Consider the following 57,671-nt stretch of genomic DNA (forward strand, 5'->3'; position numbering starts at 1 on the left):
ATCTGAAACAACGGTCTAACCTTTGAATCCGCGGCAATATGCTCAGGAAAAATAAATCCCTTGGCATCACGCAAAAACTTTATGCCCATTTGTTTAAAACATTCATCCACGAATTCCGAACAAATATAGGCATTATCATCTTTGTGCTTGCCGATTCCTAAACCAACACGGGCAACAATCCGGGCAATTTCATCTTTATCATAGTTTCGATTGAGCATATCGACCGCATTGCCTAGCATTCTGTTAATTTTTCCACTATCAAAATAAGGGTTACCAACCTCATCATGCCGAGCCAAATACATCTCACCGTTATACTTTTTCATACTATTTTCATAGTTATAAAGGTAATGAGACAGCGGGACCGCCCTGACGCCGTCATCCTCCACGCTCTCCAAAACCACGACCCGGTCATTCCAATAGCACAACAAGGCCACATGGCTAAACATAGAATCCGACACCTTCTTAATCAGCTCACTTACAATATGGCGGCCGCTGCAAAATAAAAGATCACCAGTCTTAATCTCATTCCTTGCAAATTGATATGAAAGCTGATTTACTCCAATAAATTTACTGGTACCCATACAACTCACCCCTCAATAGTTCTTGCCCAATGCATACCCAAGCATTTTTATATATTCAGAAATAGTAATCATGATACTTTTGTTATTTTTCCACCACTTCGCTCTGTTAAAATAACGATCCTTTGCACCGGAATAATAAAGCTTTATCTCCGAATTTTTAAAATCACGGTCAAAAATCATTTTGACTCTTTTCATATGATAATTCGACGAAACCACGATGGCGGAATGAATTGGATAGCTCTTCAAAATTTGGCGGGTAAAATGGGCGTTTTCATAGGTGCTATCAGCACGTTCCTCGAGGATAATCGCACTTTCTGGAACGCCAAGCTTTAGGGCATGTTCCTTCATCAACCTAGCGGCTGTCACATCGTTATAAATCGTCCCGCCAGAAATAACAAAATACTTTCCATAGCCCTGATGAAACAACTCAGCAGCCTTTTCCACTCTTTCTCCGCGGTCACCACTTAAGACAACAATCGCGTCTGCCTTTTGGATCCCTTCCTCAACCGTCAGGAACTTTCCTGCATTCATCAAAAAAACGACAAAAACAACGGACAAAACGATAAAAACCCCAAACATTATTTTACGCTTCATCATAAAAAACACCCTAAGAATAATTTATAAATCTATTATACCTTAAACCGAAATCGCTCCAACAAACGAATAAATTTTATTAAAAAAGAAAAAAATATCTTAAAAATGGTAAGGGGAATTTACTTTGGTTAAAACAATTAAACCAAGAAAGATTGGTTCCAAAAGGGCTGCACCCATCAAAAAGGTTCCACTGGCAGAAAAAATCACACTAACTGAAGAAGTTTTACTGGCAGAAAAAGTTCCACTAGCAGAAGAAGTTTCACTAGCAGAAAAAGTTTCAGTAACAGAGAAACTTACTTCCGCTGAAATAGGAAAACTCTGGGCGACCTATATGGGAAACAGCATGTCTAAATATATTCTAAGCTACTATCTGCAGCACGTAGAGGATAAAGAAATTGAAAAATTATTGAATCACGCTCTAACATTAGTACATGATTTTATGTCTACCGTTGAAGGAATATTTAAAAAAGAAAACTATCCGATACCAATTGGTTTTTCGGATAAAGATGTGAATCTTGGGGCTCCCAGATTATTTGAAGATCAGTTTTATGTTCATTATTTAAAATACGCAGCCAAAGCCGGGCTCAGCATTTATAGTGTCGCCATCCCTCTTGTGTATAGAGAGGATGTAAAGGAATTTTTCATTCACTGCATGAATTCCACCATTGAATTAATGCAGCATATCAAAGAAATTTTAATGAAAAAAGGCTTTATCATAAAACCTCCTTACATTCCAATACCGGAAAAGGCAACCTTCGTACATAAAGATTTTCTAAATGGATATTTTGGGGAAATACGGCCATTACACGCCCTAGAAATCACCCATCTTTATGACAATATTGAAAATAATGTGACAAGCAAAGCGCTTATCCTGGGTTTTAGCCAAGTTGTCAAATCGGAACGGATTCGAGAATTATTTTTAAAAGGCAAGGATATTACCTATAATAATTTAGAACGGTATATGCATAAACTACATGTTGAAAACTTGCCTTCGCCGTCCTTTCTCGACCATTTAGTCACGACCTCCACGGTTTCACCTTTTTCAGATAAAATCATGTTGTTCCATAAAGTGGATATGTTCTCAATGAAGATCAGGGCATTTGGAAATTCAACTGCTGTAAATGGAAGGCATGATATTGGCTTCATGTATGCAAGGTCGTTAATGAATATCTCATTATTTGTAGAAGAAGGCGCAAAAATCATGATTGAAAACGGCTGGATGGAACAGCCGCCAGAAGCGGTCAATCGTGAGAAATTAAGATCCAAATGAAATCTCTGCACACAAAAGGACGAGAGCAGTTTCCCCCCTCGTCCCCTTTTTAATTCATACTCCGCAAATCAAATAATTGATGAAGGACCCGCGTCAATCCCATTCTGGCGGGCCCGTTAAGAAGGACAAACCTATTAAACTTCTAAAAGATACTGGTTAAAAACAGCTTTCAAGCGCATCGTTTTTCCTGAAACGTTCTTAATCGTGTTGTTGTTTAACGCATATGCCTCAAGAGTATGGAAGTTTGCGCGGCCCTCGACGATATCAAGGCCAATTCCCTTTGTGAAGCTGCTGTAGCGATCCACAATCACATCTTCAAACACACAGTCTTCGATTAATTTATGGGCAACCTTCAAGCCTCTTGCAAAAGCATCCATTCCAGCCACATGAGCATACACTAAATCTTCTGCTTCAAAAGACGTTCTTCTTACCTTGGCATCAAAGTTTAACCCACCGTGGCCTAAACCGCAATTGGTCTTTCATCGTTTTTCCGTCGATGACTTATTCATAAGCTACTTTTTTTCACGCTTCCAAAATACGTCATAGTTTGAACCATTTCTATTCCCTCCTAGTATTAGCAAACTACCTTTTCTTTAGTTTATTGCTTGGATAAACTAACTTGATTTCATCTTACAAAATTAAACGCTTTAATAAACTATTATTTTTGAACTTTTTATGTATGACTTAGGCGATAATTGATTTATAATGGTTATATATTTAAAAAACTTAATTTAACGCTCGAACAAAAGAGGTGTAAATCCAAGTGGTCATTGCCGATCAACTACTAGTCAAAAAAATCAATCAGAAAGTACTGTTAAATGAGATTGTTGCCAATTCCCCTATCTCGAGGGCAAGACTTTCTGAAATCACGGGATTAAATAAATCCACCGTTTCTTCACAGGTCAATACATTAATTGAAAAGAACCTTATTTTCGAAATTGGCCAAGGAAAATCGAGCGGCGGAAGAAAACCAGTTATGCTTGTTTTTAATAAAAATGCTGGATACTCCATCGGAATCGATATTGGCGTAGATTTTATCAATGGGATTTTAACGGATTTAAAAGGGAATATTGTGCTCGACGCTTATCACCCCTTAGAAAATCCTAGCGCTGAAAAGATTAAAGAGCTTTTATTTTCAATGATTGAACACTTTAAAAATCAGATGCCGGAATCACCTTACGGGTTAATTGGCATTGGATTATGCGTACCAGGCCTTGTCAATACAGAGCAAAAAATCATCTTCACCCCAAACCTAGACTGGAATTATGGCCTTGATTTAAAAAAGCTGATCGAGAAGGAATTCCAGGTACCTGTTTTTATCGAAAATGAAGCAAATGCTGGCGCCTACGGTGAAAAAGTTTTTGGCACAGCAAAAAATTACGAAAACCTGATCTACGTAAGCGTTGGTACGGGAATCGGGATTGGCATCATCATTAATAATGATCTCTATCGAGGGGTGGGCGGTATTGCCGGCGAGATGGGCCATGTTACCATCGATTTAAATGGCCACAAATGCAGCTGTGGAAATCGGGGGTGCTGGGAATTATATGCATCAGAAAAAGCCTTGATGAAATCACTGCCAAATCAGCATCAGAAGGCTTCCCATCAGGAATTGATTCATCTTGCCAACCAAAATGATGCAGAAATCTTAATGGCCTTACAAAACTTAGGATACTATTTAGGGATTGGGCTGACTAGCATTCTCAATACGTTTAATCCACAGGCCATCATTATTCGCAACGACTTAGTGGAGGCCTTGCCAATGGTAGTAAACTCGATTCGAAACTCAATCTCATCGCGAATCTATAACCAATTAGAAAACAATTACGAGCTCTTGCTGTCTTCCTTAGGGAAAAATGCCCCGGCATTAGGTGCATCGTCGATTATGATTGAAAGTTTCTTAGAGATGTTTAGTTCGTAAAAGTTGGCGACTCGATTTGCTTTTCTCAGCAACGATCGGTCGCCAACAAAAATTATCCTATTATTACTACTCTACACGCATATCATCATTTTTTAATAATTTAGCCACTCCCATTCCTACTACTAACCCAGGCAAACCGCCTACCGCTCCGGCTAAGGCCACTCCAATTTTCACCCCTGTAGGAGTTTCCGACCGAATGATGATTTCTTCTGCACGGCCTTTACCCTTATTTACTTGATCTAATCCTTTACAATTACTGATATGAACCGGCTTTGTCTCAATTTGCCGATCAAACACACCGAAATAATAATGATATTGCCGAACAATGACATTCGTTGAACGTTTGGTCGTACAATTTTTAAAATCACAGTCTTCTACAAAGACTTTAGCCCCTGAAATTTTTTCATAAGTTGAACCTTGAATAAGAAATCCATCATTGATTTCCACACCATCAAATAAGCATTTCGAAATCTTATTGGAGTCCGTGTGCTTCCCACAACTAAATTCAAAACTGGCATCAGCTACAAGGCCAGATAAATCATGAACCAGATTATAAAATTCACAAAATTCAACTGTGATGCCCTGGCCTTTCACGATCCCGTTTTTACAGTTAACAAACTGACAATTTTTTATCGAAAAATCATCACCTCTAGTAATGTCCTGACAATCTTTGAAAAGGCAATTTGTAATCTTCGTCTTAGAATCGTAAGTACCTTCAATAACCTCTTTACAAGCTTCAAAACTGCATTCACTAATACTGGCCGCATCACTAATACACTTATCTACATTTGTAAAATTGCAATTCGCATATGTACCTGAAGCAATATTAAACAAAACAAGCTTGGTTTCTTCTCGACCAACCGTTTCAATTCCACGCACAACACAATTATTGATCTTTACAGAACCTTGAATATAAATGATGTTGCCAAAATATATATCGTCACCTGGTTTATTTTGGTCATTAAAATAAATTTGGGTATTTGAAATTTCCCCTCTGAGCTTATTACCCTGACGCCAGCCATTGTCATGAATAAAATTTTCCCCTGGTGAGTTAATTAAACAATTCTGTATCGTAAGGTTAAACTCATTTTTCATTTTGATAAAATGACTGCAATCATTAAACACACTATTTAGTAGAATAAATTCATTATCGCCTTCACCTTGAATAAAAGAGTTTTTATCGATGCTGTGACAATGCACCTGACAATTAGAAAATGTAATACTAGCACCTTCTGAGAGCGTTATTTCGTCTGAGTCATTCGTTTCATTGTAATGAACAATACAATTATCAAATTGTAAATGCCCCTCACAATTAATATAGGCACTTATATGGACGATTCTGTTCTTAATGACCTTAAGTTCATCACGAGGAATATATAAAATACTCTTAATATTCATTTCTTCTAATTCGATCGTCTCTTCTTCAAAGGTCACTTCTGGCATTTCAATGTAAAACTCTTCTTCTACCACATCAAAATTTCCGTATTTATCAATAAAACCAGCGACACCACGAAGATTGTACATAGCTGCTATTTTATTTTTTACTTCTCGAATCGTTTTGTTACCAAAATCGAACTCTTCCAGGAGTTCTTCAATTTCTTCAGGTAAATGGAAACTACAATTATGTAAAAAGCAGTATTCTAAACAGCAGGTTAATAATTTTTTCTTTGTCTCAATCTGGTCAATCGACTCCAAGGAGGCTTTGATATCCATTTCTTGTGCGCCAGCACCAATATAAGTGAGAATCTGATTGGCATATACACGCTGATTCTCTGAGACTTGATCAAAATGATGCATGAGATAAAACAAGAGTCCGCCAAGGATTTCACCTTGAATCTCAGTTAAATCGCCAATATCTGTTTCTTTAGTAATCCCTAAAATACAGCGATTTTCTAACTGGTTAAATCTTTTTGCTAGTAAAACATCGTTCGCGGTTAATCTCTCAATATTATCAAACGCTTCAACCACCATGTCTGAAATTCTCGCATCCCGCTCGGAAAGACGGACCAGAATCTCCATGATCATTTGTTGCGCTTGAGCTAAACTTCCAATTTGATTAGCCATTCTTTTTTCGTTTTTCTTAGAGAAAGTCACCATATCAAAAACTCGATGAAACCACTTTTCTTTCTTTATTTGTTCAAACTGGTCTTGGGTTGCTGAAGCTAATTGATGTGATGCTAGCTTCAAATCGTCAAAACTGCACTGATTGCTAGCGTAATAGTCATAGTCTAAAATCAATTCTTGTTGCGCCATCGTCTATCTCTTTCCCTTCATCAAATGTTCGAATTCATCAAAGTTTTGTTCTATTTTTTTCACTTTTGCTCTTACTCTATTTGAATTGAAGTGGACCCTACTCTCATCTTTTTCAATTCTCCTAATACTTTCTTCAAGATTCATAGACATGCCATAAACATACCCTGAGGCATGTAATATTTCTGCAAAGGCCCCTTTTCCAAAAACCTCATCTAAAATATTGGTTAACGTCTTATTCAGATAAATGCCAATCGCCATACCTGCGATAAACCCTAATGGTCCTGCGGGAAGAAAAAGCGTAACGGAAGCCATCGTCCCCCCCATCAATGCCCCTTTTAACGTATCTTGGCCAACGCCTGCAAGGGCCTCTTTCTCAGAAATATCCCCATTTTTGTATTTTAAATAGTGGCTAATCCCTGATACAGTCAAACCAATAGCTGCTCCAATAACAGCACCTTGAAAGGCTTTCTTAGAAACCTCCTGCAACGTGACCGTGGTATGCGCTTGTCCGGCAGCAATCTTATCTTTAAGCCGTTCGGTAGATTGCTTCACACTACCCGTATTATTTAGTTCCTGAACATTTAATTGTTTTTGGGCTTGTTTTAATGTATTTGCATAGTCTACATCTCCATTTTGTACCGCTTTTTCGATATTGCGAGCGAGTGCCTTTTTTAGAGCTCCTTCTGTACCATCAATCCCTACTAAAGTATCGTCTGGCTTCAATGTTCCATTTTTTAACGCTTTCAGAACATCGCTAACATTGGTCCCTAATCCTTTACTGCTTTGGGCTGCTTTTATTGTTGTTTTCGTAATTTCTTCTTTCGTAAACCGATTGATCGTAACACCATCGACTCCAGGAGCGTTTGTCATTTTTTCACCAAGGAGCTGATATTTCTCGAAAAAACTACCCAACTGTCCTTGTTTCCAACGGAGCCAATCCACCTCTTGCCCGGTTCCATTAAGTTTTTTTATAAGAAGATCTAATTGCCCCTTGGTTGCCTGATCCAAATAGTCCTTAGCACTTTGAGCATTTGCAAAAACACCTGATTTGGAATAGGCGTCGACATTTAGTTGCTTAAAAACTTGGATATCCCTGGCCAATTGATGTGATCCTTCAAACCTTAAATTCGTACCAGCGAGATTGTTAATTCTCTGCGCTACCCCATCTAACATTTGTGAAGTAGTTAAATGATATTGGCCAGCAACTGTAGCAAAATTGGCTGCTTCGGCTAAGATGCTCGGGTCTTTTTTCAGTTGTTTCAAATGATACGGACAAATTTCATTCTCTAAGTGAATTACTTTGCAACGTTTACAGTAATCAAACATTTATAAATGACACCTTTCAAATATTTAGTAAAATTGGTTCTTTTTAACTAAATGATTCTACTACCATAGTTCTATTTCCTCTATAAATGAAGAAATCGTGAAATTTATGTGCAATCATACTTCCCATAATGTCAAAAAATGCTGTCGATATTTTTTTGAATATTGTGAACCCTTTTTGGTTGATTACTAGATTTAGAAAATGATACGATTATACACGGATTTGAAAACGCTATCATTTCCAAAAAATATCATAGTTGTGCATTCTCGTTGGGTGTACATAAGACAAAGGGAGGAAGAACATTTGAGTCAAGTAACAGTCGGTCTAAAAGAAAAAGTAGAGAAATTCCTATTGGGGAAAAAGAAACTGTACATTGATGGTCAATTTGTTGAAAGTCTCTCACAAAAAACATTTGATACTTATAATCCGGCTACTGGTGAAGTACTTGCAGCGGTTTATGAGGCAGGACCAGAGGATATTGATCGCGCCGTAAAAGCCGCTCGTCAAGCTTTTGATAAGGGGCCATGGTCCAGAATAGGCACTGCCGAGCGCAGCCGCTTAATGTACAAATTAGCCGATTTAATGGAGCAGCACAGAGAAGAGCTTGCCCAATTAGAAACACTCGATAATGGAAAACCAATCCGTGAAACCTCCAACGCTGATATTCCTCTTGCTGTTGAACATATGCGCTACTATGCCGGTTGGGCAACAAAAATCGTTGGCCAAACGATCCCAGTCAATGGACCGTTCTTGAACTATACACGCCATGAAGCCGTAGGCGTGGTTGGACAAATTATTCCGTGGAACTTCCCTTTATTAATGGCCATGTGGAAGCTTGGCGCTGCTCTGGCAACAGGTTGTACCGTCGTTCTAAAGCCTGCTGAACAAACGCCGCTATCTGCTCTATACCTAGCCGAACTCATTCAAGAAGCCGGATTCCCGCCAGGTGTTGTCAATATTGTTCCTGGCTTTGGCGAGACAGCCGGTCAACCGCTTGTCGACCACCCACTTGTAGATAAAATTGCCTTCACCGGCTCCACAGAAGTCGGAAAATCCATTATGGAAAAAGCCGCAAAAACACTAAAGCGGGTAACACTAGAGCTTGGCGGTAAGTCGCCGAATATTATCCTTCCAGACGCTGACCTTACACAAGCGATTCCAGGTGCGTTAAATGGGGTTATGTTCAACCAAGGCCAAGTTTGCTGTGCGGGTTCAAGGGTCTTTATCCAGAAAAAGCAATTTGATAATGTCGTCGCAGACATGGTCAGCCATGCGCAGAAAATCAAGCAGGGCGCCGGCCTCCATGCTGACACTGAAATTGGTCCACTGGTATCAGTCGAGCAGCAAAAACGCGTTCTCGGCTATATCGAAAAAGGCGTGCAAGAAGGAGCAGAATTGCTAGTCGGCGGTAATCAGCCATTTGAACAAGGCTATTTTGTTTCGCCAACGATCTTTGCCGATGTCCGCGATGAAATGACGATTGCGAAGGAAGAAATCTTTGGTCCAGTTATTTCCGCCCTGCCATATGAGGATCTGGATGAACTGATTGACCGTGCGAACAATAGCGAGTATGGCCTAGCTGCAGGCGTCTGGACAAGAGATGTGGCGAAAGCTCATTACATTTCCAGCAAACTTCGCGCAGGTACGGTTTGGGTAAACTGCTATAATGCATTTGACGCCGCATCACCATTCGGAGGCTACAAACAATCCGGAATCGGCCGCGAAATGGGATCTTATGCCTTAAACAACTACTCCGAAGTCAAAAGTGTTTGGATCTCCATGAAGTAGAAATGGTGACAGGCACCATTCGTGGACAAATGTCCTCCTAGGGTGGATTTTTATTCTGTGGTTTGCATCTATTTTTATAATGATAATTAAAATGGCTCAGTGCACTTACTGAGCCATTTTTTATATGTGAGGTATTTTAGTTCTATACTTGGACCTAACAACGGTCCCCGCGATAGAGTCATAAACCGTTTGGTTATTTTTGCTTTTCAAGGGACTTATCAAGTAAATGAATACCAGTCCGTAGACAGCTATTAATAATGAATAAATCAAATAATCGGAGTATTCAGGAGGGGCGACCATGTGCCAAATGGTAAAATGGGCAAGTTCCCAAGGGGCAAATTTAAGGGCAGAACGGAAAAGCGAGCGCCCAAGTCCGATCGGTTGACCACGTACGCCTACTACCACAATCCCCATTTTTCGTTTCCCCCATGTCGCATGCCATTTCAACCCTTCACTTATGGAAAAATAAAGATAGACAGGCAGAGTAATCAATAGAAATCCAGTAATTTCTGCCGACAGAGAGCTTGCCGTGAACAATGGAATCAGCCACGGCCGCGCAAAAAAAGATACTGCAAACAGCAGGATGAGATACCCCGAAATGATAACATAGTCCCACAAAAAGGCGATTATACGTGTAATGAGCGAAACGTTTGTTAAATTTTCATGTCGGTCGTCCACTGTTTTCAACCCCTATCTTCATCCTGCCTACACAGTAGTTTTAAATAGCACTATTTGGAATTAGAATAAATCCAGTCGTTGGATGGTCTGGTATAAGTAATTCCCACATACTACCTGTTATTTTATTTACATTACTTCCCAAAATATTATATGGAGGTGATTTTTTTGCCAGACCAAGATTATAAACCACCAAGAATATCTGATAATTATGTGGATGGAAATCCTTATTTAGATACAAATGAGGACCCTTCAACAAGGGCTAAAGGAAGTTCACTACAACGAGGAATGGAAATAGTCGGTAATTCAGTGGCAAACCATGAAGGACTGAGCAATAGAATTTAAAAAATGATAATCTACAGTAATTCCACTAAATCATCAACTATATAGTATGAGTTATATAGGGAAAATCATGCTGAGAATACTAAGTAAAAGAGCTGAAAAAATACAGCTCTTTTATTCTTCTTTTTACAGATAGGCAGGGGTTTGTCTTTGTTTATTGTTCTATATTACAATTTCCTCAATCATTGAACTCCCCTCAGCTTCTTCCGTATCAAGCCATTTCCATTTCTCATTAAGTCTAATTCGCCCATCTGCTAAGATTTCAGGAGTCGAAACACATTCTCCTCCTCTAATTTCATTTTTTGTATTAACGTGGTTATATCTAAACTCTAGGCAACCATCTCCATTAACGATACCAATTAGGAACCCTTTGACAATTTCTCCTCCACTATAGGTTGCTGAGATGATATTTCCCTCTTGTTTATAACGAAAAGAAGTTTTTGAAGAAACTTCTCCGTTAGCAGTATTTTCAATTGAAACAAATGTGCGACCATTATAATTAATCATAATTCATTCTCTCCCCCTTTTTCCTGGAGTATTTTCTATGAATTGTTCCCGGTCTTTGTTCTGCTACAACTTCCAGCCTCCATATGAATTTCGTGATAGATGGAACAAAACAGCCGAAAACCCAAATCTTTTTTTAGAAATCAGCTCCCCTGAATTTCTTTAATACTTTTTCAACCCAAAAAAGCATGCGCGTTGGTCAGCTTTGCCACGATATCGAAGCCATATCTGGAATAAACTTTTTCGTCTCTTTCATTAATCGAAAATATCCAGAAATTCACCGCTCCTCGATACGCTTCAATCGTCACGAATAAGAAGGCTGCATTGCCTTTTTCACTAATTTATTCATGCTGCCTGTGCGATATCCGGATAAATCCAATGCTACATATAAAAAACCAAGCGATTTCAGCTTGCTTTCGATTGACTCACAATGGTGAAGAACCATTTCCATTTCTTCTGGATCTACTTCAATTCTCGCCATTTTATCGTGATGGCGGACCCGTACTTGATACAGACCAATTTCTTTTAGGAGAAAGTTTTCGGCAGCATCCAGCTGATTGATTTTTTCTGCGGTGATTCTCGTCCCGTAAGGAATCCTTGAAGACAAACAAGCAAAGGACGGCTTGTTCCATGTTTTTAAATTCATTTCTTTAGAAAGGATACGGATTTCCTCTTTCGTAAGACCAACTTCCTTCAGAGGACTCCGTACCCCTTTTTCTTTAAGTGCTTTCATCCCTGGGCGATAATCGCCTACATCGCTGGCATTGGTACCATCAATAATATAGCTGTATCCTTTTTCCTGTGCTAACTTTGTTAATCGTTCATACAAACCAACTCGACAAAAATAGCAGCGATTCACTGGGTTTGAAACAAAATTCTCATTTTCAAATTCTTTTATGGTGATGGTCAAATGTGGGACATCAAGTTCTTTCGCAAGCTGCACAGCCGCATCGAACTCTCGCTGCGGAAATGTCTCTGACGCGGCAATAACTCCCAATACATGATCACCTAATTCTTCTTTCGCCCGAGCCAGGAGAAAGGCGCTATCTACCCCTCCAGAAAACGCCACCAAAACCCTTCCCATTTCTCTCAACAGATTTCCCAGCGCCTTATTTTTTTGCACCAATTGTTGTTCCATTTTCCTCAACCCCATTTTGGATTATCTATAATCGATACATGCAACTTACTCTAAAAAAAATGGACAGTCATCGAGCAATTCTTTTATGTGTTTAATGAACAACCTGAATGTTTAACTTTTGCAGGTTGATGGCAAATGGCTCTGCAATGACTCCCTTTTCGGTGATAATTCCCGAAAGGTAAGCGTTTGGTGTAATATCAAAAGACGGATATAACGCTTCTACTCCCTTCGGCGCTAGGCGCTTTCCATTCAGAGTCGTAACTTCTTGAGCGTCGCGATATTCCACTTCAATCCCAGCTCCGCTCTGAAGGCAAAAGTCGATGGTATGACTAGAGGTGGCTGTATAAAAAGGAATTTCATGTTTTTTAGCTGCAAGGGCGTGCATATACGTTCCAATTTTATTGGCCAAATCTCCATTTGCGGCAACCCGGTCAGAACCAACGACGACCTTTTGCACCATCCCTTGGCTCATGAAATATCCCGACATGTTATCGGTAATTAAAGTGACTGGGATTCCGAATTTTTGCAACTCATAAGCGGTAATCCTCGCTCCTTGAAGATAGGGTCTTGTTTCACAGGCAATCACTCGAATGTTTTTTCCAAGCTCATGAGCCTTGCGAATCACCGACAGTGCTCTTCCTCCATAACCGGACCCCGCCAATGCCCCGGAATGACAATGTGTGAGCACTGTATCACCATCTTCAATCAGATCGGCACCATTGCTGCCAAGTGCATGCTCGAATTGCAGCTGCCGCTCTAAAATCTCGATTACCTTCGCTTCAATTCTATCGAGAGGCAGCTTTTCGAAGCCATTTACACTATTCATAATTTCATCAATGGTTTTCATCAAATTGATCGCGGTCGGCCGAGTGCTTTTGAGCAGTTTTGCCGCTCGATGCATTTCTTCTCTCGCTCCGCCAGATTTGAGTGCGGCTAGATACATGCCCCACGCTCCTGCTATACCGATTGCCCCCGACCCTCTAATCGTCATATTCCTAATCGCTTCCGCGAGATCATCCACTTCCTGAATCGTGAGAATCTCTTCTTTATGAGGCAGCTCGATCTGATTAATCAGTTTTAGAGCTCCCTTTTCAAACCAAATGGGCAGTAAAAGCTGCTGGTCTTTAAAATTTTGAACTAATTGTTCTATGCTGCTCATTGCATGACCTCCCTTTTATTCATCTGAGATAAGGCTGCTTGGATCTGCATCTTAATAAAGGCCTGCTTCGCTGTATCCTCCACAAGTGTGGCAATGTTATACGCGGCTTCAAGTGACTGCCCAATCGCACATATACCATGATCTTTCATTAATGCCGCTTTAATATTGGGATACTTTTCAAACACTTCCGTTACATAATTTGCTAACTCCTTTGAGCCTGAAGGCGCCGCCTCCGCAACCGGAACATAGCCAAGAATTTTTTGAGCGGTTACGGTGGGAAGCGGGAGCTCCATCCCTAAGGAGGCAAACCCGATCGCATAGTTTGGATGACAGTGGACAATAGCCTGTACATCGGGACGTGTCCGGTAAATCCCTAAATGAAAACGGAACTCCTTAGAAGGAGTTCCATATCCCTCTACTACGTCTCCGTCCATAGATAAAAGCAGTGCATCTTCTTTCGTGACTTCTCCAAGGCTGATCCCCGACCTTTTAATGAGAATGGCTTCACGGTCGGGAACGCGAACACTGATATTTCCTCCCGTCGCTTGTGTCAACCTTCGGTTATATACTTTATGAGAAATATGGACCAATTCTTTTTTCAAAAGCTCCTCTTTCACACACCATTCCCCCTATGATTTATGATTGTCTAATAGAATTCTTTCAAAATGAGGTCTAAGCAGTTCAGCCCGCTTTAATGATTCCTGCCATTTTCCCTTCAGACCTTCCCGTCTTTCTTTCACCTCATGAAAGACTCTTTCTTCATCTATAGTCACCATTCTCCCGTTTCTCACTGTCCATTGACCATTGACGAGAACAGAATCGACAGACGAGCCATTTTCCTGATGAACCAATTGGGAAATCGGATCGTTGAACGGGGTCCAAAACGTATTTTTCGTCCCCATTAACACTAGGTCTGCTTTTTGGCCTGGAGCGATCATTCCAGATTCGCCCTCCATTCCTAACACTTTTGCACCTGATATGGTTGCCATGTTAAATACAGCTTCAGCAGTCAGCCAATGGGAATAGTCGCTTTCACTCGGACGATGAATCATCGCCGTCAGGCGCATGGCTTCAAATAAATTGTGAGTGGTTCCACAGTTAGAGCCGTCCGTTCCAATCGCCACATTCGCCCCCTTTTCCCTAAAGGATGGAATGGGTGCGATGCCGCTCCCAAGCAGTAAATTGCTCGCCGGATTATGAATAAATGATACGTTTCGATCTACTAATAGCTGCATTTCTTTGTCATCCAGCCAAACGGCATGGGCGCAAGCTAGCTTTTCATTCAATAAGCCTAAGCGGTCGAGATAGCGGACAAGGCCGCCTTGGTAGTGTTTTCGGCATTGATTATATTGAGCTCTTGTTTCAAGCAAGTGCGTATGAATCCGCAAATTTTCTTTTTCACTGAGTTCTTTGCATAATTGAAGTATGTGTTCTGAACATCGCTGCGGGGCATTCGGGCCAAGTTGGATAGAGATTCGCCCGTCTTTTTGATGCCAGGTTGAGATAAGCGATTGATAAAAGGATTTCATTTCTTCTATTGAAGGGGCAGTTTTTTTTGACATTTGTTTCTGAATGGAAGGTGGAAAAGCGATTTGAAAAAATTGTTCGTCTGGCACATCATGCAGCATGGGGGCAAAGGCCACCCGCATCCCGGCTTCGTCATATGCTTTTAGCGCCGCCTCTGATGTCCCAATATGCGGAAAATGGTCTACGCAGCTTGTCACACCTGATTTCATCATCTCGATGCTGCCTAGCAGCACAGCATAATAAATATCCTCGTCTTCCAACGCATAACCATAGGCCATAGTATAAAGTGCCCATATTTCCAGCGGGAGATTATTGGTCGTACCCTTGAGTAAATTCGTATAGGAATGGTAATGAGCATTTACCATTCCCGGAATTAAGACCATGTTTTCAGCGTCGATGATTTCATCCGCATATTGTTCCAGATCTTTTACAAGATTCTCTTGATTGTAAACCACATGTGTGATTTTCTGCCCTTCTACCATAACAGTACCCTTCTTGTTCCCAACAGAAGACATGTTGGAAACAATGTAGGGGTTTTTAATGAGCGTTTTCTTTGCAATCATGTCCTTGCCAATACAGCTCGTTCGTAAGCTTCCTGGCAGGAGCAGTTTTTCCTTTCATCTGCTAACTTAATAGCTTCGAGCATAAGGGTGCTTACCGTTTCGCGTTTGCGTTCGCCAACTTCTTTATGTGCTTTTAAGGAAGGTTTGTGGTCGGTTATACCAGGAGCCATGTTGGTAGCCACCGTAACCACGGAATAGCACATCCCAAGCTCTCTTGCAAGCGCTGCTTCCGTTGCGTTTGTCATCCCGACAACATCCATTCCCCATTTTGCAAACAATTGTATTTCTGCTTTTGTCTCATAACGCGGACCATCTACACAGACTAATGTGGTCTTCTCTCTAAGCGGTTCATTGATTTCTTTTGCCGCCTGAACAAAAACCTCTTGTAATTCCGGACAAAACGGTTCCGTAATGTCAACAGAATATTTTCCATATGTTTTCACCCGCGTTGTCAAATCCACAAATTGATCGAGCAAGGAAAGGCTGCCGACTTCAATTTCTGGATTAATCGCCCCAACCGCCGACACAGACAAGATTCTTGTAACCTCTAACTCTTTTAAGGCCAGTATATTGGCACGATAGTTTACAAACGGCGCCAGCGTGTCATGATGCTTACCATGCCTTGGAAGAAAATAAACTTCCTTTCCTTCAGATACGGCCCGAAAGACCGTGACTTCGCCATACTCCGTATGAACCGTTTTTTCAACCATTTGTTCAAAAAGCTGATAGAATCCCGTTCCGCCAATAATTCCAATTTTCATATTTCCACCTCATCTAATTAGTTATTTTTTTACTAGCATATAGTCGTTATACGACTTGGCACATAGACACCTCTTCTGTTCTGAAAGTAAAGAAATGGCTTTTAATACAAGTGCTTTTACTTTATCTTTGTTTTCCGCTGCCACCTTTTTATGTGTTGCCAAGTCAGGAGGTATATAAGCAAATCCTGTCGCAAGATCGGTTGAGAGTGTGACGGCCGAAAAACAAATTCCAAGCTCTCTCGCAAGTGCCGCTTCCGTTGCGTTCGTCATTCCAACTACATCCATTCCCCACGAAGAAAACAATTGCAGCTCACTGCGAGTTTCATAGATTGGTCCATCCACACAGATAAGTGTCGTATTTTCATATAGTGTCTGGCCATTCTCTTGTGCTGCGGATTTCAATACCTGTTGAAGATCAGAACAAAATGGATGTGTCATATCAACGGAAAATCGTCCGAATGTATTGTCCCTTCTCCGGGTGAAATCCACAAACTGGTCAAGCAGTGATAATCCGCCGATCGGAATGTCCGGGTTGACTGAGCCCACAGCTGATACTGCAATGACTTGTTCAACCCCGACTTTTTTCAAGGCCAGCATATTCGCTTTATAATTCACATAGGGTGCCAGCACTCCGTGCGTAGTACCGTGCCTTGGCAAAAAATAAACCTCTTTACCCTCATATTCTCCCTTTAGAAAGGTCACTTGCCCATATTCTGTTTCCATACACTGCTCGATAAGTACGGGAAACAAATCATAAAATCCCGTTCCGCCAATCAATCCGATTTTCAAGGCGTTTCCCCCTTTATCTTACTAGTTTCTCAATTACCGCAGAAACGGCTGCGCCGCCTAACCAAACACCAATAATACCCGCAATCCCCGCGAATACAGGCGGAGCCGGAAGCGGCAGCCGCACCATTTTAAAGCAGACTCCCACAACGATTCCTGCAATCAGGGCTAAGAAAATCTCTTTCATACTTTCGCACCTTCCAGCTCATAGGATGAATGAACGGACTTTTGATCGTCTTCCGGCAGTAAAAAGTCAAAGTCACATCCTTGATCGGCTTGGAGCACATGCTGACGGTACAACCAGGCAAAGCCTCGCTTATAATCCGTAAACTGCGGCGGCGTCCACTCTTTTCTTCTGTTTTCAAGCTCGACTTCAGAAACGAGCAGCTTGAGCGAACGTTTCTCTACATCCAGCTCAATCCAATCACCGTCTTGAATCAAACCGATGTTCCCGCCGACTGCCGCTTCCGGAGAAGCGTGAAGTACAACCGTTCCAAATGCGGTGCCGCTCATTCGACAATCCGATAACCGGACCATGTCTCGAACACCTTGCTTCAAAAGCTTATTTGGAATAGGAATCATCCCGGCTTCCGGCATACCTGGCGCTCCGGCAGGACCGGCATTTTGCAGGACAAGCACACTGTCTCGATCGACCTCAAGATTCGGGTCGTTCACCCGCTTTTCCATATCTGCAATGGAAGTGAACACAACTGCTTTTCCGCAGTGTTTAAGCAACGTTTTGTCAATGGCCGCTTTCGGTTTCATAATCGCGCCATTTGGAGCCAGGTTGCCCCGTAAGACCGCGATGCCTCCTTCTTGATATAGCGGTTCGGTGATCGGCCTGATAATATCGCGATAAACCTCATCCACCTCAATACTGCTCAAATTCTCGCCAAGCGATTGACCCGTCACCGTTTGCTCTCCAAGGTTCAGAAGCGGTGACAGTTCTTTTAGTACAGCGGGAATGCCGCCTGCATGATATAAATCTTCCATTTGATATTTGCCAGCCGGCCTTAAATTGGCAATAAAAGGTGTGGTTCTGCTGAGTCTTTCAAAATCTTCTAACGTCAGACTGATTCCCAGCCTTCTAGCGATCGCGATCAGATGGATTACTGCATTCGTCGATCCCCCTACAGCCATCAATGTTCGAACCGCATTTTCAAAAGATTCCTTTGTCATTATGTCCGAGGGACGAACATTGTTCTCCACCATTTTCACAATGGCTTTTCCCGTTTCTCTTGCCAGACGCATCCGCTCATTTACAGTCGCTGGTGCTGCGCAAGCGCCTGGGAGCATCATTCCTAACGCCTCTGCGCAAGCGGCAATCGTGCTTGCAGACCCCATCACCATACAATGCCCGGCAGTCGGCGCCAATTGGGCATTAATATTTTTAATATCTTCCTCACTCACGGTTCCGGCCTTATACTCTTGCCAAAAAAAGCGGCAGTCAGAACACGCTCCAAGCGTTTCGCCTTTATATTTGCCGTTGTTCATCGGTCCGCCTGTGAAAGCAATGGCCGGCTTGTTCGCACTTGCTGCTCCCATAAGCTGGGCAGGCAGCACTTTATCGCAGCCTCCTATTAATACAACACCATCAATCGGCTGGGCTGTAATCATTTCCTCCGTATCCATGGCTGCCAAATTGCGGTATAGCATGGTCGTAGGGCTTGTAAACATCTCGCCGAGAGAAATGGTCGGAAACTCAAGCGGCGTTCCCCCCGCCATAATAACCCCCTGTTTAATAGCCTCCACAATCGGTTTTAAGTGGCTGTGGCAGCGGTTAACTTCGCTGTATGTATTACAAATACCAATGACCGGCTTTTCAAAATCTGCTTCTTCATGGCCAAGATGACGCTGAAAGGCCATGCGGAGAAATTGGCTGAAACCGGCATCTCCGTATGATGTTTGTGTTTTTTTCATATTCTTTCCCCTCTCAATGAACTGATATGGTGAGATTAAGTGTACCAGCTTCCGTAAACGGTAACTCAATAGGGTGTGACTGAATGTCAGCTTTCTCATTCATCTCACTTGCAATTTTTTCCGATACAAACAAATGTTCAAGTTCGAGCGTATTTTCGATAACAGCCATTCTAATAGAAGCAGGATTTTCAATTCCAAGACTCTGTACCGCCGCGTAGATCGCTTCCTTATCGTTTGGCAGTACAAGGGGGATCATCCCCCTTTGTACGTAAGTACTCGTCAGGCAATTCAAGTATGTTTTTTGCTTATCCAGTTTTTGATACAGTCTTTCTGTTGTTAGATCGGCAAGCCCAATACCAGTCGCATTTCCGTGTGAAGCATCATCAAGATCTAGCACAACAATTCTTTTATAAGAGGGTTTCTCGGGCTCTGGCGAACCGAATATTTTATTGCGTCCAATGACGTTTGTGTCCATACCTGTACCACTGTAATTTTTTCCCATTGTTTTTATGACAAGGAGATCAAGTTCTTCAATTGGAATTCTAGGAAAATACGACTTTGCTATTTCTAATAGCTTTTGCTCTTGCTGGGTGACCTCATCCGGTCGAATCACTTCCAAATTGGCCACTTCATCAAAGCTGTTTTCTACAATGCCGATGCCTGCAATCACTTTGCCGGTTTTAAGAAAGTCTCCACCCACTTCACGTATCGTTTCAGACATGTTTGATGGCCCTTGACGATGTAGCTGGTTGGCGCCTTTTGCCTTTCCCAGACCAACTGTGATCATTTTTAACAGGCCGCTTTCATTCGGTCCACGAAAGGCCGTGTGCATCTTAATGCGATTCATCACGATAATCCCGTCTGCTTCCCAGGCATATTTATCACAGTACAGGGTAAAGCCGTTTTTCGTTTTACCGACTTCCACAACTTCAGAAGAGGTTAGGATCGGGCAGCCGACCGTTTCCTCGGTAAAACCAAGACTGTGCAATACGTCCAGCTGCCCTTCCGGCGTTCCGCCGCCATGGCTTCCCATGGCACCTATGATAAAAGGGGAGCATTCGATTGCTTTTAAATAATCGACGACGGTTTTCACGATTAAAACCCGGCTGCTGATTCCTCTGCTTCCCACCGTTATGGCGATCGATTGCCCTTTTGGAATGGGCGGCAGATTACGTTTGAGCTCTTCCTTTACATGAAGTTCAATATTCTTTATTTTGTTTTGAGGAAATCGCTGCTTCACATGGACCAATTTCGGTAGATTCATATCATCAACCTCTTATAATTCTTTTATGGCAACAGACACATATTTCATCTCAATGAATTCCTGAATACCCTCATGTCCGCCTTCACGGCCCAGACCTGATTCTTTCATCCCTCCAAACGGAGCTTCCGCGGTTCCTGGGAATACATCATTAATGCCGATAATGCCGTACTCCAGTTTTTCCATAATGTTAATGGCCTTCGATAGGTCATTCGTAAACAAGAAGGCCGCTAACCCGTAGTCCGTATCATTGGCTGCTTGGATGGCTTCCTCAATCGTGGCAAACGGCACAATTGGTACAACCGGCCCGAACGTTTCCTCACTCATAATTTTCATCTCATTGGTTACATTTGTGAGAATGGTAGGTTCATAGTAATATCCGCCTGGCCCATTCCATTCTTTACCTCCTGCTGTAACAGAGGCACCTTTCAGAACGGCATCCTCCACCTGGCCCTTCACTTTCTTAAGTCCGCCTTGATCAATCAGCGGTCCAATCGTGACCCCATCATCCAGCCCATTCCCAAGACGCAACGTTGCCACTTTCTCTTTCAGTTTTTGGGTAAACACGTCTTGGACATTTTCGTGAACGAAAATCCGGTTGGTACAAATACAGGTTTGGCCGCAATTTCGATATTTGCTGGCGACAGCCTGTTCGGCAGCGAGATCCAGATCCGCATCTTCTAGCACAATCAATGGGGCATGGCCGCCTAATTCCAGGGACAATTTTTTAACGTTTTGCGCGCTTCCTTTCATTAAAAGCTTTCCGACTTCTGTCGATCCTGTAAAGGTAATGGAGCGAACATCGGAGCTTTCCATCAGCACTTGGCCGATTTCGGCAGGGTCTCCTGTCACAAGGTTAAGGACCCCTTTTGGCAAGCCGACTTCTTCAAAAATTCTTACGATTTCAATAGCACTCAGCGGCGTCTGTTCCGCCGGCTTTAAGACCACCGAGCAACCTGCGGCAATCGCTGGCGCCACCTTGCGTGTCACCATCGCGGAAGGAAAGTTCCACGGTGTGATGGCAGCCACGACGCCAATCGGTTTTGGTATAACCCATAAACGCTTTCCTTTCTTGGAGGAAGGAATCATCTCACCATACACTCGGTTAGCCTCTTCGGCATACCACAGAAGGAAGCTGGCCGCAAACTCGATTTCACCACGAGACTCTTGTAGCGGTTTTCCTTGCTCCATGGTTAATAACTTGGCCAGTTCTTCTTTTCGCTCAATCATTTTGTGATACGCTTTGTATAAATAAACGGAACGTTCTCTTGCCGTTAGGTTTGCCCAAGGCTCAAAAGCAGCCTTTGCCGCTTGAACAGCAAGCACCGTTTCTTCCTTCGATCCGCAAGGTACTTCAGCGATTTTTTCACGTGTAGCCGGATTGAATACATCGATACCTTCTCCTGTTGCCGCGCTCATCCATTCTCCGTTAATGTACATGCCATGTTTTGTCCCTACTAACATCCAAACATCCCCCTTTTCCTTATTTTGCTGTGATTTTTCCTACCTTTGTAAGAGATGGGAACCAATATTTTTTCCCTTGAGCCTTCTTGATCTCGTCCCATTCCGCGAGGATTTGCGCAGCTAAGTTCGCCACACGCACGCTTTTTTCAATGCCCCCGTAAGTGAACTCATCGGTAATCCGGTTGGCGACAACCGTACATACAGAACCGGTCCGTAATCCGTAAAGGCCTCCCAACGTGAAGATCGTCGCGGCTTCCATTTCAAAATTTAATACATTCGCTTTTCTTAAATCCTCCACTTTATTAGCGAAGAAGGTTTGATCATATCCTTTTAACCCTTTTCGCCCTTGTCCGCAGTACCAGGAAGCAGTGGAGCAGGATACCCCGACGTGGTATGGGTATTGCAGCTGTTCGGCTGCCTCCACCAGTGCTGCTGTCACCTCGTAATGGGCACTGGCCGGATATCGCTCATCCACATAAAATGGGCTTGTGCCATCATGACGCACCGCACCCGAAGAAATAATTAATTCTCCTGGCTGGATATAGTCTTGAATCGCTCCTGTTGTGCCGACACGGATAAATGTTTCCCCGCCGAGCTCTGCCAGTTCTTCAAATGCGCTGGCCGTAGAACCTCCGCCTGCACCCGTCGAACAGGCGGTAATGTCGATGCCGCCGATTTTTCCAGAAAAAGTGCGATGCTCACGATAATTCGCTACTTTTCTGCACTCATCCCACTCTTGGCCAATTGTGTCCACACGCTCAGGGTCCCCTGGGAGGAGCACAAATTTGGCAATATCCCCTTCTTTGCAGCGAATATGATATTGAAGCCCTTCATCCATTACCGGTTTTGATGCATTTGATTTCCATTCTGTCATTTTGCCATCACTCCATTCGAATTTTTCACTTTAATTCCATCTTCTTTTGAAAAATATACTTCAGGCACACACGTCGATATATTTTCCTCCGTGCTTAACCCGATATCTTCTATGCAATCAATTCTTCTCATCGTTTCTCCGCTTCCAGAGTCTTCGAAAGCCAAGACTTTGTTCGGATAAATGGAAAGTAAATGACGGCTGATTTTCGCCGAATCTTTCCACAATGGAACTAAGTTTTGAGCTCTGGCCGCTTCTTCACCATATTGGAGCAGGACACCTGCACAATAAACGTCATCAAGGGCCGCAATTTGTCCATTTTCCCTTCCTGCACAAACAATGGTGACACTTCCCTTTAACTCGATTGCCCGGCTGACGGCTTTTTCCATCACCGCTTTTGCGTTATGAAGGGACCCAATCAAAATTTCTTCAATCCCGGAATTCCAGAGCGTTAAGCCAGCTAGCGTACCGTTTGTCGTTCGCATGACCACTCTTTTCCCGGCCATCCCCATGGAACGAATAGAGCTTAAGGATGGACTGAACTGCGCATGCGGCGAAATCGATCCATCGTGTTCCTCGGCGCATACAAGCGTCCCATCCTGAAGGTAATCGGCCCGTTCGCTTAATGTTTTCAATTCATCCTCTGTTAAGATGATTTCTGAACAGCCTTTTTCAAACATGGTGACAATGGCGGATGTGGCTCTCAGTACGTCCACTAGCACGCATACCTGTGGATGGGTCGTTTTAATTTCCTTTGGCATAAAAGCTACTTCAAACTTCATCTCATTCATTCCATTCCCCCCCTTCTTGATTACCTCAATTTCATGGCTACTATCAACACGGTAGCCGCGATCCACAACATTACAAATCCAATGCCTTTTTTACTAATCTTGACGGTTCGAATGTAGGTTCTGTCGGCATAGGCCCCATACCCTTTTGCTTCCATCGTATTAGCCGTCACCCTCACCCTGCGAAGCGCTCCCATTAACAGCGGCAGACTGAAACGTTTTAAGTTTTCCGCTTTACTCTTCAGCCCTTTTTGTTTCCCTACCCCGCGGATAGTCTGAGCGGCTTCAATGATTCGTGCTTCGCTTTCAAGTGTAGGAACAAATCGAAGCGCAACAAAGATGGAATAGGCGTATCTGTATGGAATTTTTAACTGCTTTGTCAATGAAATGACAATATCTCTTGGGTCACTGGTGGCGACAAATACGAGTGAAGATGTAAAAATTGTCAATATTCTGAATGTAATAGCTGTAGCAAAGTCCAGCGACTCCATATAGATCCGGAGCGGCCCAAACGTATAGAGCAGGGTATGCCCTGGAACGAATAATACTTGGAGGATAAAAAATCCAATGCTAAAAAGCAGCATAATCCAAATACCACCTAACACGAATTTCGGACTGAGCCGGGCAAATATGAATGCCGTGAACAAGGTAATAAAAAACAACCCTAATTGTGGAATAGCCGTTTCATAGATGAAAACGAGCACTGAAATGCACATCATCCAAACAATTTTTGTAATGGGATCAATGTCATGCATGAAAGATTTCTTTTCCTGATACTGGAATGCAATACTCATTGGATTTGTTTAACCCCCTCTCTTGTCTGCATAAATTGTTCAATCGTTATGACTCCTTGCTCCAGCTTGTTCCCTGCCAAGTTTTTCGCCAGCTTGGAAATCGGCGGTTCAATCAAGGAGGCTTTCTTTAAGATGTCTTCCTGTAAAAAGAGGTCACCAATATCACCGTTATAAATCTGTTCCCCATTATGCATGACAAGGGCGGTGTTTGCCCATTTGCAGACAAGGCGGATATCATGTGTGATCATAATGACCGTTTTTCCCTGTTCCTGTAAGCGATTGCACAATTCCAGAAGCTTTGTGGCACTGGCATAGTCCTGGCCAGTTGTCGGCTCATCCAGAATGACAATATCCTGACCGAGAATTAACGACGCGATCACACTTAGTCTCCGCTTCTCCCCGCCGCTCAGAACAAATGGGTGCTTATCCTTTGCTTCAAGCAATTTAATGCTTTCAAGCGATTGGATCCCTTGTTGAATCAATTCCTGCGGCAGATCATCATCACTTCCGATGCCATGCTTTACTTTGAGACTGTAAATGGTTTCATCAAACACATTATCCGTCACAAATTGATGTTCCGGATTTTGAAAGACATAGCCAATATGCTCGGTCATATCAAGCAGCTTTTTACTATGGATGTCTTTTCCATTTAAGAAAATCGTGTTTTTAGGTGGTTTAATAATGCCCATCAGATGCTTAACCAAGGTTGTTTTTCCGGAACCGTTTGTCCCAAGGATCGCGACAAAGTCTCCTTTTTTGATGGAGAAACTGACATTTTTCAAGGCATAGGTTCCATTTGGATAGCGATAATTTAATTTCTTTACGGTAATACAATCTGTTGAATCGGATTTAAAGTGAAAAGACCTGCTTGACGGTAAAAACGTATCGCTCCACTTTCCTTGCAATTCCTCCGTTGCTTCTTCTACGGTGATGGGAAACTTTTTAAAAGAAAAGCCATTTTGCTGAAGGTTGACCGCCAATTCCGATATTTCAGGGACCCAAAGCCCCATCTCAATCAGGAGATCTATCGAATGCTCAAGAATTTCTCGAGGAGTGCCTTCTGAAACAATCTGACCTTCATCAATGACTATGACGCGGTCAGCTAAATGCATAAGATCATCAATTTTATTTTCGACTACTACAATGGTATGACCGTATTCCTTATGAAGCAGCTGCAGTAAATCAAAAATATCCTTTGTTGCTTGAGGGTCAAGATTGGCGGTGGCATTATCGAGCACCAGAATTTTGGGCTTCATGGAAAGTACGGAAGCGATTCCTACCTTTTGTTTCTGCCCGCCTGAGAGCTCAAACACTTTTCGATGCTCAAAGCCCTGCATTCCTACTTTTTCTAATGCATCTTTAATACGGTGATGGATTTCGACCGGGTCCACCTTTAAATTTTCTGGAGCAAAGGCCACCTCATCTTCGACATAAATATTGCATAGCTGCGCGTCCGGGTCTTGGAACACTAATCCCATGCTCGTCGATAAATCTTTCAGTTCAAGGTGAAGCACTTCTTTATTGTCAACGATGATTTCTCCCTGGATCTCCCCATCAAGCACGTTGGGGATGATTCCATTGAACGTTTGACAGATGGTGCTTTTTCCTGCTCCGCTCGGTCCTACCATTAACACAAACTCACCCTCAAAAATTTCAAGCGAAAGGTTTTTTAAGACTGGCTCCGTTTCATCCTCATAGGTGTAGGTGATATTTTTAAGCTTGATAATTGGAGTCAATCGGATTCACCCTTTCTGCTTTGCGGTCTTTCGCGATCTTAAAGCCTTTTAAAATATCAGTTTTCACAAGCAGATCGCCAATTGCCTTGCTCAGCCATCCAGATAAAACAATACCGCTCAAACAGCGAATTCCAAAAGCGATGAATAAAATAGTCCAGCCCCACTTGTAATATCCGAACCAAAATGCCGCAATCACGAACCATACCGGTACGGCAAACAACCCGGCTAAAGCTGTACTCCCCCAGCCCCAGCGTTTATAACGAAATAAGGCATACCCCAATTCAACACCGATTCCATCCGTCACTGCTGCTGTAATGGAAATGAGACCATTTGGATTTCCAGATAATATTTGAACTACCCCTGCAAGAGTTAAAGTAAAAAATGCCGCTCCCGGTTTCCGAATGATATAGGCTGCCAATACACCAGATATGGTGTAAAGCCCCAATGTAATGGAGGTTAAGATCGGACCGCCGATCGCCGTTAACATCTGGTTCAACATCGCCAAATAGGTCATTGCCACCCCATTCACAATGGCCAAAATAGCCATTAATACAATATCAACCGTTGTAAGCCGTTTATCTTTTGCTTTTACCACTTGGAATTCCTCCCCTTTTTTGAGTGATTTGATTTCTCCCTAAAAAAACCAGCCTTTCCCCTTTGCTCACCTCCTTAAAAGACTTGAAATTTCCCTATACTCGTTTACGAACCACATTAAATTCAAATTTATCACTCAAATAATAGCTGTCCGAATAAAGAACGGGTACACCAGCAGTAGAATAGTGAATTTGTTTAAGTAAAAGAAGTGCGCTTTTTTCAATTAAATCAAGTTTCTTTTCTGTTTTCTCGTCGCTGATGACGGCTTTAAGAGTACAAATTGAAAAAGAAACCTTGTAATCGAATTTCTCTAAATATTCCAATAAGGATTCATGATACGTATCTTTGTATTCGAGCTCCATGCCGCCTTTATAAGGAATATAGTCTTCTACATATACAACCGCTTCCCCATCAGCTGTACGAACACGCTCGATATAAAACACATTTTTATTGTCATCAAGCATGAGTTGACATTTCACATCCTCGGGAACCTCGATCACTTTAGACACTACATTTTTTGTCCCTGGGATGTATCCATGCGCGTTAATAATATTAGTCGAGCTTTCCAAAGTCGTGATGGTCGTTTTCAAGCTTTTTTTGGAACCGATTACAAAATTGCCCACTCCATGACGACTTAATAGTATTCCCTCCTGCTCCAATGTCCGAATAGCCTCTCTAACTGTATTTCTGCTTACGCCAAGTTGTTCAGATAGCTTTTGTTCTGATGGAATTTTCTGCATTGGTTCAAATTCGTTATTGATTAAATCGTAAATCATATCCCTCGCCTGCATATATAAACTTCTGTGCTCCAACTTCACCTGTCAATCGCCTCACTTTTTTCATGTATTGGGCTAACCACCCACGTTGGTCGTCCGATGACTCAATTTGATTTTATCTCAATCATCTCTCAAATGGCAATAAATATTTTTTGTTTTTTTAAAATTTTCTATCTTTTTAATAAATTCTATTTTCCTTGTGGTAGACATTAGTGGAAAATTCAACTTCATGTATATACTTAGACTAATAGGAATTGTTTATGTCTTTAGTTACTATCTTTCCTGGAAGTGAAGGCTTCTTCAGTAACAATCGCCTTCTCCAATACTTGTTCAAACTAGAAATGTCGTAGTACTAGGTTTCTAAGTACCCCCTCTGCATGTCCAGTTAAGTGTATCCGATTCATTATCCTTTACAATTTCGAGAGGAATGACAAAAATAATCACTATATCCCAATAAAAAAAGACTATCAATCAACATACTTTTTGATAGTCATTTTCCTGTACATTTTTAAAGTTTGCGATAGGTAACAGAACCAGTTATTTTTTGAGCTATCTTTTTTTGTTGAATACTATATTAACTTACTTAAACTTCCTTTTATCAACATTTCGGTCAGGAGAATTTTACACATGATTCTAGTACTTTCTTTTTCTATCACGAGAAATAAGCTTCCCTGGATTTCTTTAATACTTTTTACACCCAAAAAAGCATGCCCGGTAGTCAGCTTGGCCATTCTTTGTATACTACCGGGCGGCAACAAGTACTATTCAAGCCAATAACAGCCTCTCATCATTCCACTGACTTCCTCATATCCAGCTTTTTTATATACTTTTATCGCATTAGGATTGTGGGCATATAAATAACTTATTGTTTTGAGAGACTTCTCATTAAATTCAGTAACAAAATTTATTAATTGGCTCCCATAGCCTTTTCCCCTTTTTTCTTTATGAGTAAAAACATCATTAATCCTAGAAATATCATTCATTTTGTACAAGGATGAGATACAAACCAATTGCTCCCCTTCATATCCGCCAAACAAATAAAAATCTTTTTTATCGATTGACGTTAACAGGGATTTATAGCCCCACTCCCCCTGTTCAGGGTCAGAGCTGAGCAACTCAGATACGGTTTCATTAACACCATTTAACCGTTTAAAACGGAGGGTCTGTGGAATATCGATGAATTTTTTGTTTTTTTGGACATAGAAACAGATTTCATCCATTGATTTCTGAAACCCTTTTCCTTCCAAAAATTGACCAACTGCACTGCTATTTTTAGTGAAGGTATACACGCGTGGAATAATATCGATTGATCGGTAAAAATCGACGATATCTTTACAAGCAATTTCATAGTCGGCATCCTCATAAATGAAAGCGTGATTACTATCATAGGATAAAGGATTACTTTGATCATAATAGATTTTTCCGTAAGGTTTATCGATTACGGTCGATTGTACCTCCGCAAAATGATTTTCAAAATGAATGATTTTGTCTAATAACATGTTGATTCCCTCCAATTTGATCACGGTGACCACGGGGACGGCTCTTGCGGTCTTAACTAACTATATTTGAACCAGGAGAACAGTCCCGGTGGCACCCGGATACTTTCCAATCGTAGTGTTAAAAAAGTGAAGAGCTTCCTTTGCTAATTCTAGGTATCCGACTTCATACATTTCATCCTGCCAATAACTGAAAACGCGAATCTCCGTTCCATCCACTACAGCGGATTTCATTTTCATGCCATTTGTAATGGTCATGTATACTTCCTTAATATTGTTACCAGTAATGGTCCCCTTTGTCACCATCTCTTTTGGATCATCATCTGCCGAACTTGCGATGGTATATTCTTCAGAGATATCAAATTGGATGGTAAAATCGCTAAAGTCGGAATGATACGATTCCCCGTGCAGCGAAAAATACGCTTTATCCCATCCAGAGTGGTACGTCGATTGACCCAACTGACAGCATTTCTATTTTTCTAAGAATCTTCTATAATAGACGGCATTCTCTACATCCACGATTCAGAAATTTTTTAAATTAATTCAGCATTTTCAAACGTATAATCTCTAAGAAACCTGTCCATCCTATTCAATATAGAAATAGTTTTAGAGTCTAAGAAATTGAGGGGGCTTCAATATGGGGAGAGAATTAGGAAGTATTTTTAATGAGCTAAAAATAGTTAAAGACCAGGAACTCGATGAATGCAATAAGGAACTAACGAATGAAAATTATAGCCACATCGTCAAAAAAGCGTTATTAGCTTATAAACACGAGCTTCTAGAGAATCTAGAAATGTACGACCACTATTTAGACCATAAAAGAGGAACATTCTTTTAAAATCGAAAGACTCCTGGTGAGGAGTCTTTTTTCAATGGCAGTATATTATAAAAACAACGCCCCATACGCTAACGAGCCCACAATCACATAGGCCGGGTGGACCTTAAATTTTTCAAGAAGCAGAAAGCTGGCTGCAATTAAAAAGATTGTTTGGAGCACACCTGATTGATGGTAGGATGTGAAAAAGAAGTTAAAGGTCATCACACCTAGCAAAACGGCAATCGTCGGGCGGATATAGATGGTCATTCGCTTCACCCGAGGTGAATCTTTATACTTGTATAGCAGGCTTAAGAGAGCAATCATTAAAATAAGGGAAGGAGCTACCGTTGCAAAAACCCCAACCACAGAACCAATGACACCGCCAACCTCGTAGCCAATATAACCCGCCATTTTTGTCGCAATCGGACCTGGCAGTGCATTGCCGAGTGCCAATACTTCACTGAATTCTTGAACGGTCATCCAGCCGTAACGGCCGACCACTTCATTTTCCACTAGCGGAATCGAGGAAGGACCTCCGCCATATCCGACAATTCCAGGGATAAAAAAGGCAAGGAAAATATGCCAATAAATCATTAACCTACACCTCTTTCGATACTTTTTCCTTCTTTGTTTGGAGCCTTATCTTTCTTAATGAGGGCAAAAATTAAGATCGCTGCGATTAATATTCCAGGATGAATTCCCAATACCTCTGTTATGATCAAACTTCCGATAACAACCAAACCAGCCTTTATTTTTCCAAGCGTCTGATACGACTTTTTAAAGAAATCCCAGGTTAAGGTGGCCATCATAACGCCGACAACCGGAACAACGGCTTTGGTCATACCCGCTACCCAAGGCAGGTCTCTGACAGACGACAAAGAGGTCAGCAGAACAATCATCAGGATAATGGTCGGGAGGATGGAGGATAGGATGGCATTGACCATTCCTAGGTAGCCTCCAACTCGATAACCAATATATCCTGCCATTTTGGTGTTAATCGGCCCTGGAAGCGTATTGGCTAATGCTAAGACGTCACCAAATTCATCGTCATTCATCCACCTAAATCTCTCGACAATCTCTTTATGAACGAGAGGGATGGAAGATGGACCACCCCCGTACCCTAATATCCCTGACCGAAAGAATGCAATGCTAATATCAAGCTGTTTCATTTTTATTCAACACCTTTTTTGGATTTACCAGGCAGCATACGCTCCATCCGTCCTCGATTCTGTACCGCCTGAAAGAACACCTGCACTTGGGTCGCGCCAAATGTTTTGTCCTCTTCCGAATGGTCCGATCGCTTCCTTATTTTTCGTTAAAAATCCAGGAATAATCGCGTGGTATGTCTTTTTACCTGGCACAAACGTTTCAAACCAGCTTTTCTATTCATCGCCAGTATATAAATCTTTAAATCTACTTCCGCGCTCATCTCCATTCATTTCGCACATAAAATAAGCGAATTGTTATTCATTTGTAAACCATTTTATCTTATTTACCTTACAAACGAAATATGTTTTTTACAAAAAAAAACACTTGTTATATAATTTGAGGAAAGACAAGGAAAAGTGGTGGCTTATGATTATAGATGAAATCGATCGAAAAATACTTCAGCTACTTATTGAAAATGGCAGAATGTCATATGTAGATATAGGAAAAGAGTTGAACTTATCACGTGTTTCAATCCGTGAACGGGTCAATCAATTAATGGAAAATGGGGTGATTGAAAAATTTACGGTTGTCGTGAATTCCGACAAAGTGGGAAAAGCCGTTTCCGCCTTTTTCGAAGTGGATTGTGAGCCAGCCTCACTGGTAAGCGTGGCTGAAACGTTAGCTAATAATCCTGTTGTCGCAAGCTGCTACCAAATGACGGGGCCAAGCACCTTGCACATGCATGTGCTGGTGGAGGATTTCGTGCGGTTAGAAAAATTTATCAACGAGGAATTATATAGTTTAGAGGGCATAACCAGAGTGGAGAGCCATATATTACTGCGGAGATTTAAAAGCCGGACTGGGTTAAAATTATAAATAACTATTAACCGTTTACATATGGGGTGCAAAACTGTAAAAAGCGAGTCAAATCAATGATTTATTCTCGAATTATTTCGCCATTTTAATTCACAGGAAGAATCACATTAGGGTTTGTCCTTCATAACTCGGATGAAGGACATTTTTCTTGTTCTTCATCCGAGTTTTGTCTTTCATAATCCAGATGAAGGACATTTTTCTTGTTGTCCAATTGAGTTTTGTCCTTTATAACCCGGATTATCCCCCAATTATTTCAGACCTGTGAAATATCTAATGAATTCATTTGAGATAAGTTTGAAAACTTGCTATACCAACAAAAAAAAAGCACTAGAACTCATATGTGAATTCCAATGCGTTTATATTTACGATTTACTTGTTTGAACCTTTAAAGTTAACCTGTTAAGACTTGGTACAGGGTGGTTATCTTGTTGACTTTCGAATGTACTTTAGTTCGCAACTTTATTAGATGCTTTTCGCTTCAATATTTTATTCACAGCTGTATAAATCATGATTCCCAGTAAGGCTCCCGAACTATCGATGAATACATCCTTTACCTGTGGCCCCCGCCCCGGAACAAACCGTTGATGAAATTCATCGGATGCGGCAAAAAGGACGCAAATTCCCAGCGCTACAAGCCACTTCTTCCCTCCGAGTTTATCACCGTTTCTCAAAGCGTTAAGTGACAACACTGCAAGTATCAAGTAAGCAAAGAAATGGGCATTCTTTCTGACCACGTGATTGACATCTTCCATGTTCAGATCTGCTCCTGGTTTTATTTTGTTCAACGTTTCAATCACTTTATCGGTTACGCCCAAACTAAGAGAGTTCGATTGACTCGCTGGCTGCGCGGACAGATTAAATATGAGGAACATCCACAGGAATACGAATACCCATGGTAATAGGGACTTGATTTTCTGATTTACTGATATCGTCTTTTCCACTCTCATTTGCACGTTGATTACCCCTAAATGATTAATATAAAACCTATTCTATCATTTTTGAACCATATGTCCTATAAATCACACTGAATTTCCATTCGATTCCACCGGATGCTTCAATAACTTATTTTAAAGCCCATGATAATTACTTTTATGATGGGATATTTTGGTGTATAATGTTCATATAATAAAAAAGAGAGAAGTGTTGGAGCACCTCTCTCATGCAACCTCTACCGTTAGGGTGGTGGTTGTCAAGGTTAAGTTTTATCAGAACCACCCTTTTGCTTCGTACGGCGTAGGGGTGGTTTTCTTGTTTCTAGAACGTTTTTTCGAAAGAAATATGCACAAACTTCACGCAAGATTCCTTTCAAAACTTCTCGTAAGATTTCAAGAAAAATTTCCAGATTATCACCTCCTTCCCTAATGTAGGAAAAGAAGATTAACAACCCAGCCACCCTCACAATATTAAGTTGCAATTCCATTCTACCATTTTCTACTAATATAGAAACATATCAATCTCCGACAATATCCGAGCGAAACCACCTATCAGAAAATCAACCTATTTTTTCACAGCCCCACTAAAATCAATAAACGGGGTAGCTCCGCCCGTTACGCTTGGCAGATGCCCATCCCATTTTTCCAACGCTTTTTCCTGCACCTCAATCTGCTTCAATTCGATCAACTCAGGGGTTACTTCCTGTTTTTTCAGTTTTAACGCTTCAGCCTCTGCCCCGGCCTGAGTGATTTGCTGCTGGGCCTCGATTTTAATTCGTTCTAAATCCCTTTGAGCCTTTAACGCGTTTTGTTCCGCTGTTTGTTTCTGCTCAATCGCCTTATTGAACTCCTCACTAAAAGCAAATTCTTTAATATTGATATCCTCTAGTTTCATATAATACTTGGTTAATTTTTTCGCAAGGATATCTTTCACCTGTGCCGAAACCTCCGGCCGTTTCGAAATTAATTCCTCCGCGGTATACTGAGCCGTGATTGCTTTAAGTGATTCGGCAACAGCTGGGTCAACGATTCGCGCGCGATAATCGAGTCCAATCTCTTGATACAGCTTATTAACGGCCTCCGGATCGACCGAGTAGTTGACAGCTACTTTCGTTGTCACGATTTGCAGATCCTTGGAAGCAGCCGACTGAGAGCTTTCCTCCTTCTGAACCCTCACCTCCACCTCCTGAACGGATTGTAGAAACGGAATTTTAAAATGGAGCCCCTCCGTTAAAATCGTCGGTTTCACAGCCCCCAATTGCAACAAGACCCCTCTATAGCCTGAAGAAACTGTAGTAATCGAAGCAGCAATAAGAACCAGCACAACAACCGCAATAACACCGCTAACCACATATCGCGTGTACCTCATGTTTACTCCCCCTCAACAATCTAAGAATGCCAAAAAGAGTTACATTTAGATAACCATATGAAAATAGCAGTCATTATATACGATAGTTTGTAATCCGAAAGTTCTATTGACGACAATAATCAAAACTGAAGGATGTCCTCATAGGCCCTTTATAACTGACCTTCATTTTTCAAATTCAAGAAATCGTTAATGGCCTTAACGTAGTCGCCCGTAGGATAGTTATGATACAAAAGACTCGATAATCGTACTGGATCACCAAAGAAGTACCGTTCATACTGAGTTTGTCTGGTTCCAAATGAACTCATTGTCAAATCCCAAGCTAATCGAAAAATTTTCACACGGTCGGCAGCCGTCTTGCTTGCTCCTTGAAGATATTTATCGAGATCTGTTCGAATCTCAGAATCAAAATCTTTTTCAGTAGGTAATGACACCATTCCACTTGCCCCAACTAATTGGATGATTTCACTGATGCGAGGATAAATACGAGGAAAGATGTTATTGGCCACTTGAAGGGGAAGTGTACTTGGCCTCATAAATCCCCATTCATCCAGTTCCGCATCATTCTCCGATTTCTCAATGAGTGCTTTCATCGTTTCAAGACCGATGATGATTTCTGACAGTTTTTCTTGGATATGCTGATACTCCCTAACATTAATCGTCTCCACCAGCAGCTCAGCAACCCCGAGCATAAACTCTGTTTTGACAATTTGTCTTGTTACAACCTGGTGCGTAGCAAAATGGTGAAACGAGCATTTTTGCATAAAGTCGGAAGCCGCTTCGACATTATCGTAAAAAAAGACTCGCTCCCATGGTACAAGCACATGGTCAAAAACAAGGATCGAATCCATTTCTTCATATCTAGAGCTTAAGGGATGATTAAAAGTGGAGTCTCCCCCCACAAAGGATTCACGGCAAATAAACTTTAACCCTTTCGCATCAGAAGGAATGCTGCAGGCAAATGCTTCATCTGCCTCAAAGTACATGCGCGGTGCATTATAGACCAATAATTCATCCGTTAAACCGCCTTGCGTAGCGAGGAGGCGAGCCCCCTGAATCACGATTCCCTGTTTATTTCTTTCAATGACCTTTGCAGAAATCGGCTCCTTGGAACTCCCATAATAGGACTGGGATCGATTCACCTGAGGGGTAATAAAGGTATGAGTAAACGACAAATCCTTTTCCCTGGCCCGTTCATATAAAGCCTGAAGATTTTCAGGAAAGCAATTCTCCCTATCCTTCAAAACGGCCGCCGAGGAGGCAAAGCTCATCAGAACCGTGTTCATATAGTCAGGACTTCTTCCCATCATGCCGTTCGTATGCCTTGCCCAGATTTCCATCATCTTGCGTCTTCTTATTAAATCCTCTTTTGTTTTAGGCTGTAAGTAGGAAAGCCCAATCAATTCTTGCGTTTCTGGAGATACATAAGTCATTTTCTCTTTTAAGCCCGGATCATGCTGCAAATCATAGAGGGAAGCTTTTGATTGAAGAATCCCTTTAAAAGCCGGATGCTCCGAAATCTTTCCTTTGATGGCTTTTCCATCAAACCAAATTTCCGTATCCATCCGATTTATTCGGTCAATAAATTCCTTTCCATTAATGGCACTCATATTCCCACTCCCATTTGTTTAGAACCATCGTACGAGTATAGCTAGTTTCATTTTATTGACAAACAGGGGAGCCTGTTCCACCCATTTCAAAATGGATAAGCCTTACTTTTTTAATTAGGGTGGAATCCTAAAAACAAGAAGGCCACGAATCTTTACAGACACGTGACCTTTTTTAAAGCTATAAAGGACAAGTTAACTTACTGGCCCTCTATTCGAATTGCTCAGTCCATTACAAGAAGGAAGCTCCAACGATGATTAACAGAATGAACAATACTACAATTAATACAAAGCTGCTGCCGCCATAGCCATAGCCACCGCCGTAGCCATAACCGCCGTATCCGTACCAACCCATACTTATCACCTCCTATAGAAATTATTAGAAAGATTATTCTCTCACCCTTATATGTATTTCAAAAGACAAGTATTGATTGGACAAATATAATGGTATTTCGACAAAATGAGTAATTTATCTAAAAATGAAGCGTTGCTGCCTTTTTAGTTTTTCTAGAGGGTTGCTTAAAAAGAAAAAGAGCTGCCGGGGCACCTCTTTAATCTATACTAGTTAAATTTCTATCTTCGATCATCATGCCATTTTTGCATTTGACCATGCTCGAAACCGTGGCCATGCCCATAACCGTGATTTGAATGATGACCGAAATGAGAAGCGGCTCCGCCGCCAAAGCCAATGATAACGCCAAAACAGAAGACACAGACAGAATAGATGACCCGATGTTTTCTTTTATGACGTAAATGGCTAAATTCCTGTTTTAGCTCATTCTTTATTTCATTTTTCAAGAGTTGAATATCATCCTGTGTTGATTCTTGGGGCTGTTCCTGAGGTTGTTCTTGTGGTTCATTTGACATTCCCACACCTCCTTTTCCCTAATATATGGGCGTGAGAACTTACTAATTATTAACGAATTGTTAAATTTTTTGAAACATTTTTCAAGTCGGATTCCCAATTTATATCCAGCAATTGTCGTAAGTTTGGAAAAATACGTCGTAAGGGTCAATAAATATGTAATAAGTAACTGAAGTCCGAGTGGATTTCCAATTTATATCCAGCAAATGTCGTAAGTTTTTAAAAATAAGTTGTATGTGTTTGATTTTATGTCGTAAGGGTCAATAAATATGTCATAAGTAACTGCAGTTCGAGCTGATTTCCAGTTTATATCCAGCAAATGTCGTAAGTTTTGAAAAATGCGTCGTATGTGTTTGAATTTATGTCGTAAATGACCAAATATACGTCGTAAGTGCCAAAAAATATGTCATAAGTAAACAAAACTAAACAACCCAAAGACAAAGACTAACTCCTAATAAAAGAAGCCCTCTCTTTAAAAGAAGGCTTCCTTAACGGACGGATAAAATGGGTTAGTGGATACAGATGATTTCGTTAAGATATTGATCATGGTGAACTCTGGTGTGTTTGGATTCAAGCCGTTCAAATTCTTCGATTTCATTGATTGGTTCACCAAACAGCCAGTTTTTGAGTTCAAATAAAAAATCTGTAATCATCTTAATTCCTCCCCAAGATGGGTTATTAAATTTCTTATACTCCTATTATACTTGTGAATCTATTCACATAAAAGCGTTTCCATAAAAGGCGGAATAGCAAAATAATGCAGAAAAATAAGAGAGTTTGCATTGGAATTAGTCTCATTAAAAAAGGTAAAATAGGAACAATCATATTATTTATTGAGGTGTTTTTAGTTGAAAATAATGGAAACTGATAGATTAATACTTCGGTGGTTAACACCTGATGATGCTGACTTTATTCTCGAACTTTTGAATGATCCTTCTTGGATACGATTCATAGGTGATAGAGGTGTGAGGACGCTAGAAGATGCTAGAAACTATATAGTAACTGGACCAATGAACATGTACTCCCAAAAGGGCTTTGGCCTTTATTTGACTGAACTAAAGAACACTAAGATTCCCATAGGAATTTGCGGATTGATAAAAAGAGATTCTTTAGAAGATGTCGATATCGGCTTTGCTTTTTTATCGAGATATCAAGCAAAAGGTTATGGATATGAAGCGGCCTCCGCTACTCTAGCATATGGAATCAAGGAACTGAGTCTCAAACGAATTGTCGCGATAACTTCTAAAGATAACAACGGTTCATCTAAACTTCTTGAAAAAATCGGCCTGAAATTTGAACGGTTCGTTATCCTTCCGCCTGATACTGAAGAGCTTAAATTGTATTCATTTAATTAAAATAAGGAAAATTGAAGGATTTACTTTCTCCTATTATTTCTTACAATACATAGGAGGGGGTCGAGTATCATGCTGAAAAGAGTGGTCATCCTAGTGGTGCTCTCATCAATTTTATGTACATTATTAATAATTAGGACTCATACTACTGCTCCTGTTCACACATCAAGTACGCAAAGCAGTGATTCTATTAAGTACACGACAATAGAATATAAGATTAGCGAGATTAAAGGTAATCAATATTACGGAAAGAGTGACGACGGCACTGGAATCCAATTTTCTGCTAACAAAATCGTTTCAGGTGATAGGATAGAAGTTCATGACGAAATCATCTGCTATTTTGAAAAAGATAATTTAGGTAAAGGATTAGTAAAAGTCGAGAAAAAATAAAGAGAAGTGCTCCTCGCGCTTCTCCACTTGGTTAAGACTTTTCATTGATAATCTGATAAATGCCAGCTGCAGCCTTCTTAATATCACACTGTTTATCCCGAACATTTAGAAGAATCACGATGGAAGTTCTATCTTTATAATAAACATGAAATGACTCCCATCCCCCAACAACCCCTCTGCTGTATACACGGTCACCTGTAGAGTAAAGACCTAGTCCATACTTTGATTTTGGCCCTGCTGTCACCAGTTCCTTTAAACTTTGGTGTGAAATGAGTTTACCACTCATTAACGCATCATCAAACCGTATTAAATCCTCAGCGGTCGCTTCAATATCTCCACACCCAAAAAGTAAATAACGATTCAGTTTACTAAACTGAATCAACCTGTCTGCTATTTTGATATATCCTTCAGAGGAGGGTTTTTCGGAGCTGATAAATCCTGCATGTACCATAGCAGCCTTTTTAAAAATATTTCTTTCGATATATTCATGCAGCGGGACTCCAGATTCTCGTTCGACAATATAGCCAAGGACCATATAGTTAATATCGTTATAATCCCATTTTGTGCCAGGAGAGAATTTACTGCCTCTTTCACTTGCTTCCTTAATAATATCCTTAGGCTTCCTATCCCCTGGGTGCCAGATCGGCGGCTGGATTCCTGAAGTATGATTCAACAGATGAACGATTTTCACATTTTTCGGAAAGTCAGGCAGATACTTAGATACTGGATCATCGATTCTCAACTTTCCCTTTTCTTGAAGCTGAAGAATACAGACCGCCACAATGGTTTTTGTGATCGAAGCAATCGGAAAAGTGGTGGTGGGACTATTTAACGTTCGCTTCGATAGATCTGAAAATCCAACTCCTTCAGAAAAAATCTCCTTATTGTTTTTTACTGCCGCAACACTCCCGTTAACATGATTGGAAATCAAATACTCCCTTATCTTTTGCTGAATCTGCTTTTCCCTTGAGGCAAAGGTATACTGGGCAGAAACATGATGCAAAGGGGCATTAGAGTTTACGCAGCCGGAAAGTCCGAAAGAAAAAAGCATGGCTATTAAAAATAATTTATATTTCATTTTTGATCCTCATTTTCTCGTCAGATAATCTGAGGATTATTATATCCAAGAACTTCCACAAAAATTTAATAAGAGTGAACCAATGGTCTATTTATTCACTACATTCGTATATTTAAATGAGTATAACGAATCAGAGGTGGATATATGAAAGCCATAGTGTACACGAAGTACGGTCCCCCCGACGTTCTTCAACTGAAAGAGGTTGAAAAACCTATTCCTAAAGAAAATGAAATTTTGGTAAAAGTAAAAGCGACAACCGTAACAGTAGCAGATATTCGCTCACGGAGTTTTACTGTTCCTCCCGCCTTTTGGCTGCCTGCCAGAATAACACTTGGTTTCAGACAACCCAAAAAAGCGATATTAGGGATGGAGTTAGCTGGAGAAGTGGAGTCAGTTGGGAATGAGGTCAAAAGATTTAAGGAAGGTGATCAGGTTTTTGCAGCCTCCCTGGCGGGTTTTGGTGCTTATGCCGAGTATAAGTGTCTTTCAGAAGATGGTCCTGTATCGATTAAACCTTCCAATATCACATTTGCAGAAGCGGCTGCCATTCCAATTGGAGCACGCACAGCCTTGTATTTTCTTAGAAAGGCAAACATTAAGAGCGGCCAAAGGGTTCTAATTTATGGTGCTTCAGGAAGTGTAGGCAGTTATGCTGTTCAACTTGCCAAGTATTTCGGAGCAAACGTGACAGGGGTATGCAGTACCACGAATGTGGAAATGGTAAAATCCCTAGGAGCCGACAAGGTACTTGATTATACAGCAGAAGATTTTTCAAGGGCAGACGAGACCTATGATGTTATTTTTGAAGCGGTAAACAAGAGTTCTTTTTCAACTTGTATGAAATGGTTAAAGAAGGACGGTATCTATATAAATGTCACTGAACCGCTGCCAAGTGTCCAAATGCTTTGGACTCAATTGACAAGCGGCAAGAAATTATTATTGAGCCGAAATTCACCTGAAACTTCAGAAGCGCTAAACTTCCTTAAAGACCTTGTTGAGGGCGGGATGTTAAAAGTGGTCATTGATAGATCCTATGCGTTTGATGAAATCGTGGAGGCTCATCGATATGTCGAGAAAGGACACAAGAAGGGAAATGTTGTGATAAATGTAGATCAAATCTCGTGCGGTGACACGCACCCAAATGTTACAATATAATGAAAAGAGAAGTGCTAGGAACACTTCTCTTTTCAACCTTTACCGCCAAGTATAGTGACAGCTTGGTAGCGGTTTGCTACTTTAATCATTTCTGGATTTAACTGCGGGCTGACTAATAGTTCCGCACCAGCTCAAATCGCCGCTCTAGCGGTCTCTCCATCCAATATCGTACCAGCTCCAATTAGGATTCGGGTTACGATCGACTATTCCGTATTATTAAAGCAAAGAATGGAAGCCAGAGCCAATGAACGAGACGCCTGGAAATTGGCCAACTGGGCTGCCTATGTTCAAAGCCTTCAGGATAAACAGTGTTTATGGAAAATATAAAAATTACACCTTTTGATAATAGCCATGACACCGTTGATACCGAAAAACTGTATCAGACCTTGCAATTAGATAGCATCAGTACTTTTTAAGCTGGATATTACGCATAGACTCAATAGATTAATCTAGCTATTATCCATGTGCCGAATTAATTTAATGAAATACAAAAAAACCAAGGGGATATCTCTTGGTTTTGAGTAATTTCAAAATGTCGATAGTTATCCGATATAACTCTGCTGGGACGGTGACTTCGCACCGTTACCCAATCCACATATCGCCCCTAACCATAGCAAGCCGTACAGCCCCGTATGCGCCGGATAAATTTCCGAGCTCGCTTTTTACAATTGGCACCTGCTCAACCCCAGGAGCTGCATACTCTATGAAACTATCCAGCATCGGTTTCTTAAACGTTTCGATGGCCTCACTTAACCCGCCGCTAAGAATTATAATCTCAGTATCTAGCACACTCGCCACAGAAGCCAAGCCGGCGCCTATCAAATGACCTGCCCTGTCCATCGTCTTCCTACAAAACGAATCTCCCTCTTTCGCTTTCGCAACAATTTCATAGGTCGAGAGCGGTGGAACGTGGGTCTCACCGACACCGGCAATCCCTGTCCCTGATGCATAATTCTCCAGATACCCATGGTTTTTATCTCCAGGAACACTCGCATCTAAATTGAGCCAGCCCAAAGCGCCGGCGGCTCCCCTTCGGCCTTTTACAATCCTGTCGCCAATCATAATCGCTCCGCCGATGCCTGTCCCAATACTCATCAGGATGGCATTTGAGTTCTCTCGTCCTGCCCCTTTCCACACTTCTCCGGCCAAAGCAAGCTGCGCATCATTGCCAAGATAAACGCCAGCGCCTAGCCGTGTCCGCAAATCCCCTGCCAAATCCTGCCCCTCTAAGCAGGGAATATTCGGGACCCACACCACTCTTTCCTTTGTAAAAGTTCCGGGAATCCCGATTCCCATCTCGACAATCTTCCCCGCGTACTCAAACCGTTTCTCTGCCTCCGAACAATGTTCCTCCACAACCTGCAAAAGCTCCGCATACCTGCTTGGAGTAGGCACCTTATTTAAAACAAATACATCCTCACCCACCCCAACCGCAAATTGCATTTTGGTCCCGCCGACATCAATCCCCAAAAACATTTGCCTCACTCCTTACCCCTTGATTCCCGTCATCGCAATTCCTTCAATAAAGAACTTTTGAAGCCAGAGGAATAACACCACACTTGGGAGAATCCCAATTACCGCTCCTGCCATCACCACATTCGTATACTCCACGCTCGTGGTATAGGAACGCAAACTGTTTAAGGCCAGAACAACGGTATTCATCTCAGGCGTCTGGACAATCGTTAACGGCCAGAGGAAATTATTCCATTGGTAAACAAAGGCAAACAAAATTAAAGCAGAAGCCGCTGGTTTCAATAATGGAACAATGACTTTCCAGATAATTTTCCATTCCGATGCCCCGTCCAAGCGGGCCGCTTCAATAAGGTCGTCCGGAATTCCCTCAATAAATTGCTTCATCAAAAAGATCCCAAAGGCATTCGCCATATTCGGCAAAATTAGACCGAAAAAGGTGTTTACGAGATGCATTCCATTCATCATATGATAAAGGGGCACAATTAATACAAACTGGGGCACCATCATCGTCGAGAGAACGATGACAAAGAGCGTATTTTTCCCGCGGAATTGATATTTAGCAAACACGTACCCGGCCAAAATGCTCGTGATGAGAATACTGGCGGTAGCAGCCGTTGTGACGATGATCGAATTCATTAGCGAGCTGCCGAACGGAATCACTTCAAAAATTTTTCGAAAAGAATCAAACGACAGGTTTGCAGGCCACCAAACCGGCGGCAAACTCGCTAATTCCTCCGGGGTTTTCAAACTGGAAACGGCCATCCAATAAAACGGAAAGACCATCACCAAGGAGATCATCAGCATAAGGAGATATTTAACGAAACTGCCCAGATGTCCTCGTTTTGACATTCCTTCCACCTCCTAAAAATCCGTTTTGAATAACCGTAACTGCAGGATGGTAAAAAATAACACCACTACATATAAAATGAATGCCATCGCACTGGCCTGGCCTGGATTTCCAAAGTTAAACGCTGTGTCATACATATGATACGAAACGACATTGGTGCTGTTTGCCGGACCGCCCTGGGTCAGGACATAGATAGGGTCAAACACCTGCAAGGTATTAATCGTCATAATAATGACAATAAAAGACAGCGACCGTTTTAATAACGGAATCGTAATATAAAACAATTTTTGCAAGGAATTGGCGCCATCGATGGCGGCCGCTTCATAATAATCCTGCGAAATTTCCGTCAGTCCGGCGATGACAATTACGACATAGTATCCAAGCGTTTGCCAAACATTTAATATCACCAGCGACAACATGGCTTGATCCAGCGATCCGAGCCATTGCTGGGCTGGAAGATGGAAAAAGGCCAAAATCTCATTAAACGGACCAAACATCGGGGAATATAGATAGCCCCAGACAATCGCCACGGCAACCGAAGGGATAATATACGGCAAAAATAGCAACGTCCGGACAAGGGCTGTGCCTTTTAAAGCAGCCTGATACAATAACAGGCCGAACAATAGCGAAAGAGGAATCATCACGACTAAATTGGCGGCCGAATAGGTGAAGGTATTAATCAACGCCCTTTTAAATGTTTCCTGTTCAAAAATTTTCGCGTAATTTTCAAAGCCAACAAAGTTCATTTCCGACAAAGGCGTCAGCATCGACCAGTGATTCAGGCTGACCCATGCAGTAAGGAGAATTGGGAAAATGATAAAAACAGCTAAGAGGCCAATCCCCGGAAAAAGGAATCCGACGGTCTCCAAACGACGAGGTTTTTTCACAGAAACATCCCCTTTTAGTAAGAGGGAACTGCGCGAAACGCACAATTCCCCCCCAAATCTTATTTATAGAATTGCGACATTAATTCCTTCAGGCTCTTTTGGGCATTATCCATGGTATCTTTCGAGGAAGCCTTGCCGAATTCCATTTGCTCAAGCTGCTGCTGAAGCGTCGTGGTCAGCTCATTTCCTCCAAGCACAATCGGGAAGGATTTTGCATTTTTCAATTCATCAACATATGGCTTTAAGAATGGGGAAGCCAATTCCGCTTGATGGGCGGTGATATCAGAGTTGCGGCTCGGTACAATGCCCATGCCCATTAACATATCTCCCATAGCAGAGGAACCATTTTTGCCGCTTTCATTCCCATTCAGCCATTTTAAGAATTTCCAGGCGGCCTCTTGCTGAGCTTTATCTGCTTTCGCGTTCACCGAAGTCAGCCAGGAATAAGAAACGCTGTGTGACCCTGATCCGCTAGGGCCTGCAGGTATCGGAGCCGTTTTAATGTCGCTAAACTTATCTCCCATGCTGTCCTTTAGGGCACTCTGCCACCAGTTGGCCATGATAATCATCGCGGTTTTGCCGTTTGCAAAGTTATCTAAGTAAGGGCCTGTTGTGCTGGCATTGGCGATACCCATCGAAGGCTCGGTGGTCTTTTCGTCAAAAATCAACTGCTTGTAAAGGTCTGTTGTTTCCTTGGCTTCTTCGGAATCGAGAACAGGCATATGTTCCTGATTTAATAACTCGCCTCCGTTTGAGTAGAGCAAGGACAGCCACGGATGAACGACACCGCTGTTCCAACTGGTAATAATCCCGAACCCTTGCTGAGTAATTTTTCCAGATGCATCTTTCTTTGTCAGCTTTTTCGAATCATCAACGAGCTCAGTCCATGTTTTCGGAGGACCGGAAATGCCTGCCTCTTGGAAAAGCTTTTCATTGTAGTTCAGGGCATACAGATTGACTTCATTCGGGAAGCCGTAAACCTTGCCGCCATCGGTGATAGCGTTAACAATTCCTTCAGGATAATTGGTTTTAATTTCATTTTCATAGTCTGCTGGGACGGGGGCGGCAATCTTATCTTTCACAAGCTGCGGAAGCCATAGTTCATAGATGCTGGTGATAGTTGGGGCACCTGATCCGGAGGATTGGGTAGTTAAGGTGGTCAAAAGGTTGCCGAAAGGCACGGCTCTTACTTCAATTTCTACATTCGGTTCAATTTTGTTGTATTCCTTAATCGCACTTTTCAGCTGTTCGACCTGGGGCGCTGCCCAGTGGGTTAAGTAGGAAATTTTAACCTTTTTATCTTTGCCGGAGGAACTGTTAGTTGAATTACATGCCGCCATAGAGAGAACCAATAGGAAAACCAATAGAATGATTGAACCCTTTTTTATCATAGTAATCTCCCCTAATTTAGATTAAAAACCTTTCCGAACTAGTTTCACAGAATAATAGGTTTGATCGGCCCGCATGATGGACCGTACAAATTCCACCGGCATATCGCCGACAAATGATAGGCGCTCGACATTAAAGCCTGTTCCGGTATGCCCTGCCTCTAACAGTTCCTTTTCCTCTACATCTAGTTGCACCGCGCGATAGGTTTCAATCGCTTGCGTAATGATCGTTCCGTAATGCTCCTGCAGAACAGAATATAGCGAGACATTATCGGTTACATAATTCATTAATTCCGGGAATTGCTTTTGAGGAAGATAGCTTGTTTGGATACCAATGGGAAGATTGTCTGCCATCATTAACCGCCTGATGGCCAAAACCTTCTCGTTCGGCCCGAGCTTCAGCCTTTGCTGAATCCCAATGGCCGGCTTGGACCAGCTCTTTGAGAGGACGACCGTTCCGGGACTCTTTCCTTTCCGTTTCATCTCTTCGGTGAAGCTCATCAGTTCTGCTGGTTCTGTCGATAATTCCGGCAGGGCGACAAAGGTGCCTTTTCCTTGCTCCCTGACGAGCAGCCCTTCCTCTGCCAGCCGTTCCAAAGCCTTTACAACGGTAATTCTGCTGACATTAAATTGTTCGCATAGCCGAATCTCTGGTGGAACTTGATCACCTACTGACCATTCACCGGCATCAACCTTTTGGCGGATATAATCCGCTATTTGCTTATACAGCGGTTGATTCCCTTTTTTGGTCCCTTTCATGGGCCACACTCCCGCCTGATCACTGTATTAGATTTTTACTGTCTCTTTTAGTCGCTTCCGATATTCCACATATACTTCATCGTTGTGCGTCTTCGTGATTCCTTCCACGTTCGGAGAGGCAAAAGGTCTTACTTTGTAACCAAGTCTTGCTAATTCTAGCGCTGTTTCAGATACCAAGGATTGGATGATGGCGATGGCGGATAGAGTGGATAAGCCGCCGACCCTGCCGCTTACACCCGGAACATCGACAACCGCATCCTCAGGTGAGACGCCGTTGAAAATTACCAGGTCGGCCATATCGCCAATCTTCTTGCCGCTTGAATGCGTGGCTGGCTTGTGAAGATGATTTTCTTCTGAAGTAATCGCAATCACATACAATCCTGCTTCTTTCGCTGCCAGAGCAATCTCAACCGGGGCGGGATTCTGTCCGCCGTGAGAAATAACTATGAAAATATCTTCCTTATTCCAGGTATGGTGTCTGAGGAATAATTCCATATACCCCTCTTGTCTTTCAAGCCATAGTACTTCTTCCGCTCCTCCAGGACCGCTGACTGTTGTCCACATTAAGCGAGGATCCATGATAGGATGAAAGCCAACGAATCCTCCATAACGAGGGAAGCAGTCCATGGTTGGAATAACGGAATGACCGCTTCCAAAAAGCTGAACCCAGTGTCCTGCTTGGATCGTTTCTGCAGCCTTCTTTGCCGCCAGCAAAATGGACTCATTGTTTTGTTGAAGGTTCTCGGCTAATGCCTGCATTTCTTTTAAAAATTTCACTTCCGTCATCCATAAACTCCCCCTAAAATTTGCTGCAGTTTAAATCGATATATCTAATTCAACATGTTGACATATCAAATTCTGTATAATTCTATTCTCAAAGGGATTTCAACATACCTAATTTTTATGGAACCTTGGAGGGGCACCCCGCCTCAATCTTGGGATTGATTTAGCCACATTAAAAAGGGATGCTTCATTAAACATGGTAGCATCCCCTTTTTATACAGTTTTTTATCACAATTGACTTACTTTTCAAAAATCTTATGGTAAATTAAATGTAGCAATTTTTTATAGTTAACAACTTGGAAAGGTGGTTCAAAAGTGGAAAACTTTTATTTGTTTGTGATTACTTGTATTTTGCTCATTATTTTACCTGGGCCTGATACGGCAATTGTTACGAAGAATGCCCTCTCTGTTGGAAAAACAGGAGGTTATAAAACGATGTTTGGAATTTGTTGTGCACTACTCATTCATACCTCAGCTGCCATTATTGGACTATCAGCCATTATCGTGAAATCAGCTTTATTATTTTCTGTTTTTAAATACATCGGTGCTGTGTATTTAGTTTATCTTGGCATCAAGTCACTATGGGCACTAAGGAACAAGAAAGCATCAGCGACCGAAATAACGGTCAACAGTAAATATGGAAGCAAGTCTTGTTTTAAACAAGGTTTCCTTACAAATCTCCTAAATCCAAAAGTTGCTGTCTTTTTCCTTACCTTTTTGCCACAGTTCATCCAATCGGGAAGCAAAACTTTTATTCCGTTTTTAATAATGGGAATAACTTATACCGTATTAACCGCCTTATGGTTCTTGCTCTATATTAATCTACTTAACCAGATTAGCGCCTTTATGAAAAAACAAAAGACCCAAACGGTTATGGAAGGAATAACAGGTTCTGTATTGATTGGTTTTGGTATAAAACTGGCTCTAGAAAAGGCTCATTAATAGGTCGCATATTAAGCCCTTGGATTCTAATCTAAGGGCTTTTTGTTATTAATTCCCGCCTCCCGAGTTAGCAGCAGCGCTTGCATTTCTCCTCTTATGAATGGCATTAATCCCCATTACGACGGCGATTAACTCCTCATTCGTAACTTTTTCAATAAAGTTACTCAATTGGAAAGCTGGAGATGAAAAGAAGCCGCTAACCTTTTCAAACTTTCCTACCGTGTTGGATAACTCATCCATGATCTCATACTCTCGTGAGAAAGGCTCAGATTTAATATGAAAAACACCGCGTCCATAGGCATCGTATTCATATTTTTTCGATAAAAAGGTCAGCTTCTCTTTAAGGACACCGATTTCCTCTTCATTAGCATTGTAGATTCGCCACTTATTACTAAAAAAAGTGAATTTACCCGTCACCACGATATTTTCATTCAGATTTAACACATCGATACTTGAAGAAAAGGCACTTTTTAAATCGAGCTCTCCAACCTTTTCTTTGGAACTATTGAAAATTTCTGTCCTACCCGCTGAAAAGAAATTATCTTTAAAATAAAGTGTTTGATCGTTCAACCGTCGTCCCCCCAGTACATTTCTATTTACTTAAATACGAATACATGAGGAAAAAGTTCCCTTAAATTAATAACTCCATTTGCCTCTGAATATACTTGTACCAGCGATAGGGGGCAGAAAAGATGGAGATATCTTTAATGTTAGAGTACGGCTGGATTTTATTGATTTTGATCGTGTTAGAAGGTTTATTGTCAACCGATAATGCTTTGGTTTTAGCCATTATGGCCAGGCATTTACCGGCAAAACAACAAAAAAGGGCGATTAACCTAGGGTTACTATTCGCCTTTTTCTTCAGGATTGCGGCCATCTTTATTATTTCGTACCTGTTCCACGTTTGGCAAATCCAAGCGGTTGGGGCTATGTATTTAATTTTCATCGCCTTCAAACATTTGCTTAAAAAGGACCATGGAAAAATCCATAAAGGAAAAAGCTATCGAGTGACGGTTGCACAGATTGCCTTCGCGGATATCGCCTTCGCAGTAGATTCCATTTTAGCGGCAGTGGCACTAGTAGTGGACTTGCCCGATACGCCGATTGGTGAAGTAGGCGGGATGGACGGCGCTCAATTTATCGTGATTGTTTTAGGTGCTATTGCCGGTTTAATCGTGATCCGGTTCGCAGCTGGATTCTTCGTTAAGCTTCTGACAAAACGCCCGAGTTTGGAGACAGCCGCCATGTTGCTGGTTGGCTGGGTTGGGGTCAAGTTGTTCATACATACGCTTGCGCATCCTTCCGTACACATGATTTCACATAGGTTTGTCGAAGGCCCAATATGGAATACAACCTTTTGGTCCGTTTTGCTTCTTATTACGATGGGTGGATGGCTTTTATCTAAGGAAAAGTAAAAAGGGAACGAAAATTAATTCGTTCCCCTTTTCAAGTTATTTAGTGAATTTTTCTGTTAGAATTGGTTTCCAAATAATATCCAGCAAATGTCGTAAGTTTCTAAAAAGAGGTTGTAAGTTGCTGAAAATATGTCGTAAGTGCCAAAAAATATGTCATAAGTTTTGTAAACCCTAATAAACTTCCATTTAATATCCAGCAAATGTCGTAAGTTTCTAAAAAGTGGTTGTAAGTCGCTGAAAATATGTCATAAGTGTCCAGAAATATGTCAAAGTCCAGAAGAATAGGTAATAAATATCTAACCTTCCGCATCTCCTTCAGAAATCACTTAAAAATTCCACTATAAGTCCGTGTCCAGTACCGGGATTTCCATTCTTTTTTCCAAGGCAGCGACATATGATAGATTAAAAAACTGGACAAGGTGATGTTTATTTTTCAGACATTAATGGCAACAATCATTGGCAGCTTGCTGGTGGGAATTGGGGTAAATGGGTTTCTTGTGCCTCATCATTTAATAGACGGCGGAATCCTTGGCATTGCCTTAATCCTTCATTATTTCTTTGAGTTTCAAACAGGATTGACGATGGTCATATTAAGTCTTCCTATTTGTATTTTTTCAACCAGGTTTGAAAGAGGTTATTTTTTTAGCAGTTTACAAGGATTGTTTGCTACTTCTATATTCATTGATTTGCTCGCACCAATCCGGTCGCAATTTCTCGTCTCCCAATGGGCAAGCGCCTTAATTGGAGGAGTGATTATTGGAATAGGTGTGGGTCTCATGCTCCGATATAGGACGAGTACGGGGGGGACCGACCTGCTCGCTAAAATCATTTCTGGAATCATTCCCTTAAATTTAGCTTTTATCATTATCATCCTTGACGGGCTGATCATCCTTGCAGGTTTTACAGTACTAGAAGGAGATAGCTTCCTTTATTCATGTATGGCTATTTGCACCGTCGGCCTAACGACCGCTATCATTGAAGGGCATTAAACTTAAAAATCCGATGAAATTTTATGAGACCAGTGACTGGAAGTCTTCCGAAATAGCTATTAATTCTCCCCATGCCATTAGCTCCTCTTCGGAAATCTTCCAAGTATGTTTATCTGCATCTTGCCGAATGACCGCGAAGTGAAAGCGATCAGTGGAATAGATAGTTAAACCTTTTTCTTTACATTGTTCAAGGAAATGGTAATCCTCCCCTCGATTTACCTTTTCAAATTGAACCTGTTGAAACACATTTTTTCTAAACATTAGTGTAGCCCCAGCAACACTATCCGTGATGGAATTCTCATTACCTGAAACATGAATCAAGGCTTTTATATTTTTAAAATAGATAAATACCGAGCTTTTTCCAATAATCGATATATGTTTATTTTTAAAAGCCTCTATCGAACTTTTAATATAGTCCGGCCCGTAATAGTCATCGTCATCAAATTTTGCAATAATATCATCCTTTGCTTTCATAATCCCAAAATTTAAACAGTCGCCTAACGTTGCTTTTTGATGTAGTTGATAGACTTGAACATTACGGTATTTCTTTGCCTTTTCAATCCACCTGTCGATATCCATCGAATCCTTATTAAGGATAATGATAAGCTCTTTATCCTTATAGGATTGCTGTTGATAATTGTTGAAAACATTATCCATGTTCTCTTCTCTGATTGTGCAAGTAATAATCGAAACCAATAACTTCACTCCCCCCTTCTAATTTTTTATAAAAATTTACGTGTTCATTAGCTTTTCCATTATGCTGGCAAGATTTGTGAATGAATCTAAATTTTTGATAGAAAGAAGATCTTCTTGAAGCTCTATTCTACCCTCTGAGCCAATGCCAGCAGCTCCTAAAATATTAACGTGACGGATATCGATTTGGAGGAGAAGGACGATGGTTTCAAGAATGCGGATAAATTTTTCTTGGAACCCTTGAAACCTCTCAGGATAGGATTTTAGGAGCAGCTTATATTCTTTTAATACCTTACTAATCGTTATTAAATCGGCAATTCGTGCTAGTTCTAATCCAAGAATCAGAACATCGACGTCAGGATGCTTATTAATAAAAAGCCTTAGATTATGAATGGCTTCTTTCCATTTATCTTGTCCGACAGGATGTTCTTGATGGTAGGTTGTTACATCGTTTCTGACCAGGTATTTGGCGCCCATTTTATATAAACGGTATCCTAATTCCCAATCTTCGTATCCGTATTGGATAAAGTCTTCATCAAACATCCCTGCCTGTTCAATAAACTCTTTACGGATGGAAACATTCCCTGTAAGCAAGGCCATCCACGGAAACATAAACCCATTCAGGTCCGCATCAAAATTTTTGGTGATTTTCTGAAACCACGAAAATGATTTAAAAACCAAATCCTTATAGGACAAACTTGTTATATCGTTTTTTTCAACTAATGGATACGGATTTTCACTAGGTAATTGAAAGTCTCGCAATCTCCTATTGATCTCTTGATTAGTGGTCGTTAAGTCTGTAATCTTGTCCCGTACATCCTGGGAAAATTCAGGAAAGATGCAGGTATAGATCTTTTTGGAATGCATGACCCCTGACAAAATCATCTTGTTTTTGGATTGATGATACCGATAGTGCTTTTCGACAAAATCAGGTTCTGTCACCATTTCAGCATCCAGGAAGATGAGAAGGCTCCCTCTCGCCGAGCGAATGCCCACATTTCGTACCTTCGCCCTGCCAAGATTTTTTTCATTCCGAATATAGTTAAACTGATATGGAGGATGATAGTTTTTAAGCTTTTCTTCAGTTTGGTCCGTTGAGGCATCATCAATAAAGATAACTTCCATTTTTGCAGGATTGAAGGTTTGGTTTTCGAGTGAGTAGAGAGTGAATAAATTGAGGGGGAATTTATTGAAAGAAGGAATGATGATACTGACTTCAATATCTTGATTCTTTTTATTTGTGCGGTTTTGGCGATTACTTTTCTTTTTTGATATTACTTCTGATTCAACATCACGGCGGGCCGTCCAACTACCAAATAGCCCCTCTTCGTTTCCTTTAAGTTGTTTATTCCTATCGGTCTGAAGTTGTTTTTCTGATCGGCAATGATCCCAAAGCCGAATCTCTTTGATATCCCCTTCAAAATATAAGCCCGGCTGTTCACCAAAGATCCCCGCTGGGTAGACATTCCTTTTAGGGCTTCGTTCACCACTTTTAACAAACGCACCGTTCATGTATAAATAAGGCCTTCCATCATCATAGATTACGGCAATGTGAGCTTCCTTTTTAATGACCTCTTCATAGACTAACACGGCATAAATATTAATATCCGTATGTTCATAGACAGTGATTCCATTTTTTCCGACAGATACATGAACGGCGGCTTCATCATAGTATTTCACATGTCCTGGTCCATTAATATAATTTTGCCCATCTGGATTTACAGGTTTTTTGCGTGATTGTTTATTAATAGGATGAAGGATATCCGGCTTCACCCAAAACTCATATGTGAAAGAATTTTTCAGATTGGTTAGCAACCCTTCATACAAGCTATTTCCTAACATGTTGCACACCTCATTTCCATTTTTGAAATAACCAGTCCCATTGGTCAAGCTTTTACAGAATATGAGGATAATCAGATTTTGACTAGACTTATCCCCAGAAATAACGGTATGGTACAACTATTTTTCTTTAGGCTATTTTAAGGCTCGACCACACGACCAATCGAAAACCATTCTAATTAGAAATACTAGGCAGCTTGATGTAAATGAAAAAATGAAAAAGCTAACAAAGGTGGGAGCTTTACCATCTTCGTTAGCTTTTTTACAATATATAAATAGATCGCCTTGTTATTTGTTGTCAAACCTGCCTTTAAAATCCAACGTACTGCACGTTTTCATTGGAAGCTTTACACTTTTTCCTTCTGCGGCTGATTTGTAAATAGCAAGAACTAGTTCTAACGCTCTTCTTCCATCTTCTGCAGTAACATAGGGCTCCCGATCATTCTTAATAGCATCAATGACGTCTGTATAAAGGGGATTATGGCCAAATCCGTACACAGTTGGTGGATTTTCTTGATACTTTGCTTTCACTTCCTCCGGTTCATCCTTCCCATCAGCGAACCGCCATTCTTCTATAATATTCACAGATTTCCCGCCAGCCTTAATGGTACCTCTATCCCCAAAGATATACAAAGTTTCCTCAAGATTAGTCGGAAAAATATTGGTTGTCCCTTCGACAATTCCATAACTTCCGTTGGCAAACTTAATCATTGCCGCACCAAAGTCTTCCGCTTCGATAAAGTTATGTTTTAAATTATCAGTCATTCCTACTACTTCTACAATGTCGTTACCCATCATCCAACGCAAGAGATCGATATTATGGATACACTGATTCATAAGTGCTCCTCCATCTTGCTCCCAAGTTCCTCGCCAAGGAGCATGTTTATAATAATCTTCTCCCCTGTTCCAGCGAATATGTGCCGTTCCATGTAGTAGTCTTCCAAACCGTTCTTGTTCTACTGCTTCTCTAATTTTTTGAATCGATTTATTAAACCGGTTTTGATGACATGCGCAAACCTTTACGTTATGTTCCTTAGCCTTTTCGATAATGTTATCAGCATCTTCAAGTGAAAGAGCAATAGGTTTCTCAATAATAAGATTACTTCCAGCCTCTATGCAATCTAAGGCAATTTGACCATGGGAACCGCTCTCCGTACAAATGGCGACTAACTGCGGTTTCTCTTTTTCAAGCATCTCCTTATAGTCGGTATACTGCGGCGTCGATTGAGGAAGGTTAAAGGTTGAAATTTTATCCTCCATATTTTCAGGAACTATGTCACATAAAGCGACAATTTCTAGTTCATTTTCAATAGCAGCAGCGATATGATTCGGTGAAATTCTTCCACAACCAATGATAGCAAATTTTAGACTCATGATGATCCTCCTAGAAAATAATTCAATATTTACTCTTTTCCTTCATTCCTTTTGCAATAATAGTATCTAATGTGGCTATGTCGATATCAAAGAGTAATCTGATAAAGTATGTACAGTGTTATTATAACCTAATAAGTACTTTCAATGAGAATTACTGAGAATTCAAATTATCCAAGAAAATTTTAAAAAATAAATTTTATACGTCTTAGTTGAATTCACTATGTAGCCCAAGAATAAATTATACTCCATATATAAGGCTTAAATCCAGATTTTTAAATGATTCCACTGAAAAAGAGAAAGAAATAGCAAATACAAGAATCTATCCAAATTAAATTACTTAAGGAGAGCCACAGGGACGGTTCTCATGGTTTTTAATGACCATGTGAACCGCCCCCTTAGTCACCCTTGGTCATTCAATTAGCACCTGTCGACGATTCTGACGAACCACCAAATGGAAAAACAATAATACAAAGCACTGAACCGCCAAATACACGCTGAAGGAATAAGAGAGTCGCCAGCCTTTATAAGTAAACACTCCAAATTCTTTATTAACCCATTCAAACAGCGTTCCCCCTGAAGTACAAAGCAAAAGATAAACCAGAATCCAATATCCTTTTATCTTCCACCTGTCATAAAAATAAACAAACAAATAAGAAAAAGGCGCATATAAAAAATAGGTAATCAAATCAAAGAAATCATAATTGGGTGTATCCATAATATTATACAAGTCGAGTTTCGGCGATGCCAGGAAATGGTCCGAAAGCCTCGCAATCGTTGTACCGATTAACAAAAAGAGGATCGTTGTACTCCGAGGAAATCTTTTCGGCAAAAAGAACAGGACTAAATAGGATACGACCACACACCCAATCAAAAACCATTCGTTTTCATCAAATTTTTCCGGAAGCGGCATCATCTAGTTTCATCTTCCTTCTTTCCTCAATAGATTTCGGTACCATGACAGGGCCATGTTTACGAGCGTGATGACCAAAACTTGGAGGATGATGGAATGCCAAAAGGGCCAATCCTTATATGTAATGACCTCCCATTCAACCAGCCAGCGCTCAATCCCAGATTGAATTCCAACAAATATACCTGTCAAAATCCATTTAGAGAAACGGGACTTCATATTGGGCAGCAAATTAAGATATAACAACCAAACAAACGGCCAAATGATGGCCTCATAAATTCGGAAAATAATAAAAGGCACCGTTTCATTCGTCACGGTCCAAACATCTAGATTAATGTACAAAATGGCACAATAGCTGGTAACCAGGAACTCTAGAATCATGAGGATGAAGAGATTTTCAAATAAGTGAAGTCTCTTCTTCTTGATACAAAATGAAGCCAACAGTAGGATTGCTACGTCTATGATTATGGTAAGTTTCATTTTTACCCTCTCACCGTTTCATCATCCTTTTTTTACTCCCTCTCATAGAAAAACTTCTTTATAAAGTATTGTTAAAGGAAAGGGGAAATATTCCTTATTTGAAACAATGATGTGTATTGCTCAATAAACTAGTCCTAGAAAAAAGGTAAATAGATGGATGCGCTTTCCACTAACATTTCTTAAAATACATGAGAGGCGGTATAATAACCTGTTGAAAAAGGTTGAAAGGACAGGGATAGAAAAGATGCTATACATATGGGATATCGAGAAGATCATTGAAAGTACATTGAGAGAACACAACTTAAATATAAATTATGAGTTTAACAATAAACTGCCTGCACCAATGAGTTATAACGTATCAACAAATACGATAAGGTTTAATTACTTACAAGTAAACGGCTATTTAGCTAAAATTAATTTTAAAATAAAAGAGACAGATGAAAACCTAGTAAAAATTATTCTTTATCATGAAATCGGATATTATTTAGATTTCAAGAAAAACAAACATGATTTAAGGATTCTAAAATATGGTGAAGATGAAGAAATTGAACAACTTAAAACTACAATTGAAACGAATGCTTGGGAATACGGACTTACCTTGGTACCTAAACAACTCGTAAAAGCCTATGAGCAGATGCGTGTTTTAGATAGTATGCTGTTAAAAAGCTATTAATCGCATTCTATCAACGAACGTTTGCGGTCTATCAGCGAAGGGAATGGCAACAATGTATGTGCAAACAACCAATATAAAAAGCCTCGCATGGAGGCTTTCTACTGGGAAGTACTATTGAAGGGCTATTAAGGTCAATTGTTGACCTCTTTTTCCTTCAAGTGTAAGTGTTACTTTTTTACCTTGATGGTTAAATAATTCATAAATCATATTACCTGATGCCTTTGCACAATTCGTTCTTCCATCAGACGTGATGAATCGAAAAGTTCCCTGCGGGTCTACCCCTCCTATGTGAGCCGTGACTTGTATGCGATTTGTGTCAGCGCCAGATAGCGCAGGGATATTAATTTTTTGACCAATCTTCAATTTTGATGAGTCTACATTAGGATTTAACTCTTGAATGGATGAGACAGAGACACCTAATGCTTTTGCAATTTTTGTAAAAGTATCCCCGCTCTTTATTACATACTCCGATGAACTTGTTTGGATTGGCTCCTTTTTCGTTAAAAATGCTTCATTAACAAACGCTGCTTTGCTGTTAAAAGTAATCTGAGCCCAGCCATTCGCGATCGTTTGCACTTTCACTTGATCGTTTAATTTTAAGGTACCCAATACCTCACTACTTGTTGATGCGGCCACTCTAACCCTTAACGAGTCAGCCGTTACATACATGGCTAGCGATTCGCCTGTATCAGCAGCTTGGCTCGGTACTGATGAAAGATAATCCACTTTTACATAACAAACTCGTCCCTTAATCAGAATGCCAGCCCATCCGTTTTCTACGAATGAAACCTTTACAACATCCCCTTTTTTATATGTACGCAGAATACTGCTTTCAGTATTCGGATAGGAGCGAACATTTAGTGTGGTGGCAGTGACTGTTCTATCTACTACTTTGGGTAAAAGAATCTTTTTACCGTCAATGGAAGTCACCCCATTGGCATCTAATATTTCCTTTGCCGTCACACCATGGTCCGCAGCAATTCTGTCAATCGAGTCACCGCTTTTCACCTGGTACGTATATTCATGAATAAAGGCAGCATTCGCACTTATCCCGGTAAAGCTTAGGACAAGCGTAAAAATGCCCGTCACGACTAACTTTTTGACTGAATTCTTTTGAATCCATCGATGAACCTGTGACACATATGTATCCCAATGATTATGAATATCGTTTAGGAATTCCTTGATATCTAGCACATTGCGAATATTAAAATAATTATCTCTATAATATTCGCGTTTTTCCATCCTTGAAGTGAACTCTGGTACACTTTTTGGTTGCTTGCTTTTTCCGTGAGTTTCTTTCCTGCTTAGTACTAATTCCTCATTTGCAAATAATTCTTTCGTTGTTAAAATCAATTCTCTTTCTCCCCCATTTATGCTATATACCGGGAAAATGTACACGGTTTAACTTTTACTTATGTAGGCCATTACATTTATATCCCCATAAGTAATATTCGTTAATCCATTAAATTTTCTGTCCATATTTAGCAAAAATAGTCGAATTTAGTTCCAAAGCCACAATCTTCCTATTAACTGTCTCAGGGGCGGTTCTTATGGTTTTGATGGCCACTGGAACCGTCCCCCTTAGTCCCTGCATTTAATTATTTTACGGTGAATTGGTAGTAAAAAGCTAAATACTACAAAATACAAGGGGATTGAAATAAAAAAGCTCCAGCCATGAACTTTCATATATCCAACCTTCCTCATTCCCCATTCGATTAAAGTAGAAATAATGATAAACAAAATGGTCAA

Annotated in this window: 60 protein-coding genes and 2 pseudogenes (2 of these 62 cut by a window edge); 13 read left to right on the forward strand and 49 right to left on the reverse strand. The window is 41.0% G+C overall.

Annotated features, from left to right (window positions below; genetic code table 11):
- Together ABES02_RS00845 and ABES02_RS00850 are read right to left on the reverse strand one after the other, a co-directional pair.
- Positions 1–581, reverse strand: the 5' portion of a protein-coding gene (locus ABES02_RS00845) for a YiiX/YebB-like N1pC/P60 family cysteine hydrolase (RefSeq protein ID WP_430129535.1). It extends 10 nt beyond the left edge of the window; the window shows 581 of its 591 coding nt (coding positions 1–581); the start codon lies at positions 579–581; its stop codon lies beyond the left edge, outside the window.
- 12 nt (positions 582–593) lie between these two features.
- On the reverse strand, positions 594–1,175 hold the full coding sequence (locus ABES02_RS00850) for a YdcF family protein (RefSeq protein WP_430129538.1): 582 nt from the start codon (positions 1,173–1,175) through the stop codon (positions 594–596).
- 226 nt (positions 1,176–1,401) lie between these two features.
- Here ABES02_RS00850 and ABES02_RS00855 point away from each other — a divergent pair, with 226 nt between their 5' ends.
- Positions 1,402–2,445, forward strand: a complete 1,044-nt coding sequence (locus tag ABES02_RS00855) for a DUF3231 family protein (protein ID WP_430129713.1) — start codon at positions 1,402–1,404, stop codon at positions 2,443–2,445.
- A gap of 134 nt (positions 2,446–2,579) precedes the next feature.
- Here ABES02_RS00855 and ABES02_RS00860 read toward each other — a convergent pair.
- A pseudogene (locus ABES02_RS00860) lies at positions 2,580–2,918 on the reverse strand (xylose isomerase); the annotation flags it as partial.
- A 290-nt stretch (positions 2,919–3,208) separates the two neighbouring features.
- On the opposite strand from ABES02_RS00860, the gene xylR reads away from it, so the two are divergent.
- Entirely contained in the window at positions 3,209–4,366 is a 1,158-nt protein-coding gene (gene xylR / locus ABES02_RS00865; protein ID WP_430129541.1) for a transcriptional repressor XylR, read from the forward strand.
- Between the two features lie 66 nt (positions 4,367–4,432).
- Here the strand turns inward: xylR and ABES02_RS00870 are convergent, their stop codons facing one another.
- Positions 4,433–6,619, reverse strand: a complete 2,187-nt coding sequence (locus ABES02_RS00870; RefSeq protein ID WP_430129544.1) for a hypothetical protein — start codon at positions 6,617–6,619, stop codon at positions 4,433–4,435.
- A 3-nt stretch (positions 6,620–6,622) separates the two neighbouring features.
- Entirely contained in the window at positions 6,623–7,945 is a 1,323-nt protein-coding gene (locus ABES02_RS00875) for a hypothetical protein (protein ID WP_430129547.1), read from the reverse strand.
- A 301-nt stretch (positions 7,946–8,246) separates the two neighbouring features.
- Between ABES02_RS00875 and ABES02_RS00880 the strand changes: the two genes are divergently transcribed.
- Positions 8,247–9,731 (forward strand): aldehyde dehydrogenase family protein, encoded by a 1,485-nt coding sequence (locus ABES02_RS00880; RefSeq protein ID WP_430129550.1) that lies wholly within the window; start codon positions 8,247–8,249, stop codon positions 9,729–9,731.
- Between the two features lie 120 nt (positions 9,732–9,851).
- On the opposite strand, the gene ABES02_RS00885 is transcribed toward ABES02_RS00880, so the two are convergent.
- Positions 9,852–10,409, reverse strand: a complete 558-nt coding sequence (locus ABES02_RS00885; protein WP_430129553.1) for an RDD family protein — start codon at positions 10,407–10,409, stop codon at positions 9,852–9,854.
- 165 nt (positions 10,410–10,574) lie between these two features.
- On the opposite strand from ABES02_RS00885, the gene ABES02_RS00890 reads away from it, so the two are divergent.
- A complete protein-coding gene (locus ABES02_RS00890; protein WP_430129556.1) occupies positions 10,575–10,751 on the forward strand; it encodes a hypothetical protein in 177 nt (58 codons plus the stop codon).
- A gap of 159 nt (positions 10,752–10,910) precedes the next feature.
- Here ABES02_RS00890 and ABES02_RS00895 read toward each other — a convergent pair whose 3' ends face one another.
- From ABES02_RS00895 to ABES02_RS00985, 19 genes are all read right to left on the reverse strand, one after another.
- Positions 10,911–11,255, reverse strand: a complete 345-nt coding sequence (locus ABES02_RS00895; RefSeq protein ID WP_430129559.1) for a n-acetylglutamate synthase — start codon at positions 11,253–11,255, stop codon at positions 10,911–10,913.
- 301 nt (positions 11,256–11,556) lie between these two features.
- Positions 11,557–12,390 carry an ATP-dependent sacrificial sulfur transferase LarE gene (larE, locus tag ABES02_RS00900; RefSeq protein WP_430129563.1) on the reverse strand — a complete coding sequence of 278 codons (834 nt, stop codon included), beginning with the start codon at positions 12,388–12,390 and terminating at the stop codon, positions 11,557–11,559.
- A 91-nt stretch (positions 12,391–12,481) separates the two neighbouring features.
- Positions 12,482–13,549: an S-methyl-5-thioribose-1-phosphate isomerase gene (mtnA, locus tag ABES02_RS00905; RefSeq protein WP_430129566.1), complete on the reverse strand. Its 1,068-nt coding sequence runs from the start codon at positions 13,547–13,549 to the stop codon at positions 12,482–12,484.
- Positions 13,546–14,166, reverse strand: coding sequence for a class II aldolase/adducin family protein (locus tag ABES02_RS00910; protein ID WP_430129569.1), 621 nt, complete (start codon positions 14,164–14,166; stop codon positions 13,546–13,548). The genes mtnA and ABES02_RS00910 overlap by 4 nt, the downstream gene beginning before the upstream one ends.
- Positions 14,167–14,178: 12 nt before the next feature.
- On the reverse strand, positions 14,179–15,558 hold the full coding sequence (locus ABES02_RS00915) for an amidohydrolase family protein (protein WP_430129572.1): 1,380 nt from the start codon (positions 15,556–15,558) through the stop codon (positions 14,179–14,181).
- A 77-nt stretch (positions 15,559–15,635) separates the two neighbouring features.
- Positions 15,636–16,400 carry an MTAP family purine nucleoside phosphorylase gene (locus tag ABES02_RS00920; RefSeq protein ID WP_430129575.1) on the reverse strand — a complete coding sequence of 255 codons (765 nt, stop codon included), beginning with the start codon at positions 16,398–16,400 and terminating at the stop codon, positions 15,636–15,638.
- A gap of 21 nt (positions 16,401–16,421) precedes the next feature.
- Positions 16,422–17,189, reverse strand: coding sequence for an MTAP family purine nucleoside phosphorylase (locus tag ABES02_RS00925; protein WP_430129578.1), 768 nt, complete (start codon positions 17,187–17,189; stop codon positions 16,422–16,424).
- 13 nt (positions 17,190–17,202) lie between these two features.
- Complete coding sequence (locus tag ABES02_RS00930; protein WP_430129581.1) at positions 17,203–17,373, reverse strand: XapX domain-containing protein; 171 nt, start codon at positions 17,371–17,373, stop codon at positions 17,203–17,205.
- On the reverse strand, positions 17,370–19,106 hold the full coding sequence (locus ABES02_RS00935) for an IlvD/Edd family dehydratase (protein WP_430129584.1): 1,737 nt from the start codon (positions 19,104–19,106) through the stop codon (positions 17,370–17,372). The genes ABES02_RS00930 and ABES02_RS00935 overlap by 4 nt, the downstream gene beginning before the upstream one ends.
- Positions 19,107–19,119: 13 nt before the next feature.
- Positions 19,120–20,370 carry a lactate racemase domain-containing protein gene (locus ABES02_RS00940; RefSeq protein WP_430129587.1) on the reverse strand — a complete coding sequence of 417 codons (1,251 nt, stop codon included), beginning with the start codon at positions 20,368–20,370 and terminating at the stop codon, positions 19,120–19,122.
- Between the two features lie 12 nt (positions 20,371–20,382).
- Entirely contained in the window at positions 20,383–21,831 is a 1,449-nt protein-coding gene (locus ABES02_RS00945) for an NAD-dependent succinate-semialdehyde dehydrogenase (protein WP_430129590.1), read from the reverse strand.
- Between the two features lie 19 nt (positions 21,832–21,850).
- Positions 21,851–22,705 (reverse strand): nucleoside phosphorylase, encoded by an 855-nt coding sequence (locus tag ABES02_RS00950; protein ID WP_430129593.1) that lies wholly within the window; start codon positions 22,703–22,705, stop codon positions 21,851–21,853.
- Positions 22,702–23,493, reverse strand: coding sequence for a 2-phosphosulfolactate phosphatase (locus ABES02_RS00955; protein WP_430129597.1), 792 nt, complete (start codon positions 23,491–23,493; stop codon positions 22,702–22,704). The genes ABES02_RS00950 and ABES02_RS00955 overlap by 4 nt, the downstream gene beginning before the upstream one ends.
- A 20-nt stretch (positions 23,494–23,513) precedes the next feature.
- Complete coding sequence (locus ABES02_RS00960; RefSeq protein WP_430129600.1) at positions 23,514–24,284, reverse strand: energy-coupling factor transporter transmembrane component T family protein; 771 nt, start codon at positions 24,282–24,284, stop codon at positions 23,514–23,516.
- Entirely contained in the window at positions 24,281–26,020 is a 1,740-nt protein-coding gene (locus ABES02_RS00965) for an ABC transporter ATP-binding protein (protein WP_430129602.1), read from the reverse strand. The genes ABES02_RS00960 and ABES02_RS00965 overlap by 4 nt, the downstream gene beginning before the upstream one ends.
- Positions 25,998–26,615 carry an ECF transporter S component gene (locus ABES02_RS00970; RefSeq protein WP_430129606.1) on the reverse strand — a complete coding sequence of 206 codons (618 nt, stop codon included), beginning with the start codon at positions 26,613–26,615 and terminating at the stop codon, positions 25,998–26,000. The genes ABES02_RS00965 and ABES02_RS00970 overlap by 23 nt, the downstream gene beginning before the upstream one ends.
- A 94-nt stretch (positions 26,616–26,709) precedes the next feature.
- Complete coding sequence (locus ABES02_RS00975) at positions 26,710–27,390, reverse strand: GntR family transcriptional regulator (RefSeq protein ID WP_430129609.1); 681 nt, start codon at positions 27,388–27,390, stop codon at positions 26,710–26,712.
- A gap of 761 nt (positions 27,391–28,151) precedes the next feature.
- Entirely contained in the window at positions 28,152–28,889 is a 738-nt protein-coding gene (locus tag ABES02_RS00980) for a GNAT family N-acetyltransferase (protein ID WP_430129612.1), read from the reverse strand.
- 60 nt (positions 28,890–28,949) lie between these two features.
- On the reverse strand, positions 28,950–29,345 hold the full coding sequence (locus tag ABES02_RS00985) for a hypothetical protein (protein WP_430129615.1): 396 nt from the start codon (positions 29,343–29,345) through the stop codon (positions 28,950–28,952).
- A 178-nt stretch (positions 29,346–29,523) separates the two neighbouring features.
- Between ABES02_RS00985 and ABES02_RS00990 the strand changes: the two genes are divergently transcribed.
- Complete coding sequence (locus tag ABES02_RS00990; protein WP_430129617.1) at positions 29,524–29,724, forward strand: hypothetical protein; 201 nt, start codon at positions 29,524–29,526, stop codon at positions 29,722–29,724.
- A gap of 45 nt (positions 29,725–29,769) precedes the next feature.
- Here the strand turns inward: ABES02_RS00990 and ABES02_RS00995 are convergent, their stop codons facing one another.
- The 3 genes from ABES02_RS00995 to ABES02_RS01005 are packed head-to-tail and all read right to left on the reverse strand — an operon-like array spanning position 29,770 to position 31,064.
- Positions 29,770–30,297 (reverse strand): chromate transporter, encoded by a 528-nt coding sequence (locus tag ABES02_RS00995; RefSeq protein ID WP_430129620.1) that lies wholly within the window; start codon positions 30,295–30,297, stop codon positions 29,770–29,772.
- Complete coding sequence (locus ABES02_RS01000) at positions 30,297–30,872, reverse strand: chromate transporter (protein ID WP_430129623.1); 576 nt, start codon at positions 30,870–30,872, stop codon at positions 30,297–30,299. Before ABES02_RS01000 ends, ABES02_RS00995 begins: the two co-directional genes overlap by 1 nt.
- Before the next feature lie 24 nt (positions 30,873–30,896).
- Positions 30,897–31,064 carry a hypothetical protein gene (locus ABES02_RS01005; protein WP_430129721.1) on the reverse strand — a complete coding sequence of 56 codons (168 nt, stop codon included), beginning with the start codon at positions 31,062–31,064 and terminating at the stop codon, positions 30,897–30,899.
- Positions 31,065–31,278: 214 nt separating this feature from the next.
- On the opposite strand from ABES02_RS01005, the gene ABES02_RS01010 reads away from it, so the two are divergent.
- On the forward strand, positions 31,279–31,728 hold the full coding sequence (locus ABES02_RS01010; protein ID WP_430129626.1) for an Lrp/AsnC family transcriptional regulator: 450 nt from the start codon (positions 31,279–31,281) through the stop codon (positions 31,726–31,728).
- A 446-nt stretch (positions 31,729–32,174) separates the two neighbouring features.
- Here the strand turns inward: ABES02_RS01010 and ABES02_RS01015 are convergent, their stop codons facing one another.
- The 6 genes and pseudogenes from ABES02_RS01015 to ABES02_RS01040 form a co-directional block, all read right to left on the reverse strand.
- The gene (locus ABES02_RS01015; protein WP_430129715.1) at positions 32,175–32,675 is read right to left on the reverse strand and encodes a VanZ family protein; all 501 of its coding nucleotides are present in this window, start codon (positions 32,673–32,675) and stop codon (positions 32,175–32,177) included.
- Positions 32,676–33,225: 550 nt separating this feature from the next.
- On the reverse strand, positions 33,226–34,029 hold the full coding sequence (locus tag ABES02_RS01020) for a prohibitin family protein (RefSeq protein WP_430129629.1): 804 nt from the start codon (positions 34,027–34,029) through the stop codon (positions 33,226–33,228).
- Positions 34,030–34,178: 149 nt separating this feature from the next.
- Complete coding sequence (gene hpaB / locus ABES02_RS01025) at positions 34,179–35,636, reverse strand: 4-hydroxyphenylacetate 3-monooxygenase, oxygenase component (RefSeq protein WP_430129631.1); 1,458 nt, start codon at positions 35,634–35,636, stop codon at positions 34,179–34,181.
- Positions 35,637–35,865: 229 nt separating this feature from the next.
- Positions 35,866–35,943: pseudogene (locus tag ABES02_RS01030) on the reverse strand (YjcZ family sporulation protein); the annotation flags it as partial.
- 263 nt (positions 35,944–36,206) lie between these two features.
- Positions 36,207–36,500 carry a hypothetical protein gene (locus ABES02_RS01035; RefSeq protein WP_430129634.1) on the reverse strand — a complete coding sequence of 98 codons (294 nt, stop codon included), beginning with the start codon at positions 36,498–36,500 and terminating at the stop codon, positions 36,207–36,209.
- Between the two features lie 507 nt (positions 36,501–37,007).
- Positions 37,008–37,151, reverse strand: a complete 144-nt coding sequence (locus ABES02_RS01040; protein ID WP_430129637.1) for a hypothetical protein — start codon at positions 37,149–37,151, stop codon at positions 37,008–37,010.
- A 195-nt stretch (positions 37,152–37,346) separates the two neighbouring features.
- Between ABES02_RS01040 and ABES02_RS01045 the strand changes: the two genes are divergently transcribed.
- Positions 37,347–37,853, forward strand: coding sequence for a GNAT family N-acetyltransferase (locus tag ABES02_RS01045; RefSeq protein WP_430129639.1), 507 nt, complete (start codon positions 37,347–37,349; stop codon positions 37,851–37,853).
- 69 nt (positions 37,854–37,922) lie between these two features.
- A complete protein-coding gene (locus ABES02_RS01050) occupies positions 37,923–38,240 on the forward strand; it encodes a hypothetical protein (RefSeq protein ID WP_430129642.1) in 318 nt (105 codons plus the stop codon).
- Between the two features lie 31 nt (positions 38,241–38,271).
- Here the strand turns inward: ABES02_RS01050 and ABES02_RS01055 are convergent, their stop codons facing one another.
- Positions 38,272–39,318 carry a serine hydrolase domain-containing protein gene (locus tag ABES02_RS01055; protein ID WP_430129645.1) on the reverse strand — a complete coding sequence of 349 codons (1,047 nt, stop codon included), beginning with the start codon at positions 39,316–39,318 and terminating at the stop codon, positions 38,272–38,274.
- 144 nt (positions 39,319–39,462) lie between these two features.
- Between ABES02_RS01055 and ABES02_RS01060 the strand changes: the two genes are divergently transcribed.
- A complete protein-coding gene (locus ABES02_RS01060; RefSeq protein WP_430129648.1) occupies positions 39,463–40,473 on the forward strand; it encodes an NAD(P)-dependent alcohol dehydrogenase in 1,011 nt (336 codons plus the stop codon).
- A 582-nt stretch (positions 40,474–41,055) separates the two neighbouring features.
- Here ABES02_RS01060 and ABES02_RS01065 read toward each other — a convergent pair.
- The 6 genes from ABES02_RS01065 to ABES02_RS01090 are packed head-to-tail and all read right to left on the reverse strand — an operon-like array spanning position 41,056 to position 46,613.
- Positions 41,056–41,949, reverse strand: a complete 894-nt coding sequence (locus tag ABES02_RS01065) for an ROK family protein (protein WP_430129651.1) — start codon at positions 41,947–41,949, stop codon at positions 41,056–41,058.
- Positions 41,950–41,961: 12 nt separating this feature from the next.
- Positions 41,962–42,795, reverse strand: a complete 834-nt coding sequence (locus ABES02_RS01070; RefSeq protein WP_430129654.1) for a carbohydrate ABC transporter permease — start codon at positions 42,793–42,795, stop codon at positions 41,962–41,964.
- 12 nt (positions 42,796–42,807) lie between these two features.
- A complete protein-coding gene (locus ABES02_RS01075) occupies positions 42,808–43,680 on the reverse strand; it encodes a carbohydrate ABC transporter permease (protein WP_430129657.1) in 873 nt (290 codons plus the stop codon).
- 59 nt (positions 43,681–43,739) lie between these two features.
- On the reverse strand, positions 43,740–45,071 hold the full coding sequence (locus ABES02_RS01080) for an ABC transporter substrate-binding protein (RefSeq protein ID WP_430129660.1): 1,332 nt from the start codon (positions 45,069–45,071) through the stop codon (positions 43,740–43,742).
- A 21-nt stretch (positions 45,072–45,092) separates the two neighbouring features.
- A complete protein-coding gene (locus ABES02_RS01085) occupies positions 45,093–45,827 on the reverse strand; it encodes a GntR family transcriptional regulator (protein WP_430129663.1) in 735 nt (244 codons plus the stop codon).
- A gap of 27 nt (positions 45,828–45,854) precedes the next feature.
- Complete coding sequence (locus ABES02_RS01090) at positions 45,855–46,613, reverse strand: sugar isomerase domain-containing protein (protein ID WP_430129666.1); 759 nt, start codon at positions 46,611–46,613, stop codon at positions 45,855–45,857.
- A 312-nt stretch (positions 46,614–46,925) separates the two neighbouring features.
- Here ABES02_RS01090 and ABES02_RS01095 point away from each other — a divergent pair, with 312 nt between their 5' ends.
- A complete protein-coding gene (locus tag ABES02_RS01095; protein WP_430129669.1) occupies positions 46,926–47,552 on the forward strand; it encodes a LysE family translocator in 627 nt (208 codons plus the stop codon).
- 48 nt (positions 47,553–47,600) lie between these two features.
- Here ABES02_RS01095 and ABES02_RS01100 read toward each other — a convergent pair whose 3' ends face one another.
- Positions 47,601–48,122 carry a hypothetical protein gene (locus ABES02_RS01100; RefSeq protein ID WP_430129671.1) on the reverse strand — a complete coding sequence of 174 codons (522 nt, stop codon included), beginning with the start codon at positions 48,120–48,122 and terminating at the stop codon, positions 47,601–47,603.
- Between the two features lie 122 nt (positions 48,123–48,244).
- On the opposite strand from ABES02_RS01100, the gene ABES02_RS01105 reads away from it, so the two are divergent.
- Positions 48,245–48,967 carry a TerC family protein gene (locus ABES02_RS01105; RefSeq protein WP_430129674.1) on the forward strand — a complete coding sequence of 241 codons (723 nt, stop codon included), beginning with the start codon at positions 48,245–48,247 and terminating at the stop codon, positions 48,965–48,967.
- A gap of 422 nt (positions 48,968–49,389) precedes the next feature.
- Positions 49,390–49,956, forward strand: a complete 567-nt coding sequence (locus ABES02_RS01110) for a YitT family protein (RefSeq protein ID WP_430129677.1) — start codon at positions 49,390–49,392, stop codon at positions 49,954–49,956.
- A gap of 21 nt (positions 49,957–49,977) precedes the next feature.
- On the opposite strand, the gene ABES02_RS01115 is transcribed toward ABES02_RS01110, so the two are convergent.
- From ABES02_RS01115 to ABES02_RS01135, 5 genes are all read right to left on the reverse strand, one after another.
- Complete coding sequence (locus ABES02_RS01115) at positions 49,978–50,661, reverse strand: glycosyltransferase (RefSeq protein ID WP_430129680.1); 684 nt, start codon at positions 50,659–50,661, stop codon at positions 49,978–49,980.
- Positions 50,662–50,688: 27 nt separating this feature from the next.
- Positions 50,689–52,491 (reverse strand): glycosyltransferase, encoded by a 1,803-nt coding sequence (locus tag ABES02_RS01120; RefSeq protein WP_430129683.1) that lies wholly within the window; start codon positions 52,489–52,491, stop codon positions 50,689–50,691.
- 285 nt (positions 52,492–52,776) lie between these two features.
- Positions 52,777–53,862 (reverse strand): Gfo/Idh/MocA family protein, encoded by a 1,086-nt coding sequence (locus ABES02_RS01125; protein ID WP_430129685.1) that lies wholly within the window; start codon positions 53,860–53,862, stop codon positions 52,777–52,779.
- Between the two features lie 409 nt (positions 53,863–54,271).
- Entirely contained in the window at positions 54,272–54,775 is a 504-nt protein-coding gene (locus tag ABES02_RS01130) for a hypothetical protein (protein ID WP_430129688.1), read from the reverse strand.
- Positions 54,776–54,781: 6 nt separating this feature from the next.
- Entirely contained in the window at positions 54,782–55,249 is a 468-nt protein-coding gene (locus ABES02_RS01135; protein ID WP_430129691.1) for a hypothetical protein, read from the reverse strand.
- Between the two features lie 244 nt (positions 55,250–55,493).
- Between ABES02_RS01135 and ABES02_RS01140 the strand changes: the two genes are divergently transcribed.
- Positions 55,494–55,922: a hypothetical protein gene (locus ABES02_RS01140; protein WP_430129693.1), complete on the forward strand. Its 429-nt coding sequence runs from the start codon at positions 55,494–55,496 to the stop codon at positions 55,920–55,922.
- A gap of 111 nt (positions 55,923–56,033) precedes the next feature.
- On the opposite strand, the gene ABES02_RS01145 is transcribed toward ABES02_RS01140, so the two are convergent.
- Together ABES02_RS01145 and ABES02_RS01150 are read right to left on the reverse strand one after the other, a co-directional pair.
- Positions 56,034–57,275: a LysM peptidoglycan-binding domain-containing protein gene (locus ABES02_RS01145; protein ID WP_430129695.1), complete on the reverse strand. Its 1,242-nt coding sequence runs from the start codon at positions 57,273–57,275 to the stop codon at positions 56,034–56,036.
- 228 nt (positions 57,276–57,503) lie between these two features.
- A protein-coding gene (locus ABES02_RS01150; protein WP_430129698.1) for a hypothetical protein crosses the window boundary here: on the reverse strand, positions 57,504–57,671 show its 3' portion. It continues 324 nt past the right edge of the window; only the last 168 of its 492 coding nucleotides appear in the window; the start codon falls outside the window, past its right edge — the gene reads right to left on this strand; its stop codon occupies positions 57,504–57,506.

It is taken from the genome of Neobacillus pocheonensis, assembly GCF_050477905.1.
Taxonomy (GTDB): Bacteria; Bacillota; Bacilli; order Bacillales; family Cytobacillaceae; genus Neobacillus; species Neobacillus pocheonensis_A.

What these genes read in the sequence shown, in the direction of transcription:
- ABES02_RS01055 (WP_430129645.1), bottom strand. Translation starts at nt 39,318, where the DNA reads ATGAAATATAAATTATTTTTAATAGCCATGCTTTTTTCTTTCGGACTT.
- ABES02_RS00935 (WP_430129584.1), bottom strand. Translation starts at nt 19,106, where the DNA reads ATGAAAAAAACACAAACATCATACGGAGATGCCGGTTTCAGCCAATTT.
- ABES02_RS01010 (WP_430129626.1), top strand. Translation starts at nt 31,279, where the DNA reads ATGATTATAGATGAAATCGATCGAAAAATACTTCAGCTACTTATTGAA.
- ABES02_RS00995 (WP_430129620.1), bottom strand. Translation starts at nt 30,297, where the DNA reads ATGATTTATTGGCATATTTTCCTTGCCTTTTTTATCCCTGGAATTGTC.
- ABES02_RS01065 (WP_430129651.1), bottom strand. Translation starts at nt 41,949, where the DNA reads ATGTTTTTGGGGATTGATGTCGGCGGGACCAAAATGCAATTTGCGGTT.
- ABES02_RS01040 (WP_430129637.1), bottom strand. Translation starts at nt 37,151, where the DNA reads ATGATTACAGATTTTTTATTTGAACTCAAAAACTGGCTGTTTGGTGAA.
- ABES02_RS01060 (WP_430129648.1), top strand. Translation starts at nt 39,463, where the DNA reads ATGAAAGCCATAGTGTACACGAAGTACGGTCCCCCCGACGTTCTTCAA.
- ABES02_RS00975 (WP_430129609.1), bottom strand. Translation starts at nt 27,390, where the DNA reads ATGATTTACGATTTAATCAATAACGAATTTGAACCAATGCAGAAAATT.
- ABES02_RS01135 (WP_430129691.1), bottom strand. Translation starts at nt 55,249, where the DNA reads ATGAAACTTACCATAATCATAGACGTAGCAATCCTACTGTTGGCTTCA.
- ABES02_RS00920 (WP_430129575.1), bottom strand. Translation starts at nt 16,400, where the DNA reads ATGAAAATTGGAATTATTGGCGGAACGGGATTCTATCAGCTTTTTGAA.
- ABES02_RS00980 (WP_430129612.1), bottom strand. Translation starts at nt 28,889, where the DNA reads ATGTTATTAGACAAAATCATTCATTTTGAAAATCATTTTGCGGAGGTA.
- ABES02_RS01140 (WP_430129693.1), top strand. Translation starts at nt 55,494, where the DNA reads ATGCTATACATATGGGATATCGAGAAGATCATTGAAAGTACATTGAGA.
- ABES02_RS00955 (WP_430129597.1), bottom strand. Translation starts at nt 23,493, where the DNA reads ATGAATGAGATGAAGTTTGAAGTAGCTTTTATGCCAAAGGAAATTAAA.
- ABES02_RS01020 (WP_430129629.1), bottom strand. Translation starts at nt 34,029, where the DNA reads ATGAGGTACACGCGATATGTGGTTAGCGGTGTTATTGCGGTTGTTGTG.
- ABES02_RS00875 (WP_430129547.1), bottom strand. Translation starts at nt 7,945, where the DNA reads ATGTTTGATTACTGTAAACGTTGCAAAGTAATTCACTTAGAGAATGAA.
- ABES02_RS00990 (WP_430129617.1), top strand. Translation starts at nt 29,524, where the DNA reads ATGGGGAGAGAATTAGGAAGTATTTTTAATGAGCTAAAAATAGTTAAA.
- ABES02_RS01120 (WP_430129683.1), bottom strand. Translation starts at nt 52,491, where the DNA reads ATGTTAGGAAATAGCTTGTATGAAGGGTTGCTAACCAATCTGAAAAAT.
- ABES02_RS01090 (WP_430129666.1), bottom strand. Translation starts at nt 46,613, where the DNA reads ATGACGGAAGTGAAATTTTTAAAAGAAATGCAGGCATTAGCCGAGAAC.
- ABES02_RS01125 (WP_430129685.1), bottom strand. Translation starts at nt 53,862, where the DNA reads ATGAGTCTAAAATTTGCTATCATTGGTTGTGGAAGAATTTCACCGAAT.
- ABES02_RS00945 (WP_430129590.1), bottom strand. Translation starts at nt 21,831, where the DNA reads ATGTTAGTAGGGACAAAACATGGCATGTACATTAACGGAGAATGGATG.
- ABES02_RS01070 (WP_430129654.1), bottom strand. Translation starts at nt 42,795, where the DNA reads ATGTCAAAACGAGGACATCTGGGCAGTTTCGTTAAATATCTCCTTATG.
- mtnA (WP_430129566.1), bottom strand. Translation starts at nt 13,549, where the DNA reads ATGAGCAGCATAGAACAATTAGTTCAAAATTTTAAAGACCAGCAGCTT.
- ABES02_RS01110 (WP_430129677.1), top strand. Translation starts at nt 49,390, where the DNA reads ATGTTTATTTTTCAGACATTAATGGCAACAATCATTGGCAGCTTGCTG.
- ABES02_RS00960 (WP_430129600.1), bottom strand. Translation starts at nt 24,284, where the DNA reads ATGAGTATTGCATTCCAGTATCAGGAAAAGAAATCTTTCATGCATGAC.
- ABES02_RS01085 (WP_430129663.1), bottom strand. Translation starts at nt 45,827, where the DNA reads ATGAAAGGGACCAAAAAAGGGAATCAACCGCTGTATAAGCAAATAGCG.
- ABES02_RS01035 (WP_430129634.1), bottom strand. Translation starts at nt 36,500, where the DNA reads ATGTCAAATGAACCACAAGAACAACCTCAGGAACAGCCCCAAGAATCA.
- ABES02_RS01050 (WP_430129642.1), top strand. Translation starts at nt 37,923, where the DNA reads ATGCTGAAAAGAGTGGTCATCCTAGTGGTGCTCTCATCAATTTTATGT.
- ABES02_RS01105 (WP_430129674.1), top strand. Translation starts at nt 48,245, where the DNA reads ATGGAGATATCTTTAATGTTAGAGTACGGCTGGATTTTATTGATTTTG.
- ABES02_RS01130 (WP_430129688.1), bottom strand. Translation starts at nt 54,775, where the DNA reads ATGATGCCGCTTCCGGAAAAATTTGATGAAAACGAATGGTTTTTGATT.
- ABES02_RS01080 (WP_430129660.1), bottom strand. Translation starts at nt 45,071, where the DNA reads ATGATAAAAAAGGGTTCAATCATTCTATTGGTTTTCCTATTGGTTCTC.
- ABES02_RS01015 (WP_430129715.1), bottom strand. Translation starts at nt 32,675, where the DNA reads ATGAGAGTGGAAAAGACGATATCAGTAAATCAGAAAATCAAGTCCCTA.
- larE (WP_430129563.1), bottom strand. Translation starts at nt 12,390, where the DNA reads ATGGAACAACAATTGGTGCAAAAAAATAAGGCGCTGGGAAATCTGTTG.
- ABES02_RS00930 (WP_430129581.1), bottom strand. Translation starts at nt 17,373, where the DNA reads ATGAAAGAGATTTTCTTAGCCCTGATTGCAGGAATCGTTGTGGGAGTC.
- ABES02_RS00895 (WP_430129559.1), bottom strand. Translation starts at nt 11,255, where the DNA reads ATGATTAATTATAATGGTCGCACATTTGTTTCAATTGAAAATACTGCT.
- ABES02_RS00940 (WP_430129587.1), bottom strand. Translation starts at nt 20,370, where the DNA reads ATGAATCTACCGAAATTGGTCCATGTGAAGCAGCGATTTCCTCAAAAC.
- ABES02_RS00950 (WP_430129593.1), bottom strand. Translation starts at nt 22,705, where the DNA reads ATGACAGAATGGAAATCAAATGCATCAAAACCGGTAATGGATGAAGGG.
- hpaB (WP_430129631.1), bottom strand. Translation starts at nt 35,636, where the DNA reads ATGAGTGCCATTAATGGAAAGGAATTTATTGACCGAATAAATCGGATG.
- ABES02_RS00870 (WP_430129544.1), bottom strand. Translation starts at nt 6,619, where the DNA reads ATGGCGCAACAAGAATTGATTTTAGACTATGACTATTACGCTAGCAAT.
- ABES02_RS01000 (WP_430129623.1), bottom strand. Translation starts at nt 30,872, where the DNA reads ATGAAACAGCTTGATATTAGCATTGCATTCTTTCGGTCAGGGATATTA.
- ABES02_RS00850 (WP_430129538.1), bottom strand. Translation starts at nt 1,175, where the DNA reads ATGAAGCGTAAAATAATGTTTGGGGTTTTTATCGTTTTGTCCGTTGTT.
- ABES02_RS00915 (WP_430129572.1), bottom strand. Translation starts at nt 15,558, where the DNA reads ATGGTAGAAGGGCAGAAAATCACACATGTGGTTTACAATCAAGAGAAT.